The following is a 45,116-nucleotide window of genomic DNA, read 5'->3' as shown; positions in this document are numbered from 1 at the left end:
TTGGGGGGGGGGGGGGGGGGCGGGGGGGGGGTGGGGGGTTGTTTTTTTTTTTTGGGGGGGGGGGGGGGGGGGGGGCCCCCCCCCCCCCCCCCCCCCCCTTTGCGCTTCCGGGCTACCACGCCGCGTCAAGGCAGCGCGAAAACAAACAGGGTCGAGCCGGCCCGAAAATCCTCCGTCTCGGGCCAGAGTTGGGGCATGAGGCCGGCCACCGCCGATCCCCAGCCGGACGGCGTGGCGATATACTGGCGTCCCGCCACCGAGTAGGTGATGGCCGAGCCCCGGTGCCCCGACCCGGTCTGAAAGCTCCAGAGCTTTCGTCCCGTCATGGCGTCCAGCGCGAAAAACAGCCCCTCCGCGTCACCACTGAACACCAGGTCACCGGCCGTAGCCAATTGCGAGGCCAGAAAGGGATACGGCGACCGGCAGCTCCAATGCTTCTTTCCCGTCAGCGGATCGTAGGCGTCCAGGTGTCCGTGATGGTCGACTCCCGGCACCTCCTTCAATTTGAAGACACCTCCGAAAAAGTTCATCCCCTCCTGAGGCTCCTCTTCCCGGGCCGTCACCTCCTGGCACCATTCGATTCCGGTGGTGTAATACCACCCGGTTCTCGGAGAATAGGCGCCCTGGTTCCATTGCCTGCCGCCGCCGATGGACGGGCAAATCAGCTTGGCCTTGTCCAGAACCGGCTCGTTGCGGCCGATCAGTTCACCGTTCGGGCCGACACCCTCGATCCAATTCAGATGGTCCACCACCGGCCAGGCTGAGATGAACTCGCCGGTCGTCCGATCCACGATGTAGGTGTAGCCCCCTTTGTTGGTGTTCAGGAGGAGCTTCCGGTCCCTTCCATTCACCCTAAGATCCAGAAGAACGCACTCGTAGGCCGAATCCCAGTCCCACACGTCATGCGGAATCTGCTGGTGGTACCACTTGAGCTCTCCCGTGTCCGGATCCAGGGCGATGACCGAGTCGGTGTACAGGTTGCTCCCTCGCCGGTCCCCCCCGTAGAAGTCGGCCGCCGGATTTCCCACCCCCCAATAGAGGAGGTCCAGGTGGGGGTCGTAGGAACCGGTCATCCAGGTCGCACCGCCGCCAAACTTCCAGCTGTCCCCCTCCCACGTCTCGTGGCCCTTCTCGCCCGGACCGGGGATGGTGTAGAAACGCCAGGCCAGACGTCCGGTGGCCGCATCGAAGGCGGTCAGGTAACCCCGGTGAGCCGAGTCCCCCCCGGTGACGCCGACGATCACCTTGTCCTTCACCACCAGCGGCGCACCGGTGATGTTGCAGCCGCACTGCTTCAAGTCCTCGACGTTGACCTTCCACAGTTCGCGCCCCGTCTTCCGATCCAGGGCCACGACATAGTTGTCGAGAGTGCCCATGAAGACGCGCGGGCCGGAGACCGCGACGCCCCGGTTCCAGGGGCTGTAGATAATCCCGATCTGCCGCGGATTCTCATAATAGTAGTGCCAGATCTCGTCTCCGGTCGCGGCGTCGATGGCAAAGACCCGGTTCCAGGACGAAGTCAGATACATGACGCCGTCCAGAACGATGGGGGTGGCCTGAAGTCCGCCGTCCACGATTCCGGTCTGAAAGGCCCAGACCGGAACCAGCTTCTTCACCGTCTTCCGATTCACCTGGTCCAGGGAGCTGTAGCGCCAGAATTGGTAGCTCCCTCCATAGTGGGGCCAGTCCGCCCCGGTGGGCCCGTCCTGTCCCCGCGCGGTTCCGGCCGTGAGGACGCCGAGAATCAGAACCGGCGGCAGGAGACGGAGTCCAAGTGAGAATCGATTCATGATCCGGAGTTTACCAGCCCGGTCCCGAACCCGCATGAGGGCCCGGGACAAGTATGAGAGACTGGACGCCCAGCCAGAAAGGAGAGCGGGTCGGGATGAAGAATTCGCTACGGGACCGAGTCGCCCTGGTGACCGGAGCAGGCTCCGGGATCGGGAGAGCCGCCGCTCTGGCCTTCGCCCGGTCTGGAGCCAGGGTCGTCGTCTCCGATGTCGATCCGGAAAAAGGCGCCGAAACCGTGCGGATGATGCCGGCGGCGTCGACCTTTGTCCAGACCGACGTCTCCGTCACGTCTCAGGTCAAGCACCTGATCCGCCAAGCGGTCGACCTTCACGGAAGGCTGGATTGCGCGTTCAACAATGCGGGCATCGAGGGCGCCATCGCCCGTTTCCACGAGTACCCGGATACGGTGTGGGACCGGATCATCCGGGTCAATCTCAAGGGGACCTGGCTCTGCATGAAGTACGAACTGCGGCAGATGCTGAAACAGGGGAAGGGCGCCATCGTCAACACCTCGTCGACTGCCGGCCATGTCGGCTCCCGGGGCCGGATGTCCGCCTACATTGCCAGCAAGCACGGAGTGCTCGGCCTGACCAGGACCGCCGCCGTCGAGTACGGAGCCAAGGGGATTCGCGTCAATGCGCTCTGTCCGGGAGCTGTCCGGACCCCCATGACCGACCGGCTCCTGGGGGCCGATGACGATCGTGCGGAACGGATGACTCAGTTCATTCCCATGGCTCGATTCGGGACTCCGGACGAGATTGCGAAAACGGCTGTGTGGCTCTGCAGCGACGCTGCTTCTTACGTCAACGGACTGGCGCTACCCATAGACGGCGGGTATCTGGCCCATTAGCGGGCGGGCACCTGATTCGCGGCGGGACGAGGCCTCACTCGCGAGCCGAGGCCGGGGTCAGCTCCCGAATCCGAAGGTCCCGCAGCAGGATGAAGCTGCCGGGGTCGTGGAGCTGAATGCCGATGGGCCCCGATTCGGGACGGCCGGGAATGGGAGTTCCTTCAGTGACCAGGTGTCCGTTGAGCCGCACCCTGATCACTTCCCGGCGCACCTCGATGTCGAACACGTTCCAGTCATCCGCCTTGCGTACATCCTCCCGGGCGGTCTGGACCATGTAGATGCTCCCCGTGAAATCCTGCTCCACGTCCAGATTGACGATCTGGACTTCGTAGGCGATCTGGGACGGAGTCCGGGCAAGGTCGGCCCCGGGACCGGACGTATAGCGCCCCCGGCTCGGATCGTGCAGCGCAATGCCGCTGTTGCCGCCCGGAGGGACCTTCCACTCCAAGTGGAGGTCGTATTCGTAGAATTCCCGGCGGGTGTAGAGCCAAGCCTGGTTGATGACGACCTTGAAGTCGGTCTTGAACCGGGAACGGTTCAGACGAGCCTTGATGCCATTGAGCCCGGGTTCGGGGTCGGGCGGATCGAAAGGATCCCACTGCCCCAGCAGGTAGCCTTCGGGAGTCGGCATCCAGAAACCCGACCCGACGGACTCCCACCCCTCCAGGTTCTTCCCGTTGTACAGAGCGATCCAATCGCCGGCGTGGGTCTGCGCCGGAGCCAGCATGAGCCACAACAGGACCCCTGCGATTCCGGCGCGAACTCTCTCCCGGTTCCGGACGCGAGCAACTCCGCAGTTTCGCATCACACCCGGATCTTACCAGCCCGAGAGTGACTCCGTCACACTCCAACGCCCCCCCGTTCAGACCGGGAGTGCCTATCAGACCTCTATGGAATCATGCTCTTGAACTTACGAATCGGACCTGGGACCAGAATTTTCCCGTCGGCTGCGGACGGTAGAGCGGAGACTGATCCGATGAAGATCCTCATGGGCACCATCAGCCACGAGACCAGCACCTTCACTCCCGTTCCCACCACCATTCGGAGCTTCAGCGAGAGGTTCGGGGAGCTTCAACCCGACCAGATCATCCCGGCGTTTCGGGGCGCCAACGTCCCCACGGGCGGCTTTATCAGCGGGGCTGAAGCTCACGGTTTCGAGCTGGTGCCGACCATTTTCGCGGAGGCCCATCCCAGCGGCCCGGTCCCCAAGCGCGATCTGGACCGCCTTCTGGACCGGATGCTGAGCCTCATGAAGGCCGCGTCTCCGGCGGACGGAGTCCTGCTGGAGCTCCACGGTTCCATGACGGCCCAAGGCATCGACGACGGCGAGGCCTACATTCTGGAGGCGGTTCGAGACCTGGTGGGGCCGGAGGTGCCCATCGTCGCCCAGTTGGACATCCACTCCAACGTCTCGCACCGCATGGTCGAACTGGCCGATGCCCTCATCGGACGGGAAACCTACCCTGAAGTGGACATGGCGGCGCGGGGCCGGGAGTGCGCCGACGTGATGGTCCGGATCGTCCGGGAGGGCTTGCGTCCCACCATGGCCCTCTCCCAGATCCCCATGTTCTGGGGTCTGAACCAGGTGACCGCGCACCCGCCCATGAGCGAAGCCATCGAGCGCCTGCACCGGTTGGAGGCCGAACCGGGCGTCGTGGCCGCATCCATTGCCACCTGTTTTGCCTTGGCCGACGCGCCGCACGTGGGAGCTTCGGTTCACGTGGTCACGGACAACGACCGGGCCTCGGCGCAACGCCACGCCGACGACCTGGCGGCGTGGATCTACCGGCGCCGGGCCGATTGGCATCACCATCTTCCCTCCACGCAGGAAGCCCTGGCCAAGGCGGAAATGCTGGGCCGCTATCCGGCGGTCTTCGCGGACAAAAACGACAATACGGGCGGCGGTTCTCCGGGGGACAGCACAGGGATGCTCAGAGCCTTTCTGGACCGCGGCCTCAAGGACGCCTGCGTCCTCTACATCGTGGACCACGAATCCGCGGTGGCCTGTCATCGCGCCGGCGCCGGCGCCACCGTATCGCTCCGGGTCGGGGGCAAATCGACCCCCAGCCAGGGACCGCCGGTTCCCGTGGAGGCCGTTGTGGAAGCCGTTTCCGACGGAGAATTCGCCTACAACGGCCCCATGTACGCCGGCCTGCGGGGAAGCATGGGAGTCTCGGCCCGGATTCGAGTCGACGGCGTTCACATCCTGTTGGTCAGCGTTCGGGAGCAGCCCTTCGACACCGCCTTTTCTCTCACACTGGGGCTCGATCCCAAGAAAATGCGATACATCGGCCTGAAATCGGCGGCGCATTTCCGGGCCGGCTACGAGGAGTGGGCCGGCCAGATCCAGGTCGTATCGGAGCCGGGGGTCCACAGTCCGGACGCCATCACGTACCAGCGGCTGGGCCGCCGGGTGTATCCACTCGGAGAGAAGTGAGAAACAATGAGGACTGACGAGAGCGGAATCGCGGGCGAGCGAGCAAGAGGTGCACCGAAAGCGTCACGCTCGTCACTTCTCGCTCCCGTCTTCTCCGGTCCGGCTTTGCGTTCGGGATCGCCGGAGCTAGAATCCCGGAATTCGTGGCGATTGCCGCGGCCCCTGGGGAAGGGCGCAGGAATGACCCGGCAGCAACAGGACGATCTCGCGGCCGTCAGCTCCCGTTTCGCCGTGCACGGCGACCTGGAGGAGATTCGCCCCTACGGGAACGGCCACATCCATGACACCTACCTCGCCAGCTACCGGCATCGGGGTCACCGGAAGCGTTACGTTCATCAGCGGATCAACCAGCGGGTCTTCCGGGATCCGCCCGCCCTCATGGGAAACATTCAGCGGGTCACCCGGCACCTCAGGCTGAAGCTCCGGCAGGCTGGAGTCGAAGATCCGACGCGCCGTTCCCTGACCCTGGTGCCGGCAAACGACGGCTCCAGCTTTGTTCAGGATCCTGCCGGGAACTACTGGCGTACCTACGACTTCGTCGAAGGCGCTTCGACCCATGACACCATCGCCTCGCCCCGGATGGCCTATGAGGCGGCCCGCGCTTTCGGGCGCTTTCAGAAACTGCTTCTGGACCTGCCGCCCCCGCGTCTTGACGAGACCATCCCCGGCTTCCACGATACGGAACTCCGGTTCGGTCAGTTCCTCTCGGCGTTGGAACGGGACCCCTGGAATCGTGCCCGGGACGCCGTGGAACAGATCCGATTCGCCCACTCGTCGGAGCCGCTGATCCGGGTGCTGCCCCGCCTCCGGAGGCAGGGCCGGCTGCCCGAGCGGATCGCCCACAACGACACCAAGATCAACAATGTCCTGCTCGACGCGGCGACCGGCAAGATGCTGTGCGTCATCGACCTGGACACGGTCATGCCGGGCCTTTCCGTTCATGATTTCGCAGACCTGATGCGGACCGGCTCCGGAACCCATCGGGAGGACGAGCGCGACCTCTCCAGAGTGGGCGTCGAGATGCCTCTCTTCGAAGCTCTGGCTCGAGGTTACCTGGCGGAGACCGCCCACTTTCTCACCCCGACCGAACGGCAATACCTCCCCTTCTCGGGACAACTCATCGCCTACGAACTGGGTCTCCGCTTCCTCACGGACCATCTGGAAGGGGACGTCTATTTCAAGATCCGAAGGGAGGGTCAGAACCTGGATCGCTGCCGCGCCCAGTTCAAACTGGTGGAATCCATCCGACAGCACCAGGAGCAGATGGTGAGGCTCGTGGAAAAGATCGCCGGCCGCGCCCCTTCCAATGCGGTTCGGAATAGGGGTAGCCGCCCGAATTGAGGAAATTGTCCGGCGGCCGGAGACGAATCCCGGACGGCAGGCACTACTCGTAGCCCAGGGCCGTGACCGGGTCCATCTTGGCCGCCTTCCACGCGGGATAGAGAGCGCCCATCACGGTTCCGCCCATGGAAATCCCCACCACCGCCACCCGCCAGAGGGGCTGGATAATCACGGGCAAGGAGGGAAAATTGACCGCAATCAGGCTGAGGACTCCCCAGGTCAGGAGGAAGCCGGAGATCAGGCCCAGCACCGAGACCAGCAGCGACTCCTCGAGAAAGAGGCGGACGATATAGGACTTGGAAGCCCCCAGGGACTTGAGGATTCCGATTTCCCGGGTCCGCTCGACAATGGTGCTGTAGGTGGCGGTGAGCGTCACCAGGAAGCTCATGGCCACGGCCAATGCGACGATCACCAGGAGGAACTCGCGGAAAACGGGTGTGGTGGAAGTGAAGAGTTGATCCAGGTTCCTGGTGGCTGTCACATTGTAGTTTTCGAACCGGGTTTCCAGCGCCGTTCGCACTTCGTCGTGGGACCTTCCGTCCTCGGCACGGATGAAGAAGACCGAGCACTTGCCCGGGGTCCCGTTGATCCTCTGCAGGGTCTCGAGTGGGATCATGGCCCGGCCGGCGGTTCCCCTCTGGTAGATCCCGGTTATCTTGAAATCGTGCCCGAGGAGATCGATTTCCTGTCCGACTTCGACATCGTTGGTGGAGGCGTAGAGTTCGTCGACGACCGCCTCATCCTCTGACTCGAAAAACCGGCCCTGGACGAACTTCAGTCCATCATTGACTCTCCGGAAGCTGGCCGCCTCCACGCCGAAGACCGCGAAGAAGTTCCTGCTGACGACCTTGACCATGATCGGAGTCGAAGCCTCGACGCCGTCCACCTTTTCGATGACCTGCCCGATCCTCACGTCCATGGCGCCGCTGTTGAGCGCCAGGAAGAAGGAGGCGTCCGGTGGCTGAAGCATGAAGTCCCCACCGATGCGGCGGGTCCGCTCGGCCTGATCGAGCAACTGCCCGTAGGAGAGTCCCACGCTGACCAGGACCAGCACCACGCCCAGGGAAACGGCCATGATGTTGACGCAGGTGCGGGTCGGCCGCTGGCGGAGGTTGGAGAGAATCAGGTGCCACATCATCGCATCACGCCTGGACCTCTGGCGGCCCCAAGTCTGAACCCGTTTCCAACCGGGACAAGGTTATCTTGCCTCATTGGAATACCTGCATAATTTTATTCGCTCGCAAGTCCGGGGTGCAACTTGGGACCTGAGGGAAGACGTTGACTCTGCACGCGTTCGCGCCCATTCTGATTGGCGACACCAGGGACCATGACGCGCCGCACTTCAAGAAAGGATCCCGCCATGACCCATCAGCCGGCCCTGCAGCTCGGGATGTTCCTCATGCCCGTGCACGATCCGGACAAGCCACTGGCCCAATGCTTCGACGAGGACCTGGAACTGGTCGTGCGATGCGAGGAACTGGGATTTTCGGAGTTCTGGGTGGGAGAACATCACTCCTCCAGCGTGGAAAACATCGTCATGCCGGAGATCTTCATCGGCAAGGCGTTGGGAATGACCTCGCGAATCCGGATCGGACCGGCTCCGGTCTGCCTTCAGTACCACCATCCGGCCCACGTCGCGTCGCGCCTGGCCTTTCTTGACCACCTGTCCCACGGGCGCCTCAATCTCTGTTTCGGTCCCGGGGCGATCCCCAGCGACATGGAGATCTACGGCGTCGATCCGAAGCAATCCGGCGGTCTGGTCGGCGAGGCCATCGAAGCCATCCTGGGAATCTGGAGCCAGGAACCCCCCATCGAGTTCCACGGGAAGTTCTGGGACTTCCGTCTCTCCGAGACCATCGACCCGGAAATGGGCGTGGGCGTCCTCCACAGGCCGCTGCAGCAACCTCACCCGCCCATCATGGTTCCGTGCATCACCCGCGACTCGGTGGGCGTCGAGAAGGCGGCCGGCCGCGGCTTCCTTCCCATCAGCCACCACATGGTGTCGACAGAAACCTTGCAGAACCATTGGTCGACCTACGAGTCGGGAGCCCGCCGACACGGCCGCCGCGCGCGAATCGACGACTGGAGGGTCGCCCGCAACGTCCTCGTGGCCGAAACCACCGGGGAGGCCCGCCGGCTCGCCGCCGGAAACTCCATGGGGAAATGCATCGAATACATCCTGGAGCTGACCCGGAGGGGCCCGGGCCTGGAGATCTGGAAACGGGATCCTTCCATGAGCGACGCTGATTGCAATCTGGACTATTTCATGGACGAGGTCGTGATTGCGGGGGACCCGCCCCGGGTCACGCAGATGCTCCGGGAATTGAGGGACCAGGTCGGCGGCTTCGGGACTCTCGTCCTGACCGCTCATGACTGGGACGACAAGCAGAGTTGGATCCGGAGTCTGGAGCTCATGGCTCGGGAGGTGATTCCTGCTCTGAACGCCGGTCCTTCCGAGCCGGCGGAGACGAATTGATTCGGAAGCCGAACATGACGCGAGGGAGAAGCAATTCATGAGGCTCATCGGGTTCATACTGCTCTGCTGGTCCATGCAGTCGGTTGCCGGGCCCCAGGAAACACCCGTCGGTTCCCGCTGGTGGCCTTCCGAGTGGGGCGCCGGGGATCAACGCGGCGCCGCCAACCGGATCACGCCGGCCAAGGTCCTGGAAGCCGGCCGGCTCATCCGCACCGGCAAGATCTATTCCCTGGGTCAGGTCTACCAGGAAGGGATGCCGCTGGCGGGCAAGCGGCATTTCAAGCTGACCATTCCGGGATCCCCGACTTCGGGCGACCCCACAGGAACCAATGGACTCGTGGGATTCGACGAGATGTTCAGCGGGGAGATCGGTCAGGTGGGAACCCAGTTCGACGGACTCGGCCACGTGGGCGTACGGCTGCCCGACGACGACTATTTCTACAACGGCTTCCGGCGGTCCCGATTCGCGACCCCCTACGGACTTCTGAAGCTGGGCGTCGAGAATGTGGGCGTCTTCTTCACCCGCGGAGTCCTCATCGACGTGGCTTCGTACAAGGGTGTGGATCGGATGCAACCAGGCGACGTCATCACCTCGGACGACCTGGAGGGCGCCCTGAAGCGACAGGGCGTGGAGGTCCGAGAGGGGGACGCGGTCCTGATCCGCACCGGCCACGAGAAACTTTGGATGCGGGACAACGATCAATACAACTCGGGTGAGCCGGGGATCGGCATGGAGGCGGCCCGCTGGCTCAGCAGCCGGAAAACAGTGCTGACCGGGGCCGACAACTGGGGCATCGAGGTGGTCCCCCACGAGAATCCGGACCGCCCCTTCGAAGTGCACCAGTGGATGCTGGTGCGACACGGGATCTACAACCTGGAGAATCTCACGCTGGAGGAGCTGGCGCGCGACAAGGCCTACGAGTTCGCCTTCATCTTCTCCCCTCTGCGCCTGAAGGGAGCCACCGGATCTCCGGGGAATCCCATCGCGGTTCGTTGATCCCGAGGACTTGACTATGGAGGCCTCCATGGACCCATCGCAGACATCCGGCGGCGGCCGCCGGCAACAGACCTTTTTCGGCCATCCCCGGGGACTCTCGACCCTCTTCTTCACCGAAATGTGGGAGCGCTTCAGCTACTACGGCATGAGGGCCCTCCTGGTCCTGTTCATGATCGACACCGCCAGCGGGGGCATGGGCATGGGCAAGGCCGAAGCGGGCGCCGTCTACGGCTTGTACACCTTTGCGGTCTACGCGCTGGCACTCCCCGGAGGGTGGGTGGCCGACCGGCTCATCGGCCAGCGGCGCGCCGTCCTGGTGGGCGGGATCATCATCGCCGCCGGCCATTACGCGCTGGCGGTCCCGGCCGAGCTCACGTTCTACGTGGGGTTGGGATTGGTGGCGCTGGGCACCGGCCTGCTGAAACCCAACGTCAGCGCCATCGTCGGCGACCTCTACACGGGAAACGACGCTCGGCGGGACGCCGGTTTCTCCATCTTCTATATGGGAATCAATGTCGGCGCTTTCCTGGGGCCGGGGATCTGCTCCTTTCTGGGCGAGAAGGTGGATTGGCATCTGGGCTTCGGCGCCGCCGGCGTAGGCATGACCTTCGCCGTGCTGCAGTACGTGCTGGGACGCCGGCACCTGGCCGGGGCCGGCGAACTCAAGGGGGATGCCGCCGGCCTCCAGGCGCAAGCCCGGTCCCGCGGCCAATTCCTGATGGGACTGGGAGTGGTGGCCGCCGCGGCAGTGGCTCTGGTCGCTCTGACGTCGGCGGGGGTCCTGACGCTCACCGTCGAGGCCGTGGCCCGGACCGTCTCCCTCTCGATTTCGGTTCTGGCCGTCCTCTACTTCAGCTACGTGATCCTGTTCGCCTGCAGAGACGGCCTGGAGAGACGCAGGGTGGGTCTCATCTTCGTCCTCTTCATCGGAGCGGCGATCTTCTGGTCCGGCTTCGAGCAGGCCGGCTCCAGCATGAACCTCTTCGCCAAGGAACACACCGACCTGATGATCTTCTCCTGGGAGTTTCCCGCCGGCTGGCTGCAGCAGGTGAATCCCCTGCTGATCGTCATGCTGGCGCCCTTGATGGGGATGCTCTGGGTCGGCCTCGGATCGAGGAATCCGTCCCTGGGGGTCAAGTTCGCCTTCGCGCTCGCCTTTCTGGGAGCCGGTTTTTTCGTCATGGCCTGGGGTTCCCAATACGTCGCCGCCGGCAAGGTGAGCCCGGTGTGGCTGGTGACGACCTACTTTTTTCACACCGTCGGCGAGCTCTGCCTGAGTCCCGTGGGATTGAGCAGCATCACCAAGCTCTCCCCGGCGCGTCTCGTGGGACAGATGATGGGCACCTGGTTCATGGGAGCCGCCCTGGGAAACCTCATCGCCGGGCTCATGGCCGGACGACTCGAGACCATGACCGCCGAGGAGCTGTTCTTCAACGTCGCCGTCACCTCGGTCATCGCCGGGGCCGTGTTCCTGATCTGCGCGCGGCCGATCCGGTGGCTGGCGGCCGGCGTGAAATAGAAAGCTACCGGGAGCGGCTCTCGAATGATGGCCGTCGATCAGGTCACAAAACCCTGGCAAGCCCGTGATTTACGACTTGGTGCTCAATCACGCGAGAGGAAACGCCGAATTCTACGGCCAACTCATCAATGTCCTCGGCATCCACAACGGGGCCGGACACCTTTTTCCTCAAGCCACTTGACGGCGCCAGGAATTCGGCCGCAAAGGCACGATTACGCTGTTGCCGCTCGGAGTGTGCTCTCGTAAGCAACGTGTCCGTGCTGGGCGGAGCGAGGACTTCCGCAATGCCGCGGCAGAAGTGGAACCGCCAGTGATAGTCATCGAGGCTCCGAAAAGCGAACGCCGGGTTATCTCCTTCACCGCCGGTGATCACTCCGTCGATCAGCGGGGCCTCTTGGAAAACCACGGGCTGCCTCATTCGTGCAAGAGATTCCGGATCCTCACCAAGCGCCTCTGCGATGGCGGCATCAGTGGGTAGCGGATTGCCGTCCAGGTCCAATTCCCTCCGAAGGCGTCGCGCCGCGTCGTAACCTGCATCCCACGGATAGACGCCAACATAATCTGATCCCAGCAGGACTTGCGGAAGAACGCAATTGAGACGATCCAAACTGAGTCTGTTGGACTTGGCGTGATCGATGGCGCTGGCAATGGTAAGCGTGCTCTGTTTCAGGGTCACCGGCTCAAGTGCGGCGATCGCCTCTTCCAGTACCGGCCCATCCAACAATTCAGCGAGCCAGATCACGTTCTCGCGTCCCTCGTCATCCAGGTCGTAAGGATCCCAACCCAGACCGGCTGCGGTTTCGCAGAATTCAATCTCGTCCTTATCCCCCGTCTGAATTGCGGCCCACTCCTCCTCAAGGAACGTGCCTTCGACTCCAAGAGATGCGAGCCGTCGAATCACTCGATCGACGAGATCGGAGCAACTCTCCCGGAATTCGTTGCTGTCCGTCCAGACTTGCCCCTCGTCCAGGAATTCGACTCTCCCCCACAACGACTGATTACGCTTCCAGGCCAAGAGCGTTCGAGCACCCGAGGAAACGACCTCCAGGTCAGGGAAAGCATACCCCTCCCGTCCTGAGCGGAGCGCGTGTCGGCGACGGAACGCAGGATCTGCTTCCTTGACCGGATTACGGTATTCATGTGTCAGGAACCACCAGTTCGTGGCCAGCCATTCCGCCAACGGGTACAGAGGTACGTGAACGAAATCGCGAACCGTCTTGGCCCGTTCGTCGAGCACACGCGTAACAACCGAGTCGCCGGCGTGAATTTGAAGAGACGCCCATGTCGCGGACAATTCAGGGCCATTGATCCCTTCCGCATCCACCCAATCGATGTCGAAACTAAGTCTCGGCATACAATCCCTCAACGCCTTCCGGCCATTCGTCCTTCTCGAGTGGATAGCCCTTGTACGAACCGTTCCCCCGGTTCACCAGCCGACCCTCAAAGACAGTCTCGCCATCCTTGTACCACACATAACGCGGGAAACCACTTCCCCATGGGGCACCGGTCGCGCCGCGACGAATTGCAGAACGCAACCATCCATGGATCATCTGCTGGTCCGAAATCTCCCGAGGGCAACATGAAGCGTCCGCCCGCAGGCGGGGTTGACCGTCACAGAGGCCGAACCTCACCCCTTTCGGTTCCGGTACTTGGAGCGGCGGTAGCTGGCCGGTTTCATCCGCACCTTGCCGCACTTGGGGCAGCGCCATTTCTCATGGTTGTGGGCCCGGTGGGCGGCGACCTTCATCTTCGTCCGGCACCGTGGACAGGTCATGCGCCGGTCAAATTCCTTTGCAAATTGCCCAATTCGTCCCCGATTGTCTCACGGCCCGTCCCCTGCAGAATCGCGGGTGAAACGGGGCCGGGAATCGGCGGGGCCGGAGCATTCAGCCGCCGAATCCCGGACGAAGAGTGGGGGACAAGAATGTCCCCCCTCCAATCAGAAGACGAATCGGACCCCGAAGCGGGCCGCGATCGGGTCCAGGAACCGGTCCTGCTGCAGGAAGCGCGGATCCTGGGTCGCGCCCTGGGAGGCGGCTATGGCGCGATAGTCGTAGCCGTTCAGGACCTGCGAGGCGGGATCGCCCGGTTGCCACAAGGGAAGGGACTGGCGGTACAGGCTTCGAAATGTCCGCAAGCCGGTCTTCTGGTTGAAGAGATTGATGACGTTGAAGTTGATCTCGAACGATCGGGTCTCGTCCCGGAAAGGGTAGAAGCGCTGGACGAGGGAGAGGTCCGTCTGGGTCCAGAACGGGTTTCGCCCGTCGCTGCCGCGATTGTCCACGATGACATCCACATGTTCCAGGTCGACGGTCCGGGTGATGGGCGTTCCGCTCATGGCGCGGAAAAAGCCGCTCACGGCCATATTCCACGGCGTGATCCACATCCCATTGACCTTGAGTTGGTGCGTTCGGTCGGTGCCCAGCGGTCCGTCGATCAGGTTGCCGGCGGAGTCGTAGTTCAGGAACCAGAGATCGAAATCCCGGTCGACGTTGGGACTGAGGCGGCCGTTTTCGTCGGAGCTTCCCAGGCCCGAATAGAGGCCGTACAGCCTCGAGACCACGTAGGCGACGTCTGCAAACCAACTGTCTCGGATGGACTTGCGCAAGCGGAATTCGGCGGCATTGTAGGTTCGCTTTGGTTTGGGGGTGGCCGGCAGCCCCGCTTCCAGGAAACGGTCGACCGACAGGCCTCGTCCCGGGTTGGTGATGTAGTAGGCTTCGCCGGCCGGGGTCTGGCGGCCCACGTCCTCGATCGCCTCGTCCAGATTCTTTCGCGTATACCGGAAAGAAACCACATAGTCCGTCGCGGCCTCAAACTCGGCCCCGGCCACGACTCCCGTCATGCGCATGGGCTTCAGGCTTGGATCCAGATCCTCGAAAGACGGAAGTCTCCAGTTCCTGGTCTCGACGAAGGTCCCGGGATAGTTCCCCTGGCCCGACAGCCCGCCGACCCGGGTCCAATCCAGCGTCGTGTCGTCCATCAGGTAGTAATTGCTCAACCACTTGAACCCGCCGAACGAGCCGTTGGCCATCTCGAGCTTCATGGCGTCGTAGAACCGCGCCCAACTGCCGAAGACCTTGACCTTCGCGTTCCCCAGGAGGTCATAGGCGAAGCCCAGGCGGGGCGCGGTCTTGTCCAGAAAGCCCCACTTGAAGACGGCTCCGGAAAATTCCGGAAGATCGCTGAAGGAGGGGATCTCTTCGCGTTCGAAGCGAAGGCCCAGGTTCAGGGTGAGGGAGCCGTTGATGGTCCAGGCGTCCTGGAAGAACAGGGCATGGCGGAAAGTGGCGACGTTCGCCACGACGCCGAACGGCGTCCTCACCGAATAGTAGCCGCAAGGATCATAGCGCACGCCGTCCTGACCCGTGCAGACGCTGGTCCGGACGGTCCCGTCCACGGTGTTGTAGGGCCGGGCGTAGTAGTGAAGGACGTAGTCGAACTTGTAGGCGTTGTTGACGTCGTGTGCGAGCCCGTTGAACTGCCAGCCGAAGCGAAGGTCATGCTGCTGGCCGGCCAGGGTGGCCAGATAGTTCCCACTGAGAGATACGGTGCTCTTTTTCTGGAAATCCTGGGAGGTATTGAAGCTTGCCGAATGGCCGATCGAAGAGAAGCCGCGTGGTCGATAGAGGGGGTCTTCCGGCGAATACCCGATCAGTCCCGGGGTTTGGGGAAACCTGTGACGGACCTGATTCGGCCCCAGCAGTTGTTCTGTTTGAATGGCATTCAGTCCCCAACGGGCATCCAGGATCGCCACCGGGGACGGCGTGAAGGTCATGGCTCCCGTCACCGTGTAGCCGGGATGTTCGAACCCTTCCTTCTCCCACTCGAAGTCCGGGTTGGAGGTGCCGTCGCGATGGGGCAGTCCACCCTTCCATTTCGACCGGTCCGATACGTATGAGGACATCAATCGGACTCTCTCCGCGGGTTGGAAATCGAACTTGACGGTCGTGCTACGGAGCTGATCCTTGCGCTTGAAGACGCCCGTTTCTCCGGATGTGAAGGTTATGGAGCGCGTCCGGTTTCGGACTTGCGGGAGGAGCGCGCCGAAGAACCAGATGCGGTCGCGCCAGATCGGACCTCCCAGGGTGAAGCCAAATTCATTGATCGCCTCATCGTCTTCGGCGTCGAACACGTATTCGGCCACGTCGACGGCCTGGGACGGGTCCAGGCGCAGCCGCCTGCTCGGGGCGCCGGTCAGTGTGCTGCCGCTACCGTACCAAAGCACGCTTCCGTGAAAGTCGTTCGATCCGCTCTTGGTCCGGATGCTGAGCACGCCCCCCATGGCGCCGCCGAACTCCGCCTCGTAACCGGCGGTCTTCAATTGGAACTCCTGCACCGTTTCGACACGCAGGTTCTGATTGTTCAACCCGTTGTACATGCTCGTCGTATCGACACCGTCGATATAGAAGACGTTCTCCGCGCCCGAGGAACCGTCGACGGAGATACCACGGACGTTCTGCCCCCGGTAGGTCACGTTGCCCGCCTGGGCTTCGACGTTGACGCTCGGCGTGAAGCGCGCGTAGTCGCTGAAGTCCCGGCCCCCGGGGGCGTCGGTGATCCGTTGCCCGGTGTAGATCGACGCCGACTCGCTCTTGAACGTATCGATGGCCGCTTGGCCCGCCTCCACGATGATCGTACTGTCGATCCCGCCGACTTCGAGGGGTATCTCAACGGCAAATATCCGGCCGGCCTGGACGGCGACGTCTTCGTTCACCGCGGTCCGGAACCCCGGGAACCGGACGGTCACCGCGTAGGTTCCGGGCGGCAGGTTGTTCTTGATCACCAATCCCTGATCATCGGAGACTCCGAAGTCCGGCCGGATCAACACCCGGCTGCCGAACTCGACTTCGGCGCCGGGAATGACGCTGCCGGTCCGGTCGGTGACGAGGACTCGGAGACCGCCCACCTGCTGCTGCGCAACGACAGGAACGTGCATGGCAACCAAGCTGACGATCGCCACCGGAATCAGGGCCTTCGGGAGCGCTTGCAATCGCCGGAGGTCATGGCAGAGCACGTTGGCAGCGTAGTAGACTGGGCGCCAAAATGCAATTCCTGTGAGGGAGACACCCCATGAACGCTCGATTTCACCGCCGGGAGTTTCAGAAGCGATTGACCCTGCTCCTGGGAGGCGCTTCGCTGGGTACCATCGGCGGGTGCTCTTCGGGAGAGGAGGGACAACCGGCATCCAGCGGCCCCGGCCTCGGGATCCTGAGCGTGACTCGGGGAGGTCCGGACCTGACCGTTCCCCCCGACGTTCCCGAGGGCAAGAGCTGGCGCTACGGACTCATCTTTCCGTTCCAGGTGGCTCCCCGCATGGCCGCCGCCTTCGTCAACATCCGGATCCGCAACGGCGTCATGGCGCCGGCCCGCAGCGGCGACGACTACGAGGTGGGCAACGACGTGGTCCTCTTCGACGACCTCAGCCGTCCCCCTTCCGCACCCGCCGTACCGGTGACCCGAAACCACGAGCAGGCCAATCCCAACTCCGACCCGCCCAACCAGCCCGCCATCATGGTCAAGTACCCCATGAGAGGCGGATTCGTTCCCCTGGGAGCCAAGAACCCGGACGGTTCTCCCCACCCCCACGCCGGGACCGGTTTCGGGATCGACACCGGATTGGCGCGGCACCCGGGCGACCCCAAGAGCGCCCACGGGGGAGGGATGTACGAGGACGCCGAACGTTACCAGATCATGGAGGTCTTCCAGTTCAGCTACGACGGAGGCCAGTTCCGGGTGACCGGCGAGGAGAGGGTTCTCCCCACCGATCTGGTTTCCGGCTGGAACATCAGCAACGGCAGCCTCACCAACGCCATCGCCGACGGGGACGACTTGCTGCTGGGCATGCACGCCTCCAGGGTGGCAGAGTCCGGCGAACCGGTCCCCGGTGGATCCGGCGTCCTGCGCTGGCGGCGGACCAACGGCTTGTGGCGCCCCGTCTCTTTCGTTTCGGTGACCGGCACGGACGGGTCGACCGAGCCCAGCCTGATCCGCGACACCAACGGCGACCTGCTCTTCTCGGCCCGGGGCAAGGGGGGCACACGACCCCACGCCATACGCGTCTGGCGCTCCCGGGACGGTGGTGAGACCTGGGAAAAGATCATTCACGTGGTGGGCGTCATCTCCAGTTGTCCCATCACTCTGAACCAGGCGGCGGACGGGACTCCTTACATCGCCTCCAACATGTACCTGGTGCCATTGGACCCCATACCCAAGCGCTTCCGGATACCGGCCGACACGGAAGGCCGCGTCCGGGGAGGCGGATGGACCCGGCAGAAACTGTACCTCTGGCCCTTGAGCGACGACCGGACCAGCCTGGAGGCGCCGATCCTGGGCCGCCACTGCAAGGCCGAATTCGGTCCGGCTCCGAGCGGTTCCATGTGGCGGGTGGACCATCCCTCGTCCACCACGGTTCAACTGGCCGACGGCAACTGGCACAACGTCATGGGATACCGGATCCACGACGACGTGGAGAGCCACGAGTTGCCGTCTCCACCCCAGACGGGGGCGTACCTGGAAGAGGTCATCTCTGCGGGAGAACCGATTCCCAACTGGAGATTCTGAGGAATGAGGCAATCACCCCCACCGGCGCGATCCGCCGGAGGCCCGGTGGGAAAAGGGTAGGAGCAGCGGTTTCCCAACCGCCGGATCCGAAATGAGAAAAAGGGCGATTGGACATCGCCCGCCTTGGAGCGCATCATGACCAGTTCACTGACGAGACGCAGCTTTGCGAACGCCATGGGATTCGTTTTGGCCGGTTCCGGCGGGGGGACGCTCACCATGACCAAGGGCTCCCCTGACGTCGCCGTCCCTCCCGATCAGCCCACAAACGAGACCTGGCGATACGGCCTGACGTTTCCCTTTCAAGTCTCCTCCGACACGGCGGCCATTTTCTGCAACATCCGCGGCCAGTCGGGCCATGACTACGAAATCGGGACCGATGTCTTTCTCTTTCGCGAATTCTCCGGCCTCCGGGAGCGCGAAGCCATTCCCATCTCCCGCAACCACGAGGAGACGAATCCCCACTCCGATCCTCCGGGCCAACCGGCCATCATGGTCAAGTACCCGGTCCGGGGCGGCTTCGTCCCCATGGGCGCATTGCTTGCCGACGGATCGCCCCATCCCCACGCGGGAACCGGATTCGGATGCAGCCAGGTCATCGCCTGGACTCCGGACCGGAAGGGGGTCTACCCCCAAGACCGTCGCGAAGACTACATGGAGGTTTACCAGCTGGCCTTCGACGGCCGGCAGTTCCAGGTCACGGCGACTGCGCGGCTGACGTTCGGCCGGCTTCTGCACGGCGCGGTGCTGTCCAACCCGGGAATCACCACGGCGATCCCCGACGGCGAGGACCTGCTCTTCGCCATGGGCGGCCGGATCGAGCAGGACCGGGGTTCGGGACTGACCCGCTGGCGCCGCGGCCGGGAGGGTTGGCGACCCGTCTCCTGGAGTCCCATCACCGGGCCCGACAAAGCCTTCGAGCCCAGCGTGGTCCGGGACCGGGACGGCACCCTCCTCTTCTGCGCCCGGGGGGGCCGCGGGCCCGACTACAACGACATCCGGGTCTGGCGATCGACCGGCGGGGACGCCCCCTGGAAGAAGGTCATCCACGTCCGCGGCGTCGTCTCCACGGCTCCCATCGCCATCAACAGGAGCCGCAGCGGAGACCCCTATGTGGCCTCCAACCTTTACAGCGTCCTGGAGGAACCGATGGTGCCGGGGCACCGGTATCCGCGTGACGAGCAGGGGAACACACGGCTGGGCGGATGGCTCCGGGAGCGCTTGGCGTTCTGGCCGCTGGACCAGGAACGGCGGGGCCTGGAGACGCCTCTCCTGGTACGCCATTGCGCCGGCGACTTCGGTCCGGCCCCGTCGGGGTTCACCTGGGGGGTGGACCACCCCTCCGCCCATACGGTGCGCCTGGCGGACGGGAAGTGGCACGACGTCATCGGCATGCGGATCTGCGATCTGGGGGAGGTCCTTCGAGGAGAAGCCCCGACTCCCCATACGGGCGCATACGTGGAAGAAGTGCTGACCGGAGGAGAGAGCCGGCCGGCATGGAGTTTCTGAGCAACGGCAACCCGTCGACAATCATCCCATGACCGATATCGAGCAAGCCTTTCGCATCCTGGACCTGAAGCCGGGAGCCACCGTCAAGGAAATCGTGGAGGCTCGTGACGATCTCCTGGCGCTGTGGGACCCGAGCCGCCTGAAATCGCACCCGCGGCTCCGGTCCAAGGCCGCCGTCAAGATCCGGGAGATTCACGACGCCTACCAGGTCCTGATGCAGCATCCCGGACAGAAAGAGGCCCGCGCCGACGCGGAGGCCTCCGTCGCAAGGGTTCCTTCTCCGGTTTCGGAGGCCGGCCCCGGTCCGTCGGCGGACGCGCCCCTTCCCCCCGCCAGCGGTACGGCGTCCCTCTTCGACGAGGTCTTTCGAGACCGCAAGACCGAGAAGCGGCGCCGCCTGCCCATGGCACCCATTCTGGCCGGAGCGGTGGTGGTTCTGTCGGCGGTCCTGGTCCTGCTTCTGATCGGCGGTGGAGAAGCTCCAACGGAAACGGCTCCGGCCGCCGTCACGGATCCCGCACCCGAGCCGCCGGTCCCCCCCGCGCCTGTCGGGACGCCCGTCGACGCCGGTTCCGGCCAAACTGCGGCTTCCAGCGCCACCACGGCCGTCGACTCGGATCCCGTCGAGACCGATGAATCCGGCGCCGGCACTACCCCGACCGCCTCCCCTCCCCAGCAGGAGATCAAGCCGCCACCGAAGGCACGGGCCGCCGCTGCGCCCGAACCGGCCCCCTTGCCACCCCCCAAACCGGAAAAGCCCAAGCCCCCGCGGCCGCCGCGCCCGGGGGACCGGCCGGTCCTGGTCCGGGAGCCTGACGGCGGGACAGCCCCGACCGCCGGCACACCCCCCGCGCCTGAGCGGAAGTCCGCCGACGAGGAGGCGGAAAAGCGCCAGTTGGAGGAGGCCGAAAAGGCTTACCGGGACCTGTTGTCGGGATCGAAGGCGGCGCAACGGCTGGTGGACGGCCAGGTTCCCAGCACGCGTTTCGCGGAATGGAGCATCGCCGGCCGCCGGGGCTCGGAACTCCTGGTGGATCTGATTGCCGAACAGTTCGGCGGACAACCGGTGCATTTTGTCTGGGGAGTGGACACGGCGACCGGAAGGGTGAAGGCGTTGAGCCAGGCGGCCCGCCAACTGGAACAGGTCGTTGCCGGAGAATGACGTGAAATGGACCATATCTTTTCCCAAAAGGAACGGCGGTTTCCTAACCGCCGGACGCAAAGCGGCGACGGAAGAACGGGCGATTGGAAATCCTTTGCTCTGACTAGATGAGTCAGGTGATAGACCATTTTTTATCAATAGTTTATCTCAATTCTCCCCTCTAAATGTTCCCTCTTGGTTCTTACCCGTTGCCTGTTTGTTGCCGGTTGCGTTTGGGAGTCTTCGGTAGCCTGTGCCTCCCGAATGCTGGCAAGCGCATGCGAACTGACGTACCCCGCATACCGCATGGTCGTGCTGATGGCCGAGTGGCCCATCAGCTTCTGCACCGTCCTCACGTCCACACCCTGCATCAGCCAGTGGCTGCACCGGAATCGCCTCAGATCGTGAAATCCGACCTTCAACCCAACTCTCTCGGCAGCGCAACGCAGAGGCTGGTCGGGATTCACCCATCTCGTCTCCGTCCGGCTGTTGACAAAGACGTATGAGGTGTTCAGGTACCGTGGGAGCCCTGTCAGATATCCGGTGGCATACTGCGACAGTGGGATCTCCCTCGTCCTGTCGTTCTTGGTGAGTTCCACCCAGAGCAATCCTCGGTCCAGGTCCACCCGCTTCCAGGTGAGCGACAATGCTTCTCCCTTTCGAATTCCCGTCTCGCCGATCACCGCGATCATGGCTTGCAGGTAGGGATTGTCCACCGCCTCGACCAGGTCGCGGAACTGTCGGACCGTCAAAGGCCGGAAGACCTTCTTCGGCTCCTTGAGTTTGGGGAACCGAATCAGCGGGTGCGTGTCCACTTCCCCGCACTCCAGCGCGTAGGAAAATAGCTTGCTGATGGCGGCGATGGCGCGGTTCACCGTGGCCGGTTTGACTTGTTCCTTCCTCTGGGCGACGTAGCGGTGCAGGTCCTTGCGTTGGAACTCCTTCAGGGGAATGTTCCCCAGCATGGCATTGAGGCTCTTGAACGAACCCTCATAGCTCCGCCAGGAACGCATGCGAGGTTTGCAGTACTCCTCGAGAAAACGCTCGTAGAAGCTGTGCACCGTCCAGATGGTGCGTTTCCCACCGGCGAGCTCCTCCTTGAGGTGCTTCCAGGTGCCGTCCAGGATGCTGGACTCGATTCGTGTTTGAAGCGCCTGTGCGCTCCGGTAGTTGGGGGCGTACATTCGGAGCCGACCGGATCCATGCGGCCAGTACTTGCTGACGACGAAACGTCGTCTCCCCCGGCGATCCTTCACCTTGTAGATGCCCATAGCATCTCCTCCTTTCCGGATCCGGGTTCTTCGCCATGAAGCGAATCGTACCACGGCTCCAGAGAATCGGCGTAGGCGTTCAAGTCCTCCAAGGCGAAGACCCGGCAGTGTCGGCCTACGGGAGGTGGATCTGGCGGCAGCGCTGGGCGATCGTTACGAGCAGACGATGATTTTCCATGTGGTGTCGGGACACTCGACGTTGCTAATGGATAGTACGGTCAAGGCAGAGCATAAGCTGAGCGTCTCGCTCGACAATCTAGTGGGGATGACGGTTGACCTCACTCCATCGGCAGAACTCACGATCGAGGAAATCACACCGGAGATCCGTCAACTCCCCGGCGGCCGGCCGATGCCGGTTTGCAAGCTCCGGACGGCTGCTGGCAGTGAAGCTCTGGATCCGGACGAAGAGGTGAAGGCCTACGCCTACTTCCTGTACGAATGGTTGTCGAGGCAAAGACTTGTATCCGAGCGATTCAGCATCATCAGCGTGATGGGTGAATCGATAGAGCCTACCTTGCCGCAAGGCTGCGTGATTCTTCTCGACCACAACCGAAAGCGACGCCTGTAAGGACACATCTTTGTGGTCCGCAAGAGAGATGGCTTGGTGGTCACGCGAACTCGGAATGACGATTCAGGCAAGTGGCTGCTGGTCAGCGTTCACCCGGATTGGGAGTCGGAACCATGAGGGGAGGCCGAAGTGATCGGAGAATTCAAGTAGATGGCAGGGACTGTAAAGATGTTTGCGGGCAATGAGCATCCGTCGGAATTTTCTGTGGGAGTTGAAGAAAATCAAGCAAGCTTGGTTCGACCTGAACTACCGACTTACCAGGGGAGCGCTCATTATCGCTACCTTCAGACTGACCTGGAACATGAAAAGGGAAGAGTTACAGCTAGTGATGGCCAAGGACTTCTACCGGGAATGTCTGCGAACGGCCAATCTCCCGAATTACAGATCAACGCCGCAAAATCGAATCAGCCACGCGCTAACCGCTAGGAAGAAAAGCCACTTTAAAATTTTCCCCTCGGTGATGAACAGACAGACCGCCAGGATGATCACGGCTGCTGGAGCTTGCCACAAGGCAACGGAAGGGTTTCGGCTCACTCCCCAGGTGAGCAGTCCGGTCTGGGTCAAGAGAGTGACCACGTAGACCCCACTAGCGAAGGGGGACGCTTTAATTTCATCCACGGAAGTACCCCAGGCTCCGCCGCTGATCTCACGGAGTAACGCCGTTTCAAACGCCGCTTCCGAGGTTGGGGTCTTCAGGGCGAGGATGCTCCCCCAACTCACGATTCCGACCGCGATAGTAGCTCCTAGAATCCACCCGCCGGGCTCCCACCAAATCCAGATTGTCACCAAGGAAACCGAGAGAGGTAGGATCGCAATCATTATCAACTACCCTCAGTACAATCGATTGGTTGCAGTTTATCAGGGAAGGTCTGATTAAGTCGAGTCAGCGTTCTGCACGATAATTCTTTCATCATCACTGCGTTGGGGGGAAAGACGATGTCGCAACGGACGTTCGCAGATCTGGAATACGACACCAAGAAGCGGGTGACCCGTCGAGAGAAGTTTCTGGCCCGCATGGACGGGTTGATTCCGTGGGAGCACTTGGAAGCCCGGATTGAGCCGTTTTACCCGAAAGCGGGACGGGGCCGGCGTCCCTACCCGCTCTCGACGATGCTGCGGGTTCACTGCGTGCAGCTGTTTTACAACCTGAGCGATCCGGGGATGGAGGATCTGCTCTATGAGGTGGAGTCGGTGCGGCGGTTCGTGGGCCTGAAGCTCACGGGGCCGCTGCCGGACGAGACGACGATTCTGAAGTTCCGTCATCGGCTGGAGGAGCATGGTCTGGGGGAGGCGCTGTTCGAGGAGATCGGTTCTCACCTGCAGCGGCAAGGCCTGCGGCTGAGCCGGGGGACGATCGTGGACGCGAGTATCCTGGCGGCGCCTTCCTCGACCAAGAACAGGGAGGGGGCGCGGGACCCGGAGATGCATCAGACGAAGAAGGGAAAACAGTGGTATTTCGGAATGAAGGCCCACCTGGGGGTGGACGCCCAGACGGGGGTGGCGCACACGGTGGTGACGGCTCCGGCCAACGAGCATGACGTGACGCGGGCCTCCGAATTGCTGCACGGCTCGGAGTCGCAAGTTTGGGGGGATTCCGGATACCAGGGAGTGCAGAAGCGGTCGGAGAATCGAGATCGGCCGATGGATTGGCAGGTGATGATGAAGCCCGGGAAGCGTTGGCAGCTGTCGCCGGAGAGTGAGGCGGCGTTGGCCGAGCGGCGCAAGGCATCGGTTCGGGCGAAGGCCGAACATGTGTTCGGGTACCTGAAACGGCATTTCGGCTACGCCAAGGTGCGCTACCGCGGGCTGGCGAAAAACACCCAACGGATCTATCTGCTGGTGGGATTCGCCAATCTGATGATCGCCGAGCGCTCCGGTGTGACCGCCTGATCGGAATGCGGCACGGCTGTGTTTGAGGCTGGGGAAACCGTCTCGCAATCGCTTGGTCAAGACCAATTCAGGGTTGCAAATCCCACGTTACAACGCCTGGATCCGAAAAAGGCAGAGATACTAAGGTCTGTTTCGCCCCGTATGAGGACTTACTCAGACCTTCCCTAAGAATTGAGCCCGGAACCTTTCCACACCGATTCCGGTGGACTGCGTGGGCAATTCCCAGACCTCCCGGCTGGGCGGCGTGGTTTGGAGTTGAAGCTCGAAACTCGTCCATAGAGTCCACTGACCTGTTCGAGCGGCGGCGCGTGCTCGCGGAGAACTGGGCGAGCTATCTGGCTGGCGAGAGCCGGCCTCAGGCGTCCGTCCGGCACCGTTGATCCGCCGTGGTGGTCCTCCCGGCAGGCTTCGGGAGCTGGCGTTCGAGCCGGCTTCCGGGAGGTCGATTCTGACCGCCGAAAAGTGGGGTTCGGTGCCGATCGGGGAGTGTAAGGGAGACAAAGGACTCAAGTTACATCCCGGAGGCCTTTTGACTTACACCTCCGATTTCCCCGATCTCTTTGTCGCTCATGCAGTTGCGGCCACATTCCCGGCTTCGCGGTGCCCGCACGGGGAAAGCGGAGGTGGACGGGAGCGACCCCCCCCTTTTTCCTGCCCGGTGCGGGCGCGGGGGTGTGGCGCAGTTTACATCTGCGCAACACCCCCTGTGGGGGGTCGCTCCCTTCCAAATTATCCCTTGCGGGAAGGCCAATAGAAGACACCAGTGACGGGCACGATGGAACGCATGAGCGTCCCCGGCATCCCCGAGCAACGGCTGGAGGCCCTCAGGAAGCAGGCGGTGGAGAGGCTGCGTGTCCGCCGCGCTTACCGCTGTCCGGACTGGTTTCCTATCGTATCCTCTTCAACTTCCAATCCTGTAGACCGCGCCCACTCTAAGGCCCATGTGCCAATTAGCGAACCCGAAATCTACCTTTACTCCAATCCGGTCAACCGGAAACGCAACAAACCCGACCTTGGGCGCGAACAGTATTCTGCGCCACTCCTTAAAGCCAAACTCCAACACGCCTGGCCTGATTTCACGCCATTCTGGCAGTGACTCTCCAGGCTCGAAGTGGTCGCCCCTGGAACGAGATTCCACATATTCGCCGCCTACCCCTGCGCCCACATACCCGTATGCTTTCTCATTGCCCCACCGAAAGCATATGTTGGGAATTACGAGAGTGCTTCGACGGATGTAGAAGTTGTCATTGGAATGTATTTCGCGGATCTGCGCAGTCTCGAAGTCGAATCCGAGATACATGCGGTCCGTGACGGGTACAGTGAGACCACCGCCGTAGCTGACCGCGCGACCGAGTGTGCCGTCATCGGTTCCAAGCTGCAGAGTGCCGATGGTACTGAATATTTCCGGTGATTTGGGCTGTGCGGAGAGTGTGCCGACGGTGGGCAGCACAATCAGTGCCAGAGTGATGGCAAGACGAAAGACAATACTCAATATGGGTGCGATAGGTCCCACATATTGGGACCCGACCGTTTTCCGGAACCGCCTGTTGCGTATGCTTGTAAGGATGCTCATGGTGCCCATCTCCCATTAGAAATCAGACTGACATCAGGAAATGCGATTTTTTCTCCACAATCGGCTCACCAAGTGAGTTCAGATGGCTTGAGTCCAGATAGCTCCACGAGATCGACCCATCAGAGAGGACCGCACTGAGCGGCGTGCCCGCTTCGAGCAGAGCGTCCGCGAGAAGGCGAGAGAGACTCAGGGAATCGGAACGCCGCAGGGACCGCGACAATGGACCCAGCCGATAAGAGATGTCTGCCCGAGGTCGACCATCCGGAAGGAAGGAGAAACCTATGCGATTCAAACTATTTGTAATTGGGCTCCTGTTGCTCCTCGCGCCGGGCAGTCAGGCGCGCCAGAACCGCCCGGATCGCTCCCTCGATGACGACACCGGAGGGAAGCAGCTTATCGCCCCAGTCTTCACTCAGTCCGACCCACTGGCGTCTTATCTGTCCATTACGGAAGTGTCGGGCCGGTACGTTGGCGTGACCGTCCAGGAGTACCGAGAAAACGGGAGGGAGTCGTATAGAGAGTCACACTTGATCGCCCGCGATGCGTTATCGGTCCACAACACACACCATTCCTCGACGGGTCCCTTCACTGACAATGGTTGGGCGAAGATTACGGTTCCCGATGTCGCAGACGTCTATGCCGTCAACACGACGTGGGACCGGACACGTCCGGGACTGTACGTCGAATCCCAAGTGGTCGAACCCGCCAACGCATTCCGACTGTTCGCACGGTTGACGGAGGAAGGAGAGACGGGGATCGCGATTGCCAATCCAACTGACGCGGCGCAATCAGTCACAGTGACCTTCTACGAACATGGGCCAGAGTCAGGGAGGGTGAGCAATAGGACATGGGAGATCGAGGCCCAGAGCAAGCTGAGCCGTTTCCTGCGGGAGTGGGTCCCCTTGGGCGGAAACCCACCACGAAACACTATCAGTCCTGAACCGATCAGATTCAGTGGCGTGGTTCGCGTCCAGGGGGAGACTGTCATTGCCGTGGGAGCTCTCTGGTTCTCACGGGAGACGGAATGGTTTAGTTCCGTGATCGTTACAACGGAGCCTCTTCGCTGACATCATTCTCCCTCGTGGCGTTGGTGCACTGGTCAGCCTCAATGCTTCGGGCCCAGACTGGTCCTGCTCCCATGGTGGTGATTCGATTTGGATAAGGGAGGAGTGTCGATTCCTTGGAGCCGTGGCAGGATTCGCTCCACGGCGAAGAACCCGGATCCAGAAAGGAGAAGATGCATGGGCATCTATAAGGTGAAGGATCGCCGGGGGAGAAGACGCTACGTCGCCAAGAGGACGCAGCAGGTGCAACCGGCCACGGTGAAACGCGCCATTGCCGCCATCAGCCAATAAGTGGCGTTGCGTGTTGCTCGGGAAGTGCACATGGGACAGCCGGAACCATGTGCACCAATGAGGCCTTTCGATGTGCACGGACGTGTTTCTCTAAACTGCTGTCCCCGTGCGAGTTACGAATCGCCTCGCGGCTTGCCCGTGCCGCTCGGAGAGTTCGGAAGTGGACGGGAGCGACCCCCCCTTTTTGCCTCCCGGATCGGCAATGCGGTCCCGGCTGATGTGCACTCTCCGTGCCATCGCCTTGGGGGGTCGCTCCCGTCCAAAATATCCCTGGCGGGAAGGACAAGAACAGACACCCGTGACGTGCAAGATGGGATGCATGAGCGCCCCTGACATCCACGAGCAACGGCTGGAGACCCTCAGGAAGCAGGCGGCGGAGAGGCTCCGCGACCGCCGCGCTTACCGCTGTCTGAACTGTGGCATTCGAAGCTTCCAGCGAGGCCGAGTTGGACATGGGCGATTGGGCGCCCATTCGGTTCCCAAGGGGATGGATCGCCTTGGAGAGTTCGGCATGGCGGCGCATGCGGAAGCTGTTGCCCCGGATATTCACGATGTGGCATCGGTGGAGTAGACGGTCGAGCAGCGCGGCGGCCATGACCTCGTCGCCGAGGATCCGGCCCCACTCCTCGAAGCCCTTGTTGGACGTCAGGATTTTCGAGGCCCGCCCGTAGCGCCCGTTGATGACTTGGAAGAAAAGGACCTCGGCGCTCTGGGTCACCGGCAGGTAGCCGATCTCGTCCACGACAAGAAGCGGCGGGTGGGTGAGGGTCTTGAGGCGGCGGTCGAGCCGGCCGACGGCCCTGGCTTCTTCTAGAGAGATTACTAGGTCCGTCAGCGTGCCGAAGTAGATCTTGCGCCCGCTTTCGGCCGCGGTCAGCCCGCCGCCATCTGCCTCGCGCGATGTTGTATCTGCATCCGGTGGACGGCGCCGATGATGGCGAGAAAGACGAGGATCAGCGGGATATCCAAGATCCAGCCCGCGAGCCCAGTCGCTGCTTCCAAGGTCTCCGCACCTGCTTCGTCGAGGTTGCGGCCCACCGCCCAGTTCACGATGGCCTCGCCCCAGAACGGAACAATCCAGAGGACCCACCACCATTGCAGCAGCGCGGACACCGGCCTTCCGCGCCAGTCGGCAGGGTTACGGGAAGCGCGCCAGATCTCCGTCATGGCCTGGTAGGGCTTCCAAAACCATGCGATGGGCACGAAGTACCAACCCACCGCCCACCCGGGCGTGAAGTGCATGTCGGCTGCGCCCAACTGCCGGGCATTGTGGTTGGCCCTATGAATCCAGATGAGCACTAGGATCGAGGTAATGAGCGGGATCGGGAACTCTTTGAAGACCCAGAAGATCGCCCTCAGCCCGGTGTCCAACTCGGCCTCGCCTCCGCCTCCCAGCAAGTCGCGGGCAGTGGACCACATCCCGAACAGTGCCGCAACGATACTGGCGTACAAAAACCCCTGTGTCCATTTCGTAAGCCGGGTCGGATCCCTGAAGCCCTCGGTCTGTTCCGATGCTGCGGAGTGACTCTCCATGCTCACCTCGCTTCCAGGTTCGGATGTGCCTTAGGGAGTTGCGCGAATACTATCAAAACCAGTCGGCAGCAGAACTGCCCGCACGGATACGGTCGGCTCAGAATGTATGCCCCCAACTACCGAAGCGCGCAGGCGCTTCAACCACGAATCGAGTCGAGTCTCGAAACCGTCCATGGGTCCACGGACTTCCAAAATGGTCGAATGGAATCCCGTTTAAAAGGAGGGATTCAATGAGGGAATACGCTGGGGAGAATAGATAATAACTCTATTATTATCATATACTTACGAGATCTTATCCGTATACGTCCCCCCTAACCCCCCCAATCGGCGGTAAGAAAACCGCCGCTCCTCCCCTCATTCGTCCCTCGTCGCTGCGACCCGATCGATGAGCATTCCAGCCGGGTCCGGCGACGTGGCGCTGGAGCGCAGCCGCAAGTAGCTCAGAGGATCATTGTCGTTATTCAGCCGGGGCAGGTCCAATGCGGTCTTGCCGTCGACCGCGACCGAGCAGCGGTTGCGATTCAGGTCCCAGGCGAGGCGGAGAGCATGCCAGCGGCCCTTGGCCAGGACCGGTCCGCCCTCGATCCTTCCAGCCGCGTCCAAATGAAGCCGGAAAACCTCCAACCGTTCGGCCGCCGGCTCGGCCGGCTGAATAAACCGGTCGGCGAGAGCGATGACTCCGCCCCCGAAGCCTTCCGGCAGCAGGACCCGGAGTGAGACCTGCCCTCGCCTTCCGGCCGGAAAGTTCCAGACCGCCTCGTCGCCGCTCTTCTCATCGGGCCGCCGCACCTGAAGCGCCTTGGCGCCCTCCCGGGTGGGATGATCCACCAGCCGGGGACCCTGGACCCGGTCGCGCCAGTAGTATTCGGCGGGACCGAAGGGCTTGAAGACGCTCCAGCCCTCCAACCCCGCAGAGAAGTCGTCCTCCCGGGCGGAGGCCCCGATCCATTCCGGGTCGATGCGCACCAGGGCGATCCGGCCCTGTCCCTGACCCGTCGCCAGGATGACCTTTCCGTCTCGGGTCGCCGTGGAAAAGGGATAGGCGGTCCCGCGGTCGCCGCGCCGGGGAGGGGGCCGGTTGCGGTTGGGATCCCGGAAGGCCTCCCGGTATCCCTTCCAGGTCCTTCCTTCGTCGCCGGAGATGGCCACGTGGAGGGCATCGCGCGTCGTGTACACGGCCTCTCCGTCCACGCGCGACGGGTTCTCGCAGTTGTTCCAGAACACCACCAGCCGGCCGTCGGGCAGGCGCAACAGGTTGGCCGGAGAGTTGGAGGAGCGGAAGCGGGTGGGCCTGGCCTCGGACCACTCGACCCCGTCCGGGGAGAACGATTCGTAGAGGAATCCTGTCTGGGTCCGGATCAACATCCAGACCCGTCCATCCCGAAGCTGGACCGCCACCGGTTCGGTCGCGCCGTAGTTGCTGCCGATGTAGCCGCTGTGGCAGGGAGAGGTGAGCCGCGCCGGCGAGAGCCGCCAGCTCCGGCCGCCGTCGTCCGAGGTGCTGGTGGTGACCACGTGGGACCCCGTGGGCGGCTCCGACCGCAATCCCGGAACCCAGAACTGCTGGGGCAGCACGATCCTTCCGCTCTCGAGTTGGAGGACCCCGTTCAAGGCCCCCACATAGCCTTCGAAGATCCTCTTGGGATCGGACCACCGGGACCGGCCGTCCCGCGTCGCCGCATGCCAGATGTCGTAGAAGTAATCCACGGTCGGCGTCCGCCCGGCGCCCCGCAGCACCAGCATGAAGGCGTGCAGCTCTCCCTCCCGGTCTACCAGCACCACCGGAACGCCGGCGGGATTCCTGAACTCGAACTCGACCCGGGGCTCGCTCCAGGTGACTCCTCCGTCGATGGAGCGGATCGAGGCGCAGTGTTTTCCGGAGACCATGTAGAGAATGCAGAGTTCGCCTCCCGGCAGCGTCACGATGGCCTTGCCGGGCGGAGACGCCCGGAGCAACACCGGCGGGTCGGCACCTCGGACCGGAAATCCCAGAGCGACCAGTAGCAGGGTCGAAACCCAGGTGATTCGAACTGCGCGGCTGGAACTGCCCATCCCGCGGTAAATGGTAGTGGAATGTAGCCGGGAAGTGGAATCGGGAAGCCGTTCGCAAATGCCAAGGGGACTCCGTAAGAGCACCTGTCCCTCAATTCCCAAGGTCTGAATTTCCGGGGAACGGTCTTCGCGCTGGGGTTTGGCTTCCGGGCATCTTGCCTGTACATGTATCCTTCTCCTTTGGGCTTCAAGGCGGCCAGTTCCGCATCCGGATCAATGCGCAGAGGCGAATCTGCTTCCGCCGGTGGGAAGATGGACCCTGCAAAGTCGCGATCGTGGACGATAATCGTGGAGGTCATGGCCCATATCGCGAGGCCGCATCGCCCTTAGGAGACGGAGACGATGATTCAGAACCTGACTGTTCGTAGTTTCAAATCACTCTCCAACATTTCAATGGAATTTCCCCGGCTGACGATTCTCTTCGGACCTAATGCCGCGGGAAAGAGCAACCTCCTCGACGCGATCCAAGCTCTGTCGAGGATCGGTACAGAGCGCACGCTGATGGATGCCCTCGGTGGACAAATGATTCGGGGATACCCGATCGAAGCATTTGCTCTGCCGGCCGGTGGAATCCCGGAATTACTCTCGAAATCTACCGCCAGGTTTTCGATTTCTGCAGACTTGGCAATCCCTGACGGGCGAAAAATCAGAAAGAACCGTTACCGTTATCGAATCGAGGTGGAAATCGCCTCCAAGTCGGGTGCTCTGGCCAACTGTGACGAGTATCTGTCGGCTCTGTCAACGACCGGAAATGAGAAAGGAGTGCCGGCAATTGAAGTGGAATCGGAGCCTCAGCGTTTGAAGATCCGGCGCCAGAGTGGGGGCGGGAGACCTCGTTTCGAGGACCTCAATCAGAACTACGCCATCCTCTCCGACCCACGGTTAGGAAGCCCGGCACACAAGTACATCGAACGGGTTCGGGAAGAACTCTTCGGCTGGAGAACCTACTACCTGGATCCGCGGCTGGCGATGCGGCGTGCTTCGCCACCACTGGATGTGTTTGATATAGGTGTGTTCGGAGAGGACATCGCAGCCTTCCTCTACAAACTCAAGGCAGAGCGCAGAAAGAACTTTGAATCGGTCGTCCGAACTGTGCAATCGATAATTCCAAGCGTCGAGGCATTCGACATCGATCTGGACGAGCGTCGAGGCATTCTTGACATCAACGTTCAGCAGAACGGCACCAACTACTCTTCCCGCGTCGTTTCCGAGGGGACACTCCGAGTGCTGGCGCTCTGTGCAATCTCAGCGAATCCGTGGAGTGGCTCGCTTCTTGCGTTCGAGGAACCCGAGAATGGTGTGCATCCGAGACGGATAGAACTGATTGCCAAAATGCTGACGGCAATGGCTGTGGAGCAAGAACGCCAAGTCGTCGTGACGACCCACTCGCCGCTATTTTGCGATGCCGTGCTCAAAGAAGCCCGGGGGCGGCCACATGGCGATATCGCTTTGTACAACGTTCGCCGCGTAGGCCGGGAAACTCAAATCCAGCGCTTCGATCCCCCTGTCGAGTTGTTCGATCAGCCCGACATCATGAGCAATCTCACGAGTAAGACGGAAGATGGCATCTTCGAATTCATGGTCATGCGTGGATGGCTCAATGAATGAAGCTCTGGCCGTCGAGCTGTTTATGGAAGACGCAGCGCACGAGAATCTGCTTGTGCCATTGGTGAAGCGCATTGCCTTGGAAGAAGGCGTAGACGTCCGTAGCCAAGTACGAACGGCGCGCGGTGGTCACCCACGAGTGTTCAGTGAGCTTGAATTCTATCTGCGGTATCGGCGACATCTTGGCCTCGATGCCCCCCTGGATATGATCATTGTCGCCATCGACTCCAACTGCAATAGCTTTGCACAAACCAGATCCAGTATCGAAGATGCAGTGGGACAAGAGTATCGTCATCTGCTGGTTGCGGCCTGTCCCGACCCCCATATCGAGCGTTGGTATATGGCAGATGTGAATTCCTTCTACGAAGTTGTCGGCTATCAACCTGATCTCGGTTCCGAAAAATGCGAAAGAAATTACTATAAGGCGATTCTTCGGAAAGCGGTTCAGATGGGAGGGCATCCTCAGACCCTCGGTGGGATTGAGTTCGCGGCCGAACTCGCAGAAAAGATGGATTTGTACCGGGCCGGAAGGATGGAGCGGTCACTGAAAGTGTTCGTAGAAGACCTTCGCAGCAAATTTCGAATTCGAGTCCCGGCTCCGTAACGACATCGGCCGATAGGGTTGTTTCGGGCGAGTTGTCCCCAAGGATTCTCTTCGCCGGAACAGGCGCTGCGGGAAGCGCCAGTGGTGACCCTTGTGACCTCGTACCCCGGAGCCTTTCAATACCGGCGGTCGCCGGCACTGCTGCGGCAACATGGTCGACGATCGGGCTACTGAGAGCCAGAAAGAAATCCAGATAGATCAATGACATCACGCATCGCCCTTCCAGAGGAAGAAATCGCTGCCTTTTGCCGGCGTTGGCGCATCATTGAATTGGCGGTGTTTGGTTCAGTGTTGCGAGACGATTTTGGTCCTGAAAGCGACGTGGATGTACTCGTCCGCTTTGACCCGCAAGCGCGTCACACTCTTCTGGATGTTGCACAGATGCAGGACGAGTTGAGTTCGACGCTCGACCGGGAGGCGGACTTGGTCGAGAGAGCCGCCGTCGAGCGAAGTCCAAACTACATTCGCCGCAGGGCCATTCTCCAGTCTGCCGAGATCGTATATGCGGCGTAGCGACGCCTATCTCCTCGACATGTGGATGGCGGCGCGCGAGGCGAGACGATTCGCCGTGAGCCTGACGTTTCCGGAGTTTGAGCAAAACCGCATGCCGCAACCTGCCATAGTCAGTTGTCAAGTTTCTTGCAGCCGATCCGAGTCAAGGGAATGAACCGAGGCGTCGAGGCCTGATAGTCGCGGTACGAGGGGTATCGATCCAGAGATATGGATTCGGTCAATCTTGTCGACCCGCCAAAGATGAACATCAGGAAAATGAATCCCAGGCCGGACCAATGGATCCATTGGCCGGTTGCCGCGACCCCGAACAGGTAGAACACGGTCCACATGCCCATCTCGCAGACAAAACTGGGATGGCGGCAATACTGGAACAAGCCGCTGGTGACGAAGGGCTGCGTCACGGGTTCACCCGCCTCGATCCTGCGCTTCTTGTCCTGCTGAAACGTCCACATCTGCTGGTCGTTGATCGCTTCCACGACCCAAAACGCCACGAACAGTGCCATCGCGGCGGCATCCAGGACATTCAGGGGCCGATCCTGCCGGGTCCAGGCCTGATGCACCGGAGACGTGAACAGCCAGATGACGAGCAACTGCCCGGGTGCGACGAAGGTGAGATTGAGGATTTGAAACTTGATCGGACCAAGCTGTTCCCGCAAGACTTTCCAGCGATAGTCTTCACCGCCGCGCCGATACCCGCCCTTGCGAGCCAGGTTGTAGGTCAATCGGGCCCCCCACGCAGTCACCAGGAGCGTCATGACATTGAGCCGCGTCGAACCGAAATCCGGGTCGGCGGCCACCATCAGGCAAAAGATGGGGGGACTGACGGTCCAGATGCGGTCCACCCAGGAATATTCACGGGTGATGACCGACAAGAGCCAGCAGGAGATGGCGAGAACCACCGTCAGGTCGAGGGCTGCTCCGTACGGGGTGCCCTGAAGCGGATGAGGAATGAGGTTGATGTCCATCGACCTGATCTTTTCGGCGCGGGCTGGGCCCGGAGCGCCGTTTTTCGGCTGCTATCGAAATCTCAGGGAGTACAGATCCGCGTCCTTCATCACCAGGCGCAGGCGCACCGGATTCCCGGCGAGGCGCCGGAGAGGCCTGTCCGAATTCGCTTTGCGGTGACTTCGCTCCCACCGGACCACCTGCTCGATCTCGTCCCCCCAGATCAGCGGCGACTCCTCCAGTGAGAACCCGGGAACGGGGTGGCCGCGGACATCCTGTATCTCCACCCGGATGCTGCCGGCGGCCGAGGTGGCGAAGTTGAGCACCAGGTTGTCCCCCTCGAAGAGCAGCGGTTTGGTGATCATTTCGCCGCCGGACCAGCCGGCGTGGACCGAGACGAATCCGTCGGTGCGCAGCACCAGCCGCTGCAGGTGGTTGGTGGGCGCCGACCGGTGGCGCTCGACGTAGAGGGAGATTTCGTCGTCGGCGGTGGGGACGATGCCCCGCGCCGGCGTGTTGGTCCGCTGGGGCCAGTTGCGGGGGTCGCGGCCGGGCCGGATGAACGACTCCAGGAAGCGGCGGTCCCAGTGGACCCCGTCGCGGCTGCTCATGAGGACTCCGTCGGACGCGCCCGGCACCGGAGCGTCCGGGTAGAGCTGCCGCCAGGGGAGAAAACGTCTCGGCAAAGCCAGAAAGAGGTGCGGGGCGCGGAAATAGGCGACGGTCCCGTTGGTGTAGAGGTGTTCGGGAGGAGTATCTCCGAATTCGCCCCACTGCCCGGCCGTCCAATCCAGGAAATTCGCCGAGGTGGCGTGCTTGATGGTTCGCACGCCGTGGCGGAAGTCGCGGTAGAAGGCGACGTAGCGGTGCCGCACCGAGTCCCAGAAAGTGACGTTCAGGGAATCGAACTTTCCGTCGCTGAGAATCGGCTCCTCCCGCAGGCGCCGCCAGCGGATGCCGTCCGCGGAGACGTAACCCAGCAGCACCGGTTTTCCGTCCATCCGGCCGCTGCCCACGGCCTTGTAGCGCTGCTCGGGAGGGGCGTCGGGATTGGTGTCCTTGAAGGGGGAGAAGTTGTGCCCGCCGGAGCCGGTCCAGACGATGTTGTTGTCTGTGGAGCCGTTGAACTCGAACCGGCCGAGCGACGGCCGGCTCCAGGTGACCCCGTCAGGACTCTCGGCGTAGCAGGCCACCTGGGGGTGATCCGGCACGGACGTTTCACCCGGCCTCAAAAGGGAGGGGACCGCGTATCCCCTGGAACTGGCGCCCCGGTAGTACATGCGGTAACGGCCGCCGTCCCGGAACACGGTGACGTAGCCGCTGTTTCCCCCTTCCCATTCCCGGTCGAAGGAGAGCACCCGCTCCGCCGGACGGGGAGAGTGAAGCTTCAGCCGCGCTCCCTTCAGCGACTCGATGAGGTGGCCGTCCACGAACAATTCGAGCCGGGAGCCGATGGACAGGGAGTCGGGCTGCGTCTTCCGAGAGGGCTCGGCAACCGCGGCGAGGGCCACGGAAACAAGACAGGCGGCCATCGGCGCCGCCCTCATCGTTCCTCTTCCGTTCCGCCGAGGAACTTCCATGGGTTCGGAATCCATATTGAGCTATTCTTGTACCAACTCTGACATTCCCTCGCTACGTCCGAGCAGCAAACGGAGGCGCCATGGATCACAGGATGAAATCCCGTCGACGGTTTGGAGCATCCCGGGCCGCGGGCGCCGCCGGTCCGGCCCTGATCATGGCGCTCTTGTCCATGCCGCCGCTATCCGCCACGGTCCTGGAAATCGGCACCGGAAAGCAACTCTTCATCGACGACTACGTCATCGAGTCGCTGGACGGCACCGTCTTCAAGCTCTTGAACCAACCTCTCAAGTATGCCGGGAACCCGGTGATCGAGATGGACCAGTGCTGGGAGGCGGATATGCACTTCGCCAACTCTCCCAACCTGGTCTACGACGAGGCGGACCGCCGCTTCAAGATGTGGAATCAGGCGGTCAACTACTCCTGGTCCACCAGTCTGCTGGGCTACTACGTCTCGGAAGACGGTCTGCGCTGGGAGAAGCCGCCGGTGGGGCAATTCGAGTACAAGTCGGACTACTGCCGCGGGGAGTCGACCCGGAGCCACAACTTCGTGTTCGGCAACGCCCACCGGTTGGGCGCCCCCGGAGTCTTCAAGGATCTTCACGAAACCGATCCCGCGAAACGCTACAAGATGCTCTACAACCGGAGGCGTCCCGAGAGCGGCGTCTGGGCCGCGTACTCGGCCGACGGAATCCAATGGAAGGACTACCCGTACCCGGAAGTGAATCCGGTCTACCTCAACAACGACACCCACCAGGCGGTGTTCTGGGACGAACAACGGGAGAGCTATGTGGCCCACATCCGGCTCAAGCCGCCCCTTTTCGCCGACGATCCCAGGTTTCACTTCAGGAACCGGAAAGGGAACGTCAGGACTCCCGGAATCGCCACCAGTCCCGACTTCATCCACTGGGACGCCCCCAAGGACATGCGGGATCCGGTGGAGGTGAACCGGAAGTACATCCTGGTGCCGCCCGACGCGGAGGACGGCCCCTGCACCGCCGGGTTCTACACCTTCGAGATCCTTCAGTACGAAGGGGTCTACGTGGGCTTCCTCACCCCGTATCACGTCTGTCCCGGGATGGAGCCCGAGATTCCTCCGGTGCGGGGAAATGCCCGAAATCCCTGGATGGATCGGATCGACATCCAGTTGGCCTTCAGCCGGGACGGAAGGGTCTGGCAACGGGTGGGGAATCGGCGCACCTTCATCCCCAACGGTCCCGAGGGGAGCTACGACGCCGGCATGATCTTCGTGGCCCAGCAGCCGGTCGTGCGGGAGGAGCTGGAAGAAATCTGGATTTACTACGTGGGGTTCGAACGGGGCCACTGGGCCGTCCGGCGGGGCGGGAATCAGGAGAGCTCGGTGTCGCTGGCCACGCTGCGGCTGGACGGGTTTGTCTCGCTGACCGCGGGACAGGGATCGGTGACCACCAAGCCGCTGGTCTTCGCGGGAGACCGGTTGGAGATCAATGCCGCCACGGCCGGACCTCAGGGCGAAGTCTCCGCCGAAATCCTGGACCCCGAGACGGGGCGGCCGATACCGGGCTACGCGAGAACAGACTGCGACGCCTTCCAGGGAGATTCGGTCCGCCATGCCGTGACCTGGAAGGGCAAAGGGCGGGTGGGGCGGCTGGCCGGGCAACCGGTCCAACTGCGCTTCCATCTGAAGCAGGCCAAGCTCTTCTCCTTCCGCTTTCGTTACGGGCGATGAGGAAACCGAACGAAGAGAAGTGGCTGGTTTGAGGTGGGTTGACCCTTTACGGGGCTGAAGTGTCGACGAAGATCGACGTCATTCGTCGTAGATTTCCGCCAGGTAGTCGTCGTGACGACGGCCCAGATCCTTCACGCCGCTGGATGCAATACCGGCAATGCTCAACAGCCCCTCCACGCCGGACTGTTTTTCCTTTAATCCTTCTCGGAGACTCTGTCGGACGAGGCGGCGAACCGCTTCGGAAATCGAAATCCTCTTCCGATGAGCCAGAGATCGGATCTGCTGATATTGCCTTTCTTCGAACTGAATCTGAGTTCGTACCATGTCGTCATGCTGGGTTCGTGTCATATCCCGGCCCGGCCGGACCGCCGCGGACACCCCTCGCGCCCCACCCGAACATTGCCGCCCACGCCACCAGTTTCTCGGGGGATCATGCCGGAGGGCCGCCGGTGCGGGTCGCTAATGAGGGGGATTCCAACAATGGCGCCCAAGGGCGGGGCTACGACTTGCTCAACTCGTCTCGAAGCACAATCGCCAAGACCTGCAAGATGCCGTCCATTTGCACTCCCATTTCAAAAGCGCATTTTTCCAGCACAGCCAAATAGGATTCGGAGGGAGTGTACTCAAACAGGCAATATCGAATGCAGTATTCTTGAATCCGGTAGTCAGACTTCCCGGCGACTTCCGCTCGGTGCTTTTCCACTTCACCCTTGGCCCATGAAGACGCATCAATCGAGCGTGCCGCCTCTTTGCCATGAGAGGTCAAGGTCATTGGGCTGTTCGTTCCAAACAGAGCCTCCCTTGGTCCTCCCAACAGAAACAAGATGAGGTTTCCGATTTTGTCTTCGATTTTGGCAAGGCGTCTGTCAACGCGCCCCCTCCACTCTGGAAAATCCTCGGTTGCCGTCAATAGGTCGTTGATTTTTTGTCTCCGTGCCCCTGCCTTCATCAGTCCATTGATTGCGGCCGCAATAGCACAAAGAATCGCAGTGATCCCTGCCCCGACACCGATCACGTGGGTCAAATTCCAATTCGTCTCGTCAACCGTGATGGATTCAAGTGTCATTGCCCAAAAGTATGCGGGCAAGCTGGGGGATAGTGCGAGGGCTTCGGGCATTTGAGACTCCGATTCTCAGTTGTGGTTCAACGAGGTCCCAGTCGTAATTATACCTTCGCTACCGAAAAGTTAACACAGGACTCGATGGCAGCGACGGATGGTACCACCATGGGAGCATGGACCATGTGCCAGATCGAATCGGACAGCCCGGCTTCCATTTGCTATCCCGGCCCATGGCGATGAAGATCCACTGGGTGCCGGCCGTCTCCGGGTCCGCCGATGTCCCACGCTGATCCTTGCTGGCGACATAGGACCAGGGTTCGTCTATCTCAACGACTGAGGGACTGGAACCACGAGACTCCGGTGCGCACGGAGTCAGGCCAGGACGTTAATTGGGTTCCCAGGAGCACGAACGCCGATGCCGCGGCATGGCTGGAATATGGACGTCCCGGTTCGCCTGTACGATCCGGAATCGGGGGTTAACAACTCCCGCTCCTATCCTTTTCGCCGGTCCCAGATCGTCAATCCCTCGAGGTCACGATCCTCGCTCGACCGTGATCTCGGCAGCAGGCTGAAGAGCCAGGACCCGCAGAGGCAGCTCAACAGCGCGACGGGCGTGTAGAAGATCCAGTGCATCTCGACGAAGTTCTGCACGTAGATGCTGAGCGGAAGCGAGATCCCCACGGTGGCGGCCAGCCAGGCCGGGAAATGTCCCCTCCGGGTCAGGACTCCCAACAGAAAGAGGCCCGTGACCGGCGCGGCCGTGAGGCCGCCCACCTTGCTCATGGTTTCCAGAATGCCGGCGCCTTCCGATACCAACAGGGCGGCGGCGGTGGCCAGCAGGCCCAGCCCCGCCGTCAAGGCCCGGGCCAGCATCAGGCTCTGCCGCTGGGTCAGGGCACGCTTCCTGAGGGGGGTCACGAAATCGACCTGGATCATGGTGGCTGAGGAGTGGATCCCCGAATCCACCGTGGACATGGCCGCGGCGAAGACGGCGGCGATGAGCAGGCCCGAGAAGCCGGCCGGAAGGGCATGGACGATGTAGTAGGGCAGGATCCGGTCGCCGGCGACTCCCGGAGCCAGATGCTCGGGATATACTAGGAAATAAGCGAAGATCCCGAGTCCGATCATGTAGAGCAGCGCGGCCAACAGGATTTCCAGCACCCGGTCCAGCAACAGCGCCCGCGTCATTTCGCGGAGGCTCCTGGCCGCGAGCAGACGCTGCATGACCACCTGGTTGTTCCCGTATCCGAATCCGCTGATGAAGTAACAGAGTAAGACCGCCAGTCCGGTGGCCTCGGCCAGGTCGAACCGGAGATCGGTCACCCCCAACTTGTCCGCGGTCAGGACGATCTCGAAGAATTGATCCAGGCCTCCCGGGAGCCGGTCGACCAGCGAGAACGCGACCACCACCGCGCCCGTGGTCAGGATCACGAACTGGATCACGTCGGTCCAGATGACGGCCGCCAGTCCTCCCGTGCAGGTGTACGCCGTGGCCACCAGACCCATGAGCAGGATGGCGCGGGTCAGATCGATCCCGGTGACGGTGGAAAGAGCCAGGGCGGGGGCGAAAAGGGCGATTCCCATCCAGCCCTGGATCTGAAGCACGGCCAGAGCCGAGGCGGCGTAGCGGGCACGGTTCCCAAAGCGTGCGTTGACGTATTCGTAGATGGTCGTGACCTTGAGCCTTCGGTAGATGGGAAAATAGAGAGCGATCATCAGCGGCGTGGCCAGCAGCGCCGCCGGGCCCGCCAGCATGAGGGAGGCGTTGTCCTTGTAGGCCGCCGCCGGAGCTCCCAGGTAGGTGAGGCCGCTCAGCATGCTGGCGACGGTGCTCAACGCGACGGCCAGCCAGGGCATGCTGCGTCCGGCCAGAAAATAGGACTCGGTGTTCCGCTGGCGTCCGGCCAGCGCCAGCGCCAGCACGGTGACTCCCAGCAGGTAGGCTACGAGAACCAGGGCGTTTAGGGTGCCGAAGCTGGCTTGGTCCAAGGTTGTGGAAAACTTCTGGGAAAACTGTGGAAAGGTTGTAGGCGACTTAGAGCGGACGGCCCCAGGAGTCCATCTTCGGCTCCGGCGGCATGGAGATCCTCCTGCCTTCGTAGATCGACTGGGCCACCGCCTCGCAGAACTCCATGTAGCGGATCCCTTCTGCGAAATCGGGAGCCACCGGCGTGCCGCGCCGGATGGCCTCGATGAACTCGGCGTCCATGGTTCGGTCCCGCCGTTCCTCCCGCGGCATTTCGATGGGGTGCATCCCGGTATCCCCGCGGGTCATGCCGAACAGTTCTTCGTCTTCCACCAGCCCTCCCGGTTTTTCAACCAGCAGCTTGTAATCCAGCGCTCCCCGCGTGCCGTAGATCTCCACCGAGCTGCCCGGACCCCGGGGAACCCGGAACGAAAGGTGAAAGCTGGCGGTTGCTCCTCCCTGCAACTCGGCCCCGATGGACAGGGACTGGGGCACGGACAACAGGTCTTCGCCGGTAGTGGCGATCAGGGAGACGGGAGGGTCGATCCAGCGGTAGACGACCTCGGCCAGGATCCCCAGCATCATGGTGTTGACGCCCACCACCTCCGGGTTCACCAGCCAGGCGCCGGACTCGGGAAGGGCCGGAACCAGCGACGTGACCCGCACTTCCCGGAGGTCTCCCACGTAGCCCTGACTGAGCAGCCGGCGCATCACCCGGTCCCCCTTGAGGCCGAAACCGGCCGCATAGAGGGAGGTGACCAGGTCGGTCTTCCGGGAGGCTTCCAGCATCTGCCGGGCCTCGTGCAGGTTACGCGCCATCCTCGCCTGACAGAGAACGCGCTTGCCGGCATCCAGGGCGGCTACGGTGGCCGGCAGGTGGAGGTGAGGCGGGGTGGCGATCACCACGGCGTCGATGCCGCGGTTTTCGATGATCTGCACCCAGCGCTCGACCAGGTTGGGAATATTGAACTTCCGGGCCGCCGTTCGAGCCGTTTCCTTCCGGCGGGACCAGGCGTGGGTGATCTCGACGCCGGGAACCCTCAGCAGCAGAGGGATGTGCCGGGCCTGGGCGATCTTTCCCGCTCCGATGATGCCGACCCTGATGATGTCCGTCATGGCGATTCTTCTCCCGGCAAATGTTCAGATCCACTCGCCCCGCCGGCGGGCCCGGTGGATCAGGATGCGGAGTTTGTCGGCCTCGTTGAGGTAGGGCTCGAACTTTTCCAGGAACCGGGCCAACGTCTCCTCCGGTGTCCTGCGGGTCGTGTCGATGCTGAACTTGTTGCGCATGGACGACCGTTCGAACTCGGCCTCGAACTCTTCCAGCACCCGCTCGATGTCGGGTTCCTGCAGCACGCCGTTGGGATGGGGGTTCTCCTTCATGCGCCGGCCGATGGTCTCGGGCGAAGCCTTCACCAGCACCAGCGGCATGTCGGGCGCGAACTCCTGGATGCTCTCTTCGAAGTGGTCCAGAACGGCCCGGCGCATCCAGGCCTGCTCTCCGGTGTAGTAGCCGAAGTACAGCGCCCCGTAGATGGCGTTTTCGATGTGGAGGCCGACGGAAACGTAGTCCGGATTGCGAAGCGCGCCCGGCGTGAGGTGGTAGGTGACGCTGTAGCGCTGGATCATCTCCTTGGTCTTGGGGGTCAGGGCCAGGAACTGCTCCTGCTCTTCCGGCGTGAACAGGTTTTCGTCGTCGAGTCCGGGATGCCCGCTGACGTGCGGGATCTTCCAATGGTCATGGAAGGCCCTGAGACCGTTGTCCTCGCCCATGACCTCATGACTCCAGCGCTGGATTCCGTCGGCCAGCGTTGTGGTCCCCGCGTATTCGCAGCCAATCAGAATGACTCTCATTTGGTCTCCTTGGAGGGGGGCTGTTTTTTCCCTCTTCGTCCTTAACCCCCGGTTCGCCGAAGTCTAAAGAATCGGCGGTTAGGAAACCGCCGCTCCTCGGGGAGTTCGGCGGTTAGGAAACCGCCGCTCCCGCTCCGGCCGGAAGGGCGATTTCCTAATCGCCCGGTCCCCCCCGTTCGCCGACCGATTCCAACAAGGCGCCGGATGCGGTCCGGATCCTGTCGAAAACGACCCGGTCCTTCCCCGCCAGCCGGGCCAAGTCTCCCAGATCGTACCAGCGGAGCGCTCCGTGGACCGTGTTCTCGAGTTGATCCACGGTGACGTCGGTTTCGACGACGCGCCTCCAACTGTCGATGGAGTCACGGATGCCGACCCGGCCAAACAGCTCCGGCTCCACGGCCGCGGCGTGGAGCGCGGCAATCCCGGCTCTTCCCACGGCGACCAGGTTCACTCGCTTCGCCTCCTCGGCCGCTACGCGCAGGTAACGCGCGCAGGCGAGTATGTCCTCAGCCCGCATGCCGACGAGTGAACGTCCCAGCATGTAGGCGATGAAATACTCTGCCGAGTTGTTTCCGATGTATTTCGGGTCGTACCGCCACGCCGTGGACTCGGTCTCCCCCAAGCCGGTCAGATCCACGGCCAGCACCGGATGCCCGCCGCGCGCCAGAGACTCAATGGGCCCTCCGGGACCCGCGTCGATCTGCTTTCCCCGCCCGTTCAGGTACAGCGTCCACTCGCCTCGCGAGTGCTCGGGAACGAACCGCAGCGCCGGCAGTGGAAACCCGCCGGCGGACTGCAGGATCAACTTCTCGATGCGGTAACCGGTGCGCCGGACCGTGCCGTACGCTTGGACTGCCGGTGGCGGGATCTCCGAGAGGGGACGGATGCCCGCGGTTTCCCTCACCTGGGTTCTTCGCTCCTGGTCGGTCTTTGGCTGCCACGACCGCTCGCGATGCCGCCGGAGCCTCTCCTCCTCGGCTCGGTAGAGTTGGAACACCGAGCGTGCGCCCTCCAGCAACAGAACCTGCCCCTGGGGCGTGCATTGAAGCTGCCGGTCGGAGAAGACGTCGAAGTCCGGCTCGTTCACCTCGTCGACCCGGTCCAGCAGCCACCGACGCATCCAGCGGCAGGCGCCGGTGCGCAGATGGAGGGAGAACCCGTGCTTCTCGTCCGCCTCCACCAGGCCGACCCGCTCCGCGACGCCCAACCGCGTGTAGAGCCGTTTGGCTTGCCGGTATGTCTCCCAGGCGCCCGCAATGGGCACGAAGTCCTTGGTGGCGGCAAGAATCAACGCAGGCTTAGGCGCTCTCATCAGGATGTAGTCCGCGTGGTCCATGCCGTAGGCGGTCTGTGCGTAGATGTTCTGCTCGGCGTCGCCCGGACCGGGGTCGTCGTTCTTGCGGCGGGTGGTGGTGATGAAACAACTGGACGCCGCAGCGGCGATCCTCGGATCGAGCGCCATCAGGTAGGCGGTCATGAGGCCGCCGCCCGAGTTTCCGGTGCAGCCGATGCGCGACTCGTCGACGTCGTCCCGTCCCGCCAGGTAATCGATGCTGCGGATCCCGTCCCAGATGCGATAAGTCGCCAGGTTCCGGCCCAGCAAAATGGGGGCGACGCCGGCCAGGTTGTGTTCTTCGGTGGGCCGAAACCGCCCCTTCGCGGGCTCCGACCGTGGCGCGCCGTCCTCGAGAATCTGCTTCCGCTCCCCTTGGCCGACGGGGTCGTAGCAGAGCACCGCCAGACCGTTCCTGGCCATCAGGATGGCCGCCCGCTGGTAGAGTTCGGCCGCCTTTCCGTTCTCGCTGTGGCCGCAGGGGACCAGGACGCCGGGGTACGGCGGTTCGGCCTCCGGCAGGTACAGGACCGCCGTCACGTGGAAGCCGGGCCGGCTCTCGTAGATCAGCTTTTCGGCTCGAAACCCGTCGCCCGTCAGCCGGCCCACGACTCGGGGACGCAGGGGAGTGCGTTCCGGGAATCCCCCCAGGCTTTCGATGAATTCGGCTCGCAGGCGCTCCTGGTAATCCCGGATCTGCTCAGGGGTCTTCAGCGCTTCGTACGCCTGCAGACGCCGGTCCAGCGCGGCGTGGACGAGTGGCCGGAGATGATCCCGAAGCAACCGGACTTCGCCGTCCGGTCGTGCCGATGCCGGCAGCACCCGGAGATCGGTCCCGAGCGCGATTTCCGACGTCAGGGTCCAGACAAGAACGACAAGGAGTATGCGGGCTGTGCCGGGCGTTGGGCTGGATAACACGAACCCGAATCCTCAAAGGAATTGTGTCTGCGGTCAAACGACTTCAGAATGCGGTTCGCGGGGCTCCACAGTCTGTGGAGCCCCCCCCCGGGCCCGGGCGGAGGGACGGGGATGTAAGCGGCCAGCGGGGAAAGGCATGAAATAGGCGGTCGGATAGTAGGTGGGGGG

General features: G+C 62.5%; 36 protein-coding genes. 17 read left to right on the top strand and 19 right to left on the bottom strand.

The window, feature by feature from the left end; genetic code table 11:
* Positions 1–125: 125 nt before the first annotated feature.
* Positions 126–1,790 (bottom strand): PQQ-dependent dehydrogenase, methanol/ethanol family, encoded by a 1,665-nt coding sequence (locus OXT71_13585; GenBank protein ID MDE2927423.1) that lies wholly within the window; start codon positions 1,788–1,790, stop codon positions 126–128.
* 95 nt (positions 1,791–1,885) lie between these two features.
* On the opposite strand from OXT71_13585, the gene OXT71_13580 reads away from it, so the two are divergent.
* A complete protein-coding gene (locus tag OXT71_13580) occupies positions 1,886–2,641 on the top strand; it encodes a glucose 1-dehydrogenase (protein MDE2927422.1) in 756 nt (251 codons plus the stop codon).
* A 34-nt stretch (positions 2,642–2,675) separates the two neighbouring features.
* Here OXT71_13580 and OXT71_13575 read toward each other — a convergent pair whose 3' ends face one another.
* On the bottom strand, positions 2,676–3,446 hold the full coding sequence (locus OXT71_13575) for a DUF1080 domain-containing protein (protein MDE2927421.1): 771 nt from the start codon (positions 3,444–3,446) through the stop codon (positions 2,676–2,678).
* Positions 3,447–3,617: 171 nt separating this feature from the next.
* Between OXT71_13575 and OXT71_13570 the strand changes: the two genes are divergently transcribed.
* A complete protein-coding gene (locus tag OXT71_13570; GenBank protein ID MDE2927420.1) occupies positions 3,618–5,078 on the top strand; it encodes a M81 family metallopeptidase in 1,461 nt (486 codons plus the stop codon).
* Between the two features lie 180 nt (positions 5,079–5,258).
* Complete coding sequence (locus OXT71_13565) at positions 5,259–6,419, top strand: phosphotransferase (GenBank protein MDE2927419.1); 1,161 nt, start codon at positions 5,259–5,261, stop codon at positions 6,417–6,419.
* Positions 6,420–6,462: 43 nt separating this feature from the next.
* Here the strand turns inward: OXT71_13565 and OXT71_13560 are convergent, their stop codons facing one another.
* Positions 6,463–7,557, bottom strand: a complete 1,095-nt coding sequence (locus OXT71_13560; protein ID MDE2927418.1) for an ABC transporter permease — start codon at positions 7,555–7,557, stop codon at positions 6,463–6,465.
* 222 nt (positions 7,558–7,779) lie between these two features.
* Between OXT71_13560 and OXT71_13555 the strand changes: the two genes are divergently transcribed.
* Genes OXT71_13555 through OXT71_13545 form a run of 3 tightly spaced genes read left to right on the top strand, consistent with a single transcriptional unit; the run spans position 7,780 to position 11,411 of the window.
* Positions 7,780–8,895, top strand: a complete 1,116-nt coding sequence (locus OXT71_13555; GenBank protein MDE2927417.1) for an LLM class flavin-dependent oxidoreductase — start codon at positions 7,780–7,782, stop codon at positions 8,893–8,895.
* A gap of 37 nt (positions 8,896–8,932) precedes the next feature.
* Entirely contained in the window at positions 8,933–9,892 is a 960-nt protein-coding gene (locus OXT71_13550; protein MDE2927416.1) for a cyclase family protein, read from the top strand.
* A gap of 28 nt (positions 9,893–9,920) precedes the next feature.
* Positions 9,921–11,411: a peptide MFS transporter gene (locus OXT71_13545; GenBank protein MDE2927415.1), complete on the top strand. Its 1,491-nt coding sequence runs from the start codon at positions 9,921–9,923 to the stop codon at positions 11,409–11,411.
* Positions 11,412–11,454: 43 nt separating this feature from the next.
* Here OXT71_13545 and OXT71_13540 read toward each other — a convergent pair whose 3' ends face one another.
* The 3 genes from OXT71_13540 to OXT71_13530 form a co-directional block, all read right to left on the bottom strand.
* Positions 11,455–12,765: an ImmA/IrrE family metallo-endopeptidase gene (locus OXT71_13540; protein MDE2927414.1), complete on the bottom strand. Its 1,311-nt coding sequence runs from the start codon at positions 12,763–12,765 to the stop codon at positions 11,455–11,457.
* A 273-nt stretch (positions 12,766–13,038) separates the two neighbouring features.
* A complete protein-coding gene (locus tag OXT71_13535; GenBank protein ID MDE2927413.1) occupies positions 13,039–13,185 on the bottom strand; it encodes a hypothetical protein in 147 nt (48 codons plus the stop codon).
* 165 nt (positions 13,186–13,350) lie between these two features.
* Positions 13,351–16,404, bottom strand: a complete 3,054-nt coding sequence (locus OXT71_13530) for a TonB-dependent receptor (GenBank protein ID MDE2927412.1) — start codon at positions 16,402–16,404, stop codon at positions 13,351–13,353.
* Between the two features lie 80 nt (positions 16,405–16,484).
* Between OXT71_13530 and OXT71_13525 the strand changes: the two genes are divergently transcribed.
* From OXT71_13525 to OXT71_13515, 3 genes are all read left to right on the top strand, one after another.
* The gene (locus OXT71_13525; GenBank protein ID MDE2927411.1) at positions 16,485–17,975 is read left to right on the top strand and encodes a sialidase family protein; all 1,491 of its coding nucleotides are present in this window, start codon (positions 16,485–16,487) and stop codon (positions 17,973–17,975) included.
* A 135-nt stretch (positions 17,976–18,110) separates the two neighbouring features.
* Positions 18,111–19,481 (top strand): hypothetical protein, encoded by a 1,371-nt coding sequence (locus OXT71_13520; protein ID MDE2927410.1) that lies wholly within the window; start codon positions 18,111–18,113, stop codon positions 19,479–19,481.
* A gap of 28 nt (positions 19,482–19,509) precedes the next feature.
* Positions 19,510–20,643 carry a J domain-containing protein gene (locus OXT71_13515; protein MDE2927409.1) on the top strand — a complete coding sequence of 378 codons (1,134 nt, stop codon included), beginning with the start codon at positions 19,510–19,512 and terminating at the stop codon, positions 20,641–20,643.
* A gap of 134 nt (positions 20,644–20,777) precedes the next feature.
* On the opposite strand, the gene OXT71_13510 is transcribed toward OXT71_13515, so the two are convergent.
* Positions 20,778–21,893 (bottom strand): tyrosine-type recombinase/integrase, encoded by a 1,116-nt coding sequence (locus OXT71_13510; protein MDE2927408.1) that lies wholly within the window; start codon positions 21,891–21,893, stop codon positions 20,778–20,780.
* A gap of 124 nt (positions 21,894–22,017) precedes the next feature.
* On the opposite strand from OXT71_13510, the gene OXT71_13505 reads away from it, so the two are divergent.
* Positions 22,018–22,461: a hypothetical protein gene (locus tag OXT71_13505; GenBank protein ID MDE2927407.1), complete on the top strand. Its 444-nt coding sequence runs from the start codon at positions 22,018–22,020 to the stop codon at positions 22,459–22,461.
* A 378-nt stretch (positions 22,462–22,839) separates the two neighbouring features.
* On the opposite strand, the gene OXT71_13500 is transcribed toward OXT71_13505, so the two are convergent.
* A complete protein-coding gene (locus OXT71_13500; GenBank protein ID MDE2927406.1) occupies positions 22,840–23,181 on the bottom strand; it encodes a hypothetical protein in 342 nt (113 codons plus the stop codon).
* A 216-nt stretch (positions 23,182–23,397) separates the two neighbouring features.
* Here OXT71_13500 and OXT71_13495 point away from each other — a divergent pair, with 216 nt between their 5' ends.
* Positions 23,398–24,351, top strand: coding sequence for an IS5 family transposase (locus OXT71_13495; protein ID MDE2927405.1), 954 nt, complete (start codon positions 23,398–23,400; stop codon positions 24,349–24,351).
* 901 nt (positions 24,352–25,252) lie between these two features.
* On the opposite strand, the gene OXT71_13490 is transcribed toward OXT71_13495, so the two are convergent.
* On the bottom strand, positions 25,253–25,924 hold the full coding sequence (locus OXT71_13490; protein MDE2927404.1) for a hypothetical protein: 672 nt from the start codon (positions 25,922–25,924) through the stop codon (positions 25,253–25,255).
* A gap of 281 nt (positions 25,925–26,205) precedes the next feature.
* On the opposite strand from OXT71_13490, the gene OXT71_13485 reads away from it, so the two are divergent.
* Both OXT71_13485 and OXT71_13480 read left to right on the top strand, forming a co-directional pair.
* Entirely contained in the window at positions 26,206–26,991 is a 786-nt protein-coding gene (locus OXT71_13485; protein ID MDE2927403.1) for a hypothetical protein, read from the top strand.
* A gap of 607 nt (positions 26,992–27,598) precedes the next feature.
* Positions 27,599–27,850: a hypothetical protein gene (locus OXT71_13480; protein ID MDE2927402.1), complete on the top strand. Its 252-nt coding sequence runs from the start codon at positions 27,599–27,601 to the stop codon at positions 27,848–27,850.
* 302 nt (positions 27,851–28,152) lie between these two features.
* On the opposite strand, the gene OXT71_13475 is transcribed toward OXT71_13480, so the two are convergent.
* Together OXT71_13475 and OXT71_13470 are read right to left on the bottom strand one after the other, a co-directional pair.
* Positions 28,153–28,812: a DUF4328 domain-containing protein gene (locus tag OXT71_13475; GenBank protein MDE2927401.1), complete on the bottom strand. Its 660-nt coding sequence runs from the start codon at positions 28,810–28,812 to the stop codon at positions 28,153–28,155.
* A 354-nt stretch (positions 28,813–29,166) separates the two neighbouring features.
* A complete protein-coding gene (locus tag OXT71_13470) occupies positions 29,167–30,864 on the bottom strand; it encodes a sialidase family protein (protein ID MDE2927400.1) in 1,698 nt (565 codons plus the stop codon).
* Between the two features lie 342 nt (positions 30,865–31,206).
* On the opposite strand from OXT71_13470, the gene OXT71_13465 reads away from it, so the two are divergent.
* The 3 genes from OXT71_13465 to OXT71_13455 all read left to right on the top strand — a co-directional run bounded on the left by OXT71_13465 (position 31,207) and on the right by OXT71_13455 (position 33,586).
* Complete coding sequence (locus tag OXT71_13465; GenBank protein MDE2927399.1) at positions 31,207–32,472, top strand: AAA family ATPase; 1,266 nt, start codon at positions 31,207–31,209, stop codon at positions 32,470–32,472.
* Positions 32,465–33,073 carry a hypothetical protein gene (locus tag OXT71_13460; protein MDE2927398.1) on the top strand — a complete coding sequence of 203 codons (609 nt, stop codon included), beginning with the start codon at positions 32,465–32,467 and terminating at the stop codon, positions 33,071–33,073. Before OXT71_13465 ends, OXT71_13460 begins: the two co-directional genes overlap by 8 nt.
* A gap of 201 nt (positions 33,074–33,274) precedes the next feature.
* Positions 33,275–33,586 (top strand): nucleotidyltransferase domain-containing protein, encoded by a 312-nt coding sequence (locus tag OXT71_13455; protein MDE2927397.1) that lies wholly within the window; start codon positions 33,275–33,277, stop codon positions 33,584–33,586.
* 110 nt (positions 33,587–33,696) lie between these two features.
* Here the strand turns inward: OXT71_13455 and OXT71_13450 are convergent, their stop codons facing one another.
* Both OXT71_13450 and OXT71_13445 read right to left on the bottom strand, forming a co-directional pair.
* Positions 33,697–34,551: a DUF1295 domain-containing protein gene (locus OXT71_13450; protein MDE2927396.1), complete on the bottom strand. Its 855-nt coding sequence runs from the start codon at positions 34,549–34,551 to the stop codon at positions 33,697–33,699.
* A gap of 51 nt (positions 34,552–34,602) precedes the next feature.
* Positions 34,603–36,078, bottom strand: coding sequence for a hypothetical protein (locus OXT71_13445; protein MDE2927395.1), 1,476 nt, complete (start codon positions 36,076–36,078; stop codon positions 34,603–34,605).
* Positions 36,079–36,203: 125 nt separating this feature from the next.
* On the opposite strand from OXT71_13445, the gene OXT71_13440 reads away from it, so the two are divergent.
* A complete protein-coding gene (locus OXT71_13440; protein MDE2927394.1) occupies positions 36,204–37,817 on the top strand; it encodes a hypothetical protein in 1,614 nt (537 codons plus the stop codon).
* 78 nt (positions 37,818–37,895) lie between these two features.
* On the opposite strand, the gene OXT71_13435 is transcribed toward OXT71_13440, so the two are convergent.
* From OXT71_13435 to OXT71_13410, 6 genes are all read right to left on the bottom strand, one after another.
* Positions 37,896–38,141: a CopG family transcriptional regulator gene (locus OXT71_13435; protein ID MDE2927393.1), complete on the bottom strand. Its 246-nt coding sequence runs from the start codon at positions 38,139–38,141 to the stop codon at positions 37,896–37,898.
* 175 nt (positions 38,142–38,316) lie between these two features.
* The gene (locus OXT71_13430) at positions 38,317–38,934 is read right to left on the bottom strand and encodes a hypothetical protein (protein MDE2927392.1); all 618 of its coding nucleotides are present in this window, start codon (positions 38,932–38,934) and stop codon (positions 38,317–38,319) included.
* A gap of 435 nt (positions 38,935–39,369) precedes the next feature.
* Positions 39,370–40,866 (bottom strand): sodium/solute symporter, encoded by a 1,497-nt coding sequence (locus OXT71_13425; GenBank protein MDE2927391.1) that lies wholly within the window; start codon positions 40,864–40,866, stop codon positions 39,370–39,372.
* Between the two features lie 46 nt (positions 40,867–40,912).
* On the bottom strand, positions 40,913–41,959 hold the full coding sequence (locus OXT71_13420) for a Gfo/Idh/MocA family oxidoreductase (GenBank protein ID MDE2927390.1): 1,047 nt from the start codon (positions 41,957–41,959) through the stop codon (positions 40,913–40,915).
* Positions 41,960–41,983: 24 nt separating this feature from the next.
* Entirely contained in the window at positions 41,984–42,697 is a 714-nt protein-coding gene (locus OXT71_13415; protein ID MDE2927389.1) for a hypothetical protein, read from the bottom strand.
* Positions 42,698–42,851: 154 nt separating this feature from the next.
* Positions 42,852–44,948: a prolyl oligopeptidase family serine peptidase gene (locus tag OXT71_13410; GenBank protein MDE2927388.1), complete on the bottom strand. Its 2,097-nt coding sequence runs from the start codon at positions 44,946–44,948 to the stop codon at positions 42,852–42,854.
* Between the last annotated feature and the right edge of the window lie 168 nt (positions 44,949–45,116).

Source organism: Acidobacteriota bacterium, from assembly GCA_028874215.1.
Taxonomy (GTDB): Bacteria; Acidobacteriota; UBA6911; order RPQK01; family JAJDTT01; genus JAJDTT01.
Note: the sequence above shows the minus strand (reverse complement) of the source record. Positions and strands in the feature narration are given on the sequence as shown.

What these genes read in the sequence shown, in the direction of transcription:
- OXT71_13540 (MDE2927414.1), bottom strand. Translation starts at nt 12,765, where the DNA reads ATGCCGAGACTTAGTTTCGACATCGATTGGGTGGATGCGGAAGGGATC.
- OXT71_13430 (MDE2927392.1), bottom strand. Translation starts at nt 38,934, where the DNA reads ATGCCCGAAGCCCTCGCACTATCCCCCAGCTTGCCCGCATACTTTTGG.
- OXT71_13435 (MDE2927393.1), bottom strand. Translation starts at nt 38,141, where the DNA reads ATGGTACGAACTCAGATTCAGTTCGAAGAAAGGCAATATCAGCAGATC.
- OXT71_13520 (MDE2927410.1), top strand. Translation starts at nt 18,111, where the DNA reads ATGACCAGTTCACTGACGAGACGCAGCTTTGCGAACGCCATGGGATTC.
- OXT71_13415 (MDE2927389.1), bottom strand. Translation starts at nt 42,697, where the DNA reads ATGAGAGTCATTCTGATTGGCTGCGAATACGCGGGGACCACAACGCTG.
- OXT71_13490 (MDE2927404.1), bottom strand. Translation starts at nt 25,924, where the DNA reads ATGAGCATCCTTACAAGCATACGCAACAGGCGGTTCCGGAAAACGGTC.
- OXT71_13565 (MDE2927419.1), top strand. Translation starts at nt 5,259, where the DNA reads ATGACCCGGCAGCAACAGGACGATCTCGCGGCCGTCAGCTCCCGTTTC.
- OXT71_13550 (MDE2927416.1), top strand. Translation starts at nt 8,933, where the DNA reads ATGAGGCTCATCGGGTTCATACTGCTCTGCTGGTCCATGCAGTCGGTT.
- OXT71_13455 (MDE2927397.1), top strand. Translation starts at nt 33,275, where the DNA reads ATGACATCACGCATCGCCCTTCCAGAGGAAGAAATCGCTGCCTTTTGC.
- OXT71_13495 (MDE2927405.1), top strand. Translation starts at nt 23,398, where the DNA reads ATGTCGCAACGGACGTTCGCAGATCTGGAATACGACACCAAGAAGCGG.
- OXT71_13575 (MDE2927421.1), bottom strand. Translation starts at nt 3,446, where the DNA reads ATGCGAAACTGCGGAGTTGCTCGCGTCCGGAACCGGGAGAGAGTTCGC.
- OXT71_13470 (MDE2927400.1), bottom strand. Translation starts at nt 30,864, where the DNA reads ATGGGCAGTTCCAGCCGCGCAGTTCGAATCACCTGGGTTTCGACCCTG.
- OXT71_13510 (MDE2927408.1), bottom strand. Translation starts at nt 21,893, where the DNA reads ATGGGCATCTACAAGGTGAAGGATCGCCGGGGGAGACGACGTTTCGTC.
- OXT71_13580 (MDE2927422.1), top strand. Translation starts at nt 1,886, where the DNA reads ATGAAGAATTCGCTACGGGACCGAGTCGCCCTGGTGACCGGAGCAGGC.
- OXT71_13485 (MDE2927403.1), top strand. Translation starts at nt 26,206, where the DNA reads ATGCGATTCAAACTATTTGTAATTGGGCTCCTGTTGCTCCTCGCGCCG.
- OXT71_13570 (MDE2927420.1), top strand. Translation starts at nt 3,618, where the DNA reads ATGAAGATCCTCATGGGCACCATCAGCCACGAGACCAGCACCTTCACT.
- OXT71_13535 (MDE2927413.1), bottom strand. Translation starts at nt 13,185, where the DNA reads ATGACCTGTCCACGGTGCCGGACGAAGATGAAGGTCGCCGCCCACCGG.
- OXT71_13480 (MDE2927402.1), top strand. Translation starts at nt 27,599, where the DNA reads ATGAGCGCCCCTGACATCCACGAGCAACGGCTGGAGACCCTCAGGAAG.
- OXT71_13440 (MDE2927394.1), top strand. Translation starts at nt 36,204, where the DNA reads ATGAAATCCCGTCGACGGTTTGGAGCATCCCGGGCCGCGGGCGCCGCC.
- OXT71_13515 (MDE2927409.1), top strand. Translation starts at nt 19,510, where the DNA reads ATGACCGATATCGAGCAAGCCTTTCGCATCCTGGACCTGAAGCCGGGA.
- OXT71_13465 (MDE2927399.1), top strand. Translation starts at nt 31,207, where the DNA reads ATGATTCAGAACCTGACTGTTCGTAGTTTCAAATCACTCTCCAACATT.
- OXT71_13450 (MDE2927396.1), bottom strand. Translation starts at nt 34,551, where the DNA reads ATGGACATCAACCTCATTCCTCATCCGCTTCAGGGCACCCCGTACGGA.
- OXT71_13560 (MDE2927418.1), bottom strand. Translation starts at nt 7,557, where the DNA reads ATGATGTGGCACCTGATTCTCTCCAACCTCCGCCAGCGGCCGACCCGC.
- OXT71_13585 (MDE2927423.1), bottom strand. Translation starts at nt 1,790, where the DNA reads ATGAATCGATTCTCACTTGGACTCCGTCTCCTGCCGCCGGTTCTGATT.
- OXT71_13445 (MDE2927395.1), bottom strand. Translation starts at nt 36,078, where the DNA reads ATGAGGGCGGCGCCGATGGCCGCCTGTCTTGTTTCCGTGGCCCTCGCC.
- OXT71_13525 (MDE2927411.1), top strand. Translation starts at nt 16,485, where the DNA reads ATGAACGCTCGATTTCACCGCCGGGAGTTTCAGAAGCGATTGACCCTG.
- OXT71_13420 (MDE2927390.1), bottom strand. Translation starts at nt 41,959, where the DNA reads ATGACGGACATCATCAGGGTCGGCATCATCGGAGCGGGAAAGATCGCC.
- OXT71_13545 (MDE2927415.1), top strand. Translation starts at nt 9,921, where the DNA reads ATGGACCCATCGCAGACATCCGGCGGCGGCCGCCGGCAACAGACCTTT.
- OXT71_13555 (MDE2927417.1), top strand. Translation starts at nt 7,780, where the DNA reads ATGACCCATCAGCCGGCCCTGCAGCTCGGGATGTTCCTCATGCCCGTG.
- OXT71_13475 (MDE2927401.1), bottom strand. Translation starts at nt 28,812, where the DNA reads ATGGAGAGTCACTCCGCAGCATCGGAACAGACCGAGGGCTTCAGGGAT.
- OXT71_13460 (MDE2927398.1), top strand. Translation starts at nt 32,465, where the DNA reads ATGAATGAAGCTCTGGCCGTCGAGCTGTTTATGGAAGACGCAGCGCAC.